General features: G+C 67.0%; 50 protein-coding genes (1 of these 50 running past the window's edge). 8 read left to right on the top strand and 42 right to left on the bottom strand.

Annotation, left to right across the window (positions count from 1 at the left end):
* Positions 1-60: 60 nt before the first annotated feature.
* From VF167_15945 to VF167_15970, 6 genes are all read right to left on the bottom strand, one after another.
* Entirely contained in the window at positions 61-627 is a 567-nt protein-coding gene (locus tag VF167_15945; protein ID HEX6926916.1) for an HNH endonuclease, read from the bottom strand.
* Between the two features lie 66 nt (positions 628-693).
* Positions 694-3,231, bottom strand: coding sequence for a primosomal protein N' (gene priA, locus VF167_15950; protein ID HEX6926917.1), 2,538 nt, complete (start codon positions 3,229-3,231; stop codon positions 694-696).
* 156 nt (positions 3,232-3,387) lie between these two features.
* Positions 3,388-4,446, bottom strand: a complete 1,059-nt coding sequence (locus tag VF167_15955; protein HEX6926918.1) for a dipeptide epimerase — start codon at positions 4,444-4,446, stop codon at positions 3,388-3,390.
* A 4-nt stretch (positions 4,447-4,450) separates the two neighbouring features.
* Positions 4,451-5,656, bottom strand: a complete 1,206-nt coding sequence (locus VF167_15960) for a M24 family metallopeptidase (protein HEX6926919.1) — start codon at positions 5,654-5,656, stop codon at positions 4,451-4,453.
* 36 nt (positions 5,657-5,692) lie between these two features.
* A complete protein-coding gene (locus VF167_15965) occupies positions 5,693-6,556 on the bottom strand; it encodes a methyltransferase domain-containing protein (GenBank protein ID HEX6926920.1) in 864 nt (287 codons plus the stop codon).
* Between the two features lie 56 nt (positions 6,557-6,612).
* Positions 6,613-7,572, bottom strand: a complete 960-nt coding sequence (locus tag VF167_15970) for a hypothetical protein (protein HEX6926921.1) — start codon at positions 7,570-7,572, stop codon at positions 6,613-6,615.
* 281 nt (positions 7,573-7,853) lie between these two features.
* On the opposite strand from VF167_15970, the gene VF167_15975 reads away from it, so the two are divergent.
* Complete coding sequence (locus VF167_15975) at positions 7,854-8,708, top strand: murein L,D-transpeptidase catalytic domain family protein (protein HEX6926922.1); 855 nt, start codon at positions 7,854-7,856, stop codon at positions 8,706-8,708.
* A 321-nt stretch (positions 8,709-9,029) separates the two neighbouring features.
* On the opposite strand, the gene VF167_15980 is transcribed toward VF167_15975, so the two are convergent.
* The gene (locus tag VF167_15980) at positions 9,030-9,638 is read right to left on the bottom strand and encodes a hypothetical protein (protein ID HEX6926923.1); all 609 of its coding nucleotides are present in this window, start codon (positions 9,636-9,638) and stop codon (positions 9,030-9,032) included.
* A gap of 375 nt (positions 9,639-10,013) precedes the next feature.
* Between VF167_15980 and VF167_15985 the strand changes: the two genes are divergently transcribed.
* A complete protein-coding gene (locus VF167_15985) occupies positions 10,014-11,381 on the top strand; it encodes a sigma-54 dependent transcriptional regulator (protein HEX6926924.1) in 1,368 nt (455 codons plus the stop codon).
* A gap of 28 nt (positions 11,382-11,409) precedes the next feature.
* Here the strand turns inward: VF167_15985 and carB are convergent, their stop codons facing one another.
* Together carB and VF167_15995 are read right to left on the bottom strand one after the other, a co-directional pair.
* Positions 11,410-14,652, bottom strand: a complete 3,243-nt coding sequence (gene carB / locus VF167_15990) for a carbamoyl-phosphate synthase large subunit (protein ID HEX6926925.1) — start codon at positions 14,650-14,652, stop codon at positions 11,410-11,412.
* Positions 14,653-14,918: 266 nt separating this feature from the next.
* Positions 14,919-16,268: an NCS2 family permease gene (locus VF167_15995; GenBank protein ID HEX6926926.1), complete on the bottom strand. Its 1,350-nt coding sequence runs from the start codon at positions 16,266-16,268 to the stop codon at positions 14,919-14,921.
* A gap of 271 nt (positions 16,269-16,539) precedes the next feature.
* Here VF167_15995 and VF167_16000 point away from each other — a divergent pair, with 271 nt between their 5' ends.
* Positions 16,540-19,110, top strand: coding sequence for a BamA/TamA family outer membrane protein (locus VF167_16000; protein ID HEX6926927.1), 2,571 nt, complete (start codon positions 16,540-16,542; stop codon positions 19,108-19,110).
* A gap of 21 nt (positions 19,111-19,131) precedes the next feature.
* Here the strand turns inward: VF167_16000 and VF167_16005 are convergent, their stop codons facing one another.
* The gene (locus VF167_16005) at positions 19,132-19,572 is read right to left on the bottom strand and encodes a pyridoxamine 5'-phosphate oxidase family protein (protein ID HEX6926928.1); all 441 of its coding nucleotides are present in this window, start codon (positions 19,570-19,572) and stop codon (positions 19,132-19,134) included.
* A gap of 305 nt (positions 19,573-19,877) precedes the next feature.
* On the opposite strand from VF167_16005, the gene VF167_16010 reads away from it, so the two are divergent.
* Positions 19,878-20,840 (top strand): universal stress protein, encoded by a 963-nt coding sequence (locus VF167_16010; GenBank protein HEX6926929.1) that lies wholly within the window; start codon positions 19,878-19,880, stop codon positions 20,838-20,840.
* 96 nt (positions 20,841-20,936) lie between these two features.
* Here VF167_16010 and VF167_16015 read toward each other — a convergent pair whose 3' ends face one another.
* The 4 genes from VF167_16015 to VF167_16030 all read right to left on the bottom strand — a co-directional run bounded on the left by VF167_16015 (position 20,937) and on the right by VF167_16030 (position 24,848).
* On the bottom strand, positions 20,937-22,145 hold the full coding sequence (locus VF167_16015) for a hypothetical protein (protein HEX6926930.1): 1,209 nt from the start codon (positions 22,143-22,145) through the stop codon (positions 20,937-20,939).
* A 12-nt stretch (positions 22,146-22,157) separates the two neighbouring features.
* Positions 22,158-22,676, bottom strand: a complete 519-nt coding sequence (locus VF167_16020) for a hypothetical protein (GenBank protein HEX6926931.1) — start codon at positions 22,674-22,676, stop codon at positions 22,158-22,160.
* Positions 22,677-22,947: 271 nt separating this feature from the next.
* Positions 22,948-24,219, bottom strand: a complete 1,272-nt coding sequence (locus VF167_16025; protein ID HEX6926932.1) for an RNA polymerase sigma factor — start codon at positions 24,217-24,219, stop codon at positions 22,948-22,950.
* Positions 24,220-24,290: 71 nt separating this feature from the next.
* On the bottom strand, positions 24,291-24,848 hold the full coding sequence (locus VF167_16030; GenBank protein HEX6926933.1) for an SRPBCC family protein: 558 nt from the start codon (positions 24,846-24,848) through the stop codon (positions 24,291-24,293).
* A 458-nt stretch (positions 24,849-25,306) separates the two neighbouring features.
* Here VF167_16030 and VF167_16035 point away from each other — a divergent pair, with 458 nt between their 5' ends.
* A complete protein-coding gene (locus VF167_16035; protein ID HEX6926934.1) occupies positions 25,307-26,419 on the top strand; it encodes a multicopper oxidase domain-containing protein in 1,113 nt (370 codons plus the stop codon).
* 108 nt (positions 26,420-26,527) lie between these two features.
* Here the strand turns inward: VF167_16035 and VF167_16040 are convergent, their stop codons facing one another.
* From VF167_16040 to VF167_16055, 4 genes are all read right to left on the bottom strand, one after another.
* Positions 26,528-26,992, bottom strand: coding sequence for a TIGR02588 family protein (locus tag VF167_16040; GenBank protein HEX6926935.1), 465 nt, complete (start codon positions 26,990-26,992; stop codon positions 26,528-26,530).
* Positions 26,992-27,861, bottom strand: coding sequence for a TIGR02587 family membrane protein (locus VF167_16045; GenBank protein HEX6926936.1), 870 nt, complete (start codon positions 27,859-27,861; stop codon positions 26,992-26,994). The genes VF167_16040 and VF167_16045 overlap by 1 nt, the downstream gene beginning before the upstream one ends.
* 58 nt (positions 27,862-27,919) lie before the next feature.
* Positions 27,920-28,399, bottom strand: coding sequence for a PilZ domain-containing protein (locus VF167_16050; GenBank protein ID HEX6926937.1), 480 nt, complete (start codon positions 28,397-28,399; stop codon positions 27,920-27,922).
* Positions 28,400-28,666: 267 nt separating this feature from the next.
* Positions 28,667-30,052: an FAD-binding oxidoreductase gene (locus VF167_16055; GenBank protein ID HEX6926938.1), complete on the bottom strand. Its 1,386-nt coding sequence runs from the start codon at positions 30,050-30,052 to the stop codon at positions 28,667-28,669.
* 278 nt (positions 30,053-30,330) lie between these two features.
* Here VF167_16055 and VF167_16060 point away from each other — a divergent pair, with 278 nt between their 5' ends.
* On the top strand, positions 30,331-31,149 hold the full coding sequence (locus VF167_16060) for a CpsB/CapC family capsule biosynthesis tyrosine phosphatase (protein HEX6926939.1): 819 nt from the start codon (positions 30,331-30,333) through the stop codon (positions 31,147-31,149).
* A gap of 190 nt (positions 31,150-31,339) precedes the next feature.
* Here the strand turns inward: VF167_16060 and VF167_16065 are convergent, their stop codons facing one another.
* The 11 genes from VF167_16065 to VF167_16115 form a co-directional block, all read right to left on the bottom strand.
* Positions 31,340-31,903, bottom strand: a complete 564-nt coding sequence (locus VF167_16065) for an HD domain-containing protein (GenBank protein ID HEX6926940.1) — start codon at positions 31,901-31,903, stop codon at positions 31,340-31,342.
* A 101-nt stretch (positions 31,904-32,004) separates the two neighbouring features.
* On the bottom strand, positions 32,005-32,385 hold the full coding sequence (locus VF167_16070; protein HEX6926941.1) for a four helix bundle protein: 381 nt from the start codon (positions 32,383-32,385) through the stop codon (positions 32,005-32,007).
* A gap of 113 nt (positions 32,386-32,498) precedes the next feature.
* Positions 32,499-33,899, bottom strand: coding sequence for an asparagine--tRNA ligase (gene asnS / locus VF167_16075; protein HEX6926942.1), 1,401 nt, complete (start codon positions 33,897-33,899; stop codon positions 32,499-32,501).
* 220 nt (positions 33,900-34,119) lie between these two features.
* Positions 34,120-34,821 (bottom strand): endonuclease III, encoded by a 702-nt coding sequence (gene nth / locus VF167_16080; GenBank protein ID HEX6926943.1) that lies wholly within the window; start codon positions 34,819-34,821, stop codon positions 34,120-34,122.
* Complete coding sequence (locus VF167_16085; GenBank protein HEX6926944.1) at positions 34,778-36,553, bottom strand: helix-hairpin-helix domain-containing protein; 1,776 nt, start codon at positions 36,551-36,553, stop codon at positions 34,778-34,780. The genes nth and VF167_16085 overlap by 44 nt, the downstream gene beginning before the upstream one ends.
* On the bottom strand, positions 36,550-37,410 hold the full coding sequence (locus VF167_16090; GenBank protein ID HEX6926945.1) for a hypothetical protein: 861 nt from the start codon (positions 37,408-37,410) through the stop codon (positions 36,550-36,552). Before VF167_16090 ends, VF167_16085 begins: the two co-directional genes overlap by 4 nt.
* Positions 37,411-37,536: 126 nt before the next feature.
* A complete protein-coding gene (locus VF167_16095; protein HEX6926946.1) occupies positions 37,537-38,247 on the bottom strand; it encodes a metallopeptidase family protein in 711 nt (236 codons plus the stop codon).
* 5 nt (positions 38,248-38,252) lie between these two features.
* On the bottom strand, positions 38,253-39,923 hold the full coding sequence (locus VF167_16100) for a sodium-dependent transporter (GenBank protein HEX6926947.1): 1,671 nt from the start codon (positions 39,921-39,923) through the stop codon (positions 38,253-38,255).
* A gap of 156 nt (positions 39,924-40,079) precedes the next feature.
* A complete protein-coding gene (locus tag VF167_16105; protein ID HEX6926948.1) occupies positions 40,080-41,435 on the bottom strand; it encodes a glycine--tRNA ligase in 1,356 nt (451 codons plus the stop codon).
* 423 nt (positions 41,436-41,858) lie between these two features.
* A complete protein-coding gene (locus VF167_16110; protein ID HEX6926949.1) occupies positions 41,859-42,521 on the bottom strand; it encodes a SprT-like domain-containing protein in 663 nt (220 codons plus the stop codon).
* Positions 42,518-43,606 (bottom strand): radical SAM protein, encoded by a 1,089-nt coding sequence (locus VF167_16115; protein ID HEX6926950.1) that lies wholly within the window; start codon positions 43,604-43,606, stop codon positions 42,518-42,520. Before VF167_16115 ends, VF167_16110 begins: the two co-directional genes overlap by 4 nt.
* Positions 43,607-43,758: 152 nt before the next feature.
* Between VF167_16115 and VF167_16120 the strand changes: the two genes are divergently transcribed.
* On the top strand, positions 43,759-44,679 hold the full coding sequence (locus tag VF167_16120; GenBank protein ID HEX6926951.1) for a cation diffusion facilitator family transporter: 921 nt from the start codon (positions 43,759-43,761) through the stop codon (positions 44,677-44,679).
* A gap of 1 nt (position 44,680) precedes the next feature.
* On the opposite strand, the gene VF167_16125 is transcribed toward VF167_16120, so the two are convergent.
* From VF167_16125 to VF167_16135, 3 genes are all read right to left on the bottom strand, one after another.
* Entirely contained in the window at positions 44,681-45,160 is a 480-nt protein-coding gene (locus tag VF167_16125; GenBank protein ID HEX6926952.1) for a hypothetical protein, read from the bottom strand.
* Positions 45,157-45,900, bottom strand: coding sequence for a cytochrome c biogenesis protein CcdA (locus VF167_16130; GenBank protein ID HEX6926953.1), 744 nt, complete (start codon positions 45,898-45,900; stop codon positions 45,157-45,159). The genes VF167_16125 and VF167_16130 overlap by 4 nt, the downstream gene beginning before the upstream one ends.
* 148 nt (positions 45,901-46,048) lie before the next feature.
* Positions 46,049-46,744, bottom strand: a complete 696-nt coding sequence (locus tag VF167_16135; protein ID HEX6926954.1) for an SOS response-associated peptidase — start codon at positions 46,742-46,744, stop codon at positions 46,049-46,051.
* Positions 46,745-47,136: 392 nt separating this feature from the next.
* On the opposite strand from VF167_16135, the gene VF167_16140 reads away from it, so the two are divergent.
* Positions 47,137-47,409 (top strand): hypothetical protein, encoded by a 273-nt coding sequence (locus VF167_16140; GenBank protein ID HEX6926955.1) that lies wholly within the window; start codon positions 47,137-47,139, stop codon positions 47,407-47,409.
* 238 nt (positions 47,410-47,647) lie between these two features.
* On the opposite strand, the gene VF167_16145 is transcribed toward VF167_16140, so the two are convergent.
* The 10 genes from VF167_16145 to VF167_16190 all read right to left on the bottom strand — a co-directional run.
* Positions 47,648-48,913, bottom strand: a complete 1,266-nt coding sequence (locus VF167_16145; GenBank protein ID HEX6926956.1) for an MFS transporter — start codon at positions 48,911-48,913, stop codon at positions 47,648-47,650.
* Between the two features lie 42 nt (positions 48,914-48,955).
* Positions 48,956-50,116: a Gfo/Idh/MocA family oxidoreductase gene (locus VF167_16150; GenBank protein ID HEX6926957.1), complete on the bottom strand. Its 1,161-nt coding sequence runs from the start codon at positions 50,114-50,116 to the stop codon at positions 48,956-48,958.
* A gap of 139 nt (positions 50,117-50,255) precedes the next feature.
* Positions 50,256-50,726 (bottom strand): cupin domain-containing protein, encoded by a 471-nt coding sequence (locus VF167_16155; protein HEX6926958.1) that lies wholly within the window; start codon positions 50,724-50,726, stop codon positions 50,256-50,258.
* Between the two features lie 107 nt (positions 50,727-50,833).
* Positions 50,834-52,099: a PmoA family protein gene (locus VF167_16160; GenBank protein HEX6926959.1), complete on the bottom strand. Its 1,266-nt coding sequence runs from the start codon at positions 52,097-52,099 to the stop codon at positions 50,834-50,836.
* On the bottom strand, positions 52,099-53,124 hold the full coding sequence (locus VF167_16165) for a Gfo/Idh/MocA family oxidoreductase (GenBank protein ID HEX6926960.1): 1,026 nt from the start codon (positions 53,122-53,124) through the stop codon (positions 52,099-52,101). Before VF167_16165 ends, VF167_16160 begins: the two co-directional genes overlap by 1 nt.
* 52 nt (positions 53,125-53,176) lie before the next feature.
* A complete protein-coding gene (locus VF167_16170; protein HEX6926961.1) occupies positions 53,177-54,619 on the bottom strand; it encodes a mandelate racemase/muconate lactonizing enzyme family protein in 1,443 nt (480 codons plus the stop codon).
* The gene (locus tag VF167_16175) at positions 54,616-55,596 is read right to left on the bottom strand and encodes a sugar phosphate isomerase/epimerase family protein (protein HEX6926962.1); all 981 of its coding nucleotides are present in this window, start codon (positions 55,594-55,596) and stop codon (positions 54,616-54,618) included. The genes VF167_16170 and VF167_16175 overlap by 4 nt, the downstream gene beginning before the upstream one ends.
* Positions 55,593-56,285 carry a DUF1080 domain-containing protein gene (locus tag VF167_16180; GenBank protein ID HEX6926963.1) on the bottom strand — a complete coding sequence of 231 codons (693 nt, stop codon included), beginning with the start codon at positions 56,283-56,285 and terminating at the stop codon, positions 55,593-55,595. Before VF167_16180 ends, VF167_16175 begins: the two co-directional genes overlap by 4 nt.
* A gap of 69 nt (positions 56,286-56,354) precedes the next feature.
* Positions 56,355-57,215: a DUF1080 domain-containing protein gene (locus VF167_16185; protein ID HEX6926964.1), complete on the bottom strand. Its 861-nt coding sequence runs from the start codon at positions 57,213-57,215 to the stop codon at positions 56,355-56,357.
* Between the two features lie 83 nt (positions 57,216-57,298).
* A protein-coding gene (locus VF167_16190) for a TIM barrel protein (protein ID HEX6926965.1) crosses the window boundary here: on the bottom strand, positions 57,299-57,671 show its 3' portion. It continues 548 nt past the right edge of the window; the window shows 373 of its 921 coding nt (coding positions 549-921); its start codon lies beyond the right edge, outside the window; it ends in the stop codon at positions 57,299-57,301.

The raw sequence follows: 57,671 nt of genomic DNA on the forward strand, positions 1-57,671 counted from the left end.
GCCTTTCTCGAGAAGCTCGAGCGATGGCTCTCGACCGGCCGCAGGCACTCCTTCTGAGGATCAGGCTGCGTGCGGCTCGTGCCTCTGCAGCGCCGCCAGCACGTCCTCTCCGTAGAACATCGCGATGTATTTTGCCTGAACCTCGGTGATTCGCCGGACCGCCCAGACCAGTTCCACGTGGTTGGGCTCACGCGGCACCGAGAGCAATCGCATCCCCGAGGCGGCGAGCGAGTGGTTCGCCTTGCGGTTGTTGCAGGTCGAGCAGGCGGTGACGACGTTCTCCCAGGAGTTGTCCCCTCCGGAGGAGAGCGGCTCGACGTGGTCGCGGGTGAGGAACTCCCGGCTGCGCAGCGCCGACCGGTGCCGTCCGCAGTACTGGCAGCGATAACCGTCGCGGGCAAAGAGGAAAGTGTTCGTCACCTGCCGCCGGAAGCGGCGCGGCACGTGGACGAAGCGCACCAGGCGGATGACCACGGGGCACGGCAGGGTGCTCCGCTCGGACCGAAAGATCCGGGCGTCGTCGATCTCCAGCACCTCCGCCTTGCGGTCGATGACCAGACGGAGGGCCCGCTCCACGGGGAGCATCGTCAGCGGTTCGAACGACGCGTTGAGCGTGAGACACCCCATGCACGACCTTCCAGGTTGGTGTTCCTGAGGCAGTTATACGCCGCTACGGCGCGGAAGTTCGCTGTTTTACAGCAATGCGACGGGGTCCCGGTCGATGGTCACGCGCAGGTCGGCGCGTCCCGAGGGCAGGTCGAAACGCTGCGCGAAATAGCGTGTGACGCGTCCCAGCAGACCGGGCGAGCTGCTCCGCAGCAGGAGGTGCCAGCGCCACCGCCCTCGAATCCGGTCGATCGGGCAAGGCGCGGGGCCTACCAGCTCGACCTCAGAGACTCCTCGCTTGGCAAAGAGACCCCCGAGCCACTCTGCCGCCACCGTTGCTCCCTCCTGAGTCGCGGTCTCCTCGGTTCCGCTCACCACCACGTTCACCAAACGCGCAAAGGGCGGGTACCGCGGCGCCTGGCGCGACGCCAGCTCCTTCTCGGTGAACCCCAGGAAATCATGCTGCTGAGCGCAGGCGATCACGTAATGGGTCGGTAGCGAGGTCTGCACGATCACCTCTCCCCCACGTGACCCTCGCCCTGCGCGTCCCGCCACCTGGGTCAGGAGCTGGAAGGTGCGCTCGGAGGCACGGAAGTCGGGCAGGTTGATCCCCACGTCGGCGTTGATCACCCCTACCAGCGTGACATTGGGGAAATCGAGCCCCTTGGCGATCATCTGCGTCCCGAGGAGGATGTCGACCTCGCCTCGCTCCACCCGCCCGAGGATCTCGTGGTGCGCCCACTTGCCGGAGGTGGTGTCCACGTCCATCCGCGCGATTCGCGCGGTCGGGAAGACCTCTCCCACCGCCCTCTCCACCTGCTCCGTCCCCACCCCGCGAAAGCTCAGATCCCGCGACCCGCATGCCGAGCAGCGGTTCGGCAATGGCTCCTCGTGCAGGCAGTAGTGACAGGTGATGCGCGCCCTGCGGCGGTGATAGGTCAGCGAGACGTTGCAGTGGGGGCAGTGCCAGACGTGGCCGCAGTCCCGGCACTGGACGAAGCTCGCGTACCCGCGACGATTCAACAGCAGGATCGTCTGCTCCCCTCTGCGGATGCGCGCCTCGATCGCGTCGACGAGGTCGGCGCTCAGGATCCCCGCGCTGGGGAGGGCAGCGCCGCCTTCGTGGCGGAGCCGCTTGCGCTCCGCACGCAAGTCCACTACGCGAATCGGGGGAAGCGGCTGCCCGCCTACCCGACCGGGTAGCTCGAGCAGATTGTACTTGCCGCGTACCGCGTTGGACCAGCTCTCCAGCGAAGGCGTCGCCGAGCCGAGCAGGCACACTGCCCTCTCCAATCGTGCACGTACTACCGCCACTTCGCGGGCGTGGTAGCGCGGCCCCTCTCCCTGCTTGTACGACCCTTCGTGCTCTTCGTCGACGACGATGGCCCCCAGGTCGGGTAGCGGGGCGAAGATCGCCGAGCGCGCCCCCACCACGATCCGCTTGGAGCCACTCCGCAGCGCCCGCCACTCGTCGTACCTCTCCCCGTCCGAGAGCGCGGAGTGCAGCACCGCCACCCGGTCGCCGAAGACCGCCTTGAAGCGCCCCACCGTCTGCGGGGTGAGGGAGATCTCCGGGACGAGCACGATGGCGGTGCGACCCTGCCGGTCCACCACCTCGCGAAGCAGCTCGATGTAGACGAGCGTCTTGCCTGAGCCGGTGACCCCGCGCAGCAGGTGGGTCGACCCGTCGCAGCTCCGTGCCGCGGCGATCAGCGCCTCGATCACCTGCTGCTGCGCGGGCGTCGGCCGCAGGTCGGGCGCCTCACCGGGGACGATGCGCGCGTATGGGTCGCGGGGCACCTCCTCCTCGACGATCTCGGCCACCCCGCGGCGGACCAGCCCCGCCAACACCGCGTGCGAGAAGCCGAGATGCCCGGTGAGGTGCGCGGTCTCCGCCACCCCACCGAGCGATTCGAGCGTCTCGAAGCATTCGCGCTGGCGTCGTGCGCGCCCGAACACCTCCTCGCGCTCGCGTAGCGAGGGGAGCTCCTGGGTGAGGCGGAGCAGCCGCCGCGTCAGGACGGGAGGCTGCTCGCGGGGCGGCTCCTGGGTGATCTCGATCACCCCGTCGTCGGCGAGCCGGCGGATCGCCGGCCACCAGGCGCGATCTCCCCGCTCGCGACGCAGCCGCGCGATCGCCTGCGGCCCCTCCTTCTCGCGCAGCCAGTCGAGGAGCGTGACCTGAAGCGGCGTCAGCGCGGAGCGGGCCACCGCACTGTCGTCGCGCAGCGAGACGTAGTCGGTGGAGCTATCGCACAGAGCGGCGGGGAGAGCGGTACGGATCACCTGACCCAGCGGCGCCACGTAGTAGTCGGCGATCCAGCGACAGAGCTGCAGCAGCACCGGAGGCGCGGTCGGCTCCGCGTCGATCACCCCCTGGATCTGCTTCACCCGCGGAACGTCCGCCTCCTCCGCTACGCTCTCGATCCACCCGATCCGCTCCCCCCGATGAAACGGAACCAGCACCCGCGCCCCCGGCACCGCCCTCGCCTCCTCATCCTCCGGAACGGCGTAAGTGAAGGTGCGGAAGACAGGCAGAGGCAGAGCGACTCGAACGAAGCGCCGGAATTTTGAATTTTGAATTTTGAATTTTGAATTGGCCTCCGCACGCCCCTCGCGTTGCATTTGTCCACTCACCAAGAGTATACGATTAGATGCCGCCCCTGACCCACCAAAGCCAGAACTCAGAACCACCACTCCCAATCCGTAATTCGAAATTCAAAATTCAGAATTCAGAATTGCCAGGAAGTTATTCGTAATTCGTAATTCGTAATTCAGAATTCAAAGTTGCTGTTTGCTTACCCCCAGTCCCGCCTCCTCGTTGAACCGAATCGTGCCGTCCGCCTGCAGGCCCGGTCCCGTGAAAGGGTCGTCGGTGAGCAGGGCGGCGCCGTCGAGGTCGAGGTGGTCCACGAAGGGGGCGAGCTGCACCGCGGCAGCGATCCCCAGGGTCGTCTCCACCATGCAGCCGAGCATCACCTCGAGATGATGGGCGCGGGCGCAGTGGATCATCCGCAGGGCTTCGCGCAGCCCACCGCACTTGGCCAGCTTGATGTTCACCCCGTCCACGGATCCCGCCAGGCGGGGAATGTCGTGGAGGCGGACGCAGCTCTCATCGGCGAAGACGGGAATGGTCGAGCGGTGGCGCAGCAGCCGCAGACCCTCGATGTCGTCCGGCGCAAGCGGCTGTTCCAGTATCTCCACCCCGTAGTCCTGGAGCATGGGCAGCGCCGCCAACGCCTCCTTCACGCTCCACGCGGTATTGGCGTCCACGCGCAACCGACACTGGGGTGCCTCCTCGCGGACGAGGGCCAGGATCTCTTCGTCGCGGCCGCTCCCCAGCTTGATCTTCAGGCAGGGATACCCGGAGGCGGCGCGCACTTTTCGGCGCAGCGTCTCGGGCTCGTCGATGCCGATCGTGAAGGAGGAGATGGTGGAGACGGGAGCGCCCCCGAGCAGCCGCCAGACAGGCACGCCCAGACGCTTGCCGACCAGGTCGTGAAGGGCCGCGGAGATGCCTGCTCGGGCGCCACCCGTGTGGCCCACGCTGGCCGACACCGCCGCCTCGATCCGTTGGATTGCGAAGGGATCGCCCTGAGCGGACGCCCGCACTGCCTCCGCCAGCCGCGGGAGGACGGCCGCGATCGTCTGAGCCGTCTCGCCGTAGTACGGAATCGCAACGGCCTCGCCCCATCCTTCTAATCCGTCGCCGTCGCGGATGCGGATCCACGCCGAATGGCGCGCCGAAGGGCTCCTCAGGCGGGCGATGTGAAAGGGATCGGACGTGTGGTACTCGAGAATCTCGAAGTCGAGCTCGAGGTCCCTCGCGGCGGCGCCCATGCCGTCAGGGCTGGATGAAGAAGGGGTCGCGTTGCGGATTCGGGGTGGTCACGCGCGGACCGTCCGGCGATACGTAGACGTCCACCTCGCTGCGAAACCCGACCTCCCCGGGGAGATAGATGCCCGGCTCGATGGAGAAGCCCACTCCTACGATGAGCCGGCGCGTATCGCGCGTCTCCAGATTGTCGATGTTCGGACCCGAGCCGTGGAGCTCCGTATCGATGGAGTGGCCGGTTCGGTGGATGAACTGCTCTCCGAATCCGCGGGAGGTGATCACTTCCCGCGCCGCATCGTCGATTGCCGCGCCGGTCACCTCGTCACCGGAACGCCACCCGGACACGGCACGCTCGATCGCAGCGTCGCGGGCATCGCGCACCGCCTCCCAGATCGTCCGAAGCCGCTCGGGGAGCTCGGACCCCACGAAGCCCATCCACGTCTGATCCGCGTAGATCGCGGCTTCGGACTCCTTCCCCCAGAGGTCGATCAGCACGACGTCATTGGCGCGGATGGAGGCGTGGGCCTCGGCGCTCGGAGCGTAGTGCGGGTTGGCGGCGTTGGCGTTCACCGCGACGATGGCGTCGGCGCCCACGTGAAGCCCGCGGCGGCTGAACTCCTCGCGGATCCAGTCCCGGATGGACAGCTCGGTGGGCGTTTCCCCGCGCCGGATTGCCTGCCCGATCTGCTCAAACGCGGCGCGGGCGGTCTCGGCGACGATCGACGCGGCCCGCTCGTGCGAGGCGAGCCCCTCCTCGCTCCAGCGCGAATAGAAGATGCTCACCAGGTCGGCCGACGAGCGCACCATCACGCCTGAGGAGCGGATCAGCTCCATGACCCCGGCGGGGATCCGGTCGACGTAGGGAACACCATCCTCGACCGAGTACTCCATCGCCAGGACGCCGCGCCGCGCCAGCAGCTCGCGCACCTGCGTCTCCAGCTCACGCCAGGAGAGGTAGGTGCGATTCTCCCCGATCCAGCTCCGCCACGCCTGCTGCTCGATGCGGTGAGTCACGGCGATGGGGTCGCCCCGCGAGGGGATGAGCACGAAGTACCGGCGGCTCATCGCCGGCAGACCCAGAAGGCGGGCCGACACCGGATTGTTGCCGCGGAAGTCGTACAGGAGCCAGCCGTCGAGGTCCAGCTCACGCAGCGCAGTCTGGATCTCCTCTAGACGCGAGCGATCCAGCGAGACCGCCTCCTCTACCACCGCCATGCCTTCACCCCGTTCGCCGTAGAGTTTGCCATGTAATCACTCCTCCGTGGGTTCCCATTTCGTCCCCCGTATGAGAGAGAGACCCAGGACCCGCTCACGCGTGAGGAGTCGGTGGATCTCGATCTCGCGCATGACCGCGCCGCGCACCCCTCGCCAACCCCAGCGTCGGAATGCCCGGTGGAGGATCTGCGCCTTCTGTCGGAGGGAGAGGATCTCGGAGATGTCGCGGAAGGGTCGCGGGAGGGAGGGGCGGAAGGGCGAGGCGTAATCGGACCAGTCCTCGACGTGGAGCTCGACGACGCCTACGTCGCGGAGGAGCTGTTTCCACTCGACCAGGAGGAGCGGGCGCGCCCCCAGGTGCGCGATCAGCTCCTCTCGCCGCGCGCTGTCGACATTCCCGGTCCAGATCAACTGGACCAGCACGACCGAGCCCATCGGCCGCGTCACCCTCGCCAGCTCCCGCACCGCCGCACCCGGATCGGCCAGCGCGGCCAACCCGATCCCCCCGATGGTGACGTCGAAGATCTCGTCGCGATATGGTAGATCCTCGAGTGATCCGGTCTCGAAGTGGACACGATCCGAGTGCTCCGACGCACGGATGCGCTGCTCCGCCTCCTGGATCAACACCGGGTTTGGATCGAGGCCGTAGCACTCCGCACCGGTCGTCTCGGCCAGGAATTCGGTCCCCAGACCCCGGCCGCAGGCCACCTCCAGCACGGTGTGCTCCGCGCCGATCTCGGTGAGAAGGGCAAGCTGCCGGTACAGCGCCTGCCCTCCGGGAGGGAAGACCGGGTCCGGGTTGAGGCGGACGAGATCGAGCACGGACGGCGCGCCGGTGGCCCCCAGGGCACCCGACCCCGGTTCCGACGAAGGCGAGCCGTCGAACTGCGGTGAGGCCATGAACGAAAGGTACCATTCAGCGAGGGATCGACGCCAGTGCAGCCGGCGCCGGCGGCTCAGTCCTCGTGCGGCGGCAGCGACGCAAGGGCACGCAGGTGCTGCACTACCGCCCGGCCCATCCCTTCGGTGTCGTAACCCTCCTCGAGCACACTCACCAGCCTGCCCCCGCAGAGCCGCTCGGCACGCTCACGGATCTCGGCCGTGAGGTCGTAGTAGTCCCGCGGAGCGAGCGAGAGCGAGCCGAGCGGATCCGCAGCCAGTGCGTCACAGCCGAGCGAGAACAGGACGAAATCCGGGACGAGGTGATCCTCAGCGCGATCCAGCGCCGAACGCAGCGCCTCGAGCAACGCCCGGCCGCTACTTCGGCGCGGCAACCGTGCCGCGGAGAGCCGTTCTGGCGACACATTCCGTGGCTCTTCCTCGTCCCGCTGCTCCGAAACGTCCACCAGGTGCACGGCCGCGTCGTCGTGCAGGATGCTGACCGTGCCGGACCCGGGCGCGGCGCCCACGTCGACGACCCACACCCGCTTCCCCGACTCACCTTCCCTCAGACGCCTGGCGGCAATCGCGACCGAGTTGAAGATACCGTACCCTCCCGGCACCGAGGCCGAGGCACCGTGCCCCGGCGGCCGCACTGCACAGAAGGCGTTCGCGGCGTTCCCCTGCTCCACCCACTCCACTGCGGTGAGCACACAGCCGACCGCCGCCAGGGCGGCGTCCCAGCTCGCGCCGGAGACCACCACCCCCTTACCGAGGGGGAGCACTTCGCCCGCGGCGACCGCCTCGTTGCACCTCCCCTCCACTCGTGCCACGTACTCCGCGGTGTGCGCGAGGCGGAGATGCTCCGGAAGGGCCGGTACTCCCTCCACCTCCACGAGGTGCTCATGGAGGACCACCATGTCCCGGTGCACGGCCCGGGCCACGGCGGGGAGGCGTCCCTGGTGCTCCGGGTGCCTCCAGCCGGTGTCGTGGCGGGAGCAGTCAGAGTGGGTGACGTAGGCCGTGCGCGCGTTCACCGGTACCCTCCCGCGAGAAAGGGCTTTCGCGATCCGTCGCTCATCATTTACCTTGGCTTCAGGCTGCAGGTGGGGTTTCTCCCGCCGACAATTACTCCCTAGAGGACTCTCTCAAGAGGACTCCGTTCACGCCTTCGAGCGGTCTTCGAACGGGGTCGAGGTCGCCCGTCCGCCACTCCGGCGCCACGGGAGCGGCCATCCTCGCTCGCTAAGCCGCTACGGAGCCCCTGGATCTCAGGATCACAACCGTGGACACGGCGTGTCCACCGCTACAGGCAATCATGCGTCCATCAACCTACACCCTCCTTCTCGGCACCGTTCTGGGTCTATCGAGCTGCAGCCTTCCGGGCGGGACCTGGTCTACCTACTACTCTCAGCAGAGGCTGCACCCGCGCCCCAGCGCCCCGGCGGAGTCGAGAGCGGCTCCACGCTCCCTCACCATCCTGGAAGCCCCTCGGCTGCCCGTGACCACGACCGTCCAGGTGCCGCATCGCGTGGCGGCGCTCCAGAGGTTGGAGCGCCAGGTGGGCAGGTTGAGCCATCCCTCCGCGCTCCACGTGGCCTTCGAGGCATACTGGAACTTCCGCAGCGCCCATCCCGAGCAGGTGCGGAATCCTTACTTCTACTTCGTCGACTACGGCCTGGAGAGTGATGAGCCGCGGGGCTACGTCTTCGACATGGACGCCCTCACCATCGTCGAAGGACCCTTCACCGTCGCCCATGGGCGTGGCTCCGAGGAAGGGATGAGGGGCATTCCCACCCGCTTCACCAACATCATGGACAGCGCAGCCAGCTCCCTCGGTCTCTACCTCACCCAGGAGACGTATCGCTTCGTCGGCACCTCGGCCGGACGGCGCTACCACTCCATCGGGCTGCGGCTGCATGGGGTCTCCGGGAGCTTCAATAGCGCGGCGCGCAAGCGCGGGATCGTAGTTCATGGAGCCCCGTACGTCACCCCCACCAAAGCCGGTCGCAGTGAGGGATGCCCCGCCATGGAGATGGACCGAGCCGAGCGGCTGATTCCGCTGATCGCCAACGGCGGCCTCGTCTTCCTGTTCTCCCCCAGGGACGCAAGCTGGATGCGCAACGACCCCTGGGTGTCGGGAACCGGCAGCAGACTGGCGGCAGCCGAGTGATCGCTTAGCGTCATCTTTCAGGTCAAAGCCGCGACGAAAATCCTGCGGCCGGTCGGCCACCGCGAAGCTCGTTCCTGACCGAGCTCCGGTGGCCGTTGTCATCGGAGGGCTTCCTGGTTCCCATCAGGCGAGCGGACAGCGGGACGCAAGAAAAGCCGCACCAACACAAAAAGACGGCTTCCGCCGCCGAGGGTCTCCCTGCTGCATCTCACCGCAACTCCCTCGACGACGGAAGCCGTCTCTCTATTGGGTCAGCCGGTGCTCGGGGAGCGCCGCAGTCGCGACGCTGCGCCCGATCAGCCGGCCAGGAGCGTTCGCACCTTAGAAAGCCGCCCCTCCGTCAGCCTGCACCGCACCGCAGAGCAGCGCCTGCGTGGGCGCATCGCCTTGCGGGTGAATCTGGACGGTTGCACCCGCCGCTACGATCGAATCGAGCGGGGCCGTCAGCCTCACCTCGGTGCTACCGGAACCCTGATCGTCCGCCTCGATGGTGCCGAGAGGCGCCATCACGTCACCGGGCTGCTCGCAGGTTCCCGTGAGCAGGAACGCCGAATACTGCGTCGACGGAGACAGTCCCTGCACGTTCACGACTGCGCCGGTCTCCTCACCGTTCGGGCTCAGGGTCGCCTCACCGCTACCCTGCGCACCGCCCACAGCGGACAACTGGAGGGTGATGGGAGCCTGCTGGGTCTGATCCGCAGGCGCCTCGGGCGCCTCAGGTGCCTGGGGCGGATTCGCCAGCGGGTCCGGCGCTTCGGCCGGAGGCGGATCACCCAGCGGATCCGGCGCCTGCGCGTCAGGCGGTGCCTCCACCGGCGGCTGCGGGTCGGGCAGCGGCGCCGGCTCCTGGCCAGCGGCAACCGCCGCCGAACCGAGCACCAGCATCATGGCAAAGGAGGCTCCGGTCAGCGATCTGGACAGATTGGACATATACCTCTCCTCCCAGGGTGATTGAGCCGCCTCAGCGACTCGACTTCGTTCGGACGCCGCTTCTTAAGGCAACGGCAATGCCGAACTTGGTCGTAACCACCGTAAGCGACTTATTGACAACCGTTTACGCTCATTTCAAGAGAGTCCCGTCCGGGTCCGAAAAATGCTCATTTCCGGGAAGGATTCCCTGGTGGCCCGAAAACGGCAGGGAAAATTTCCCCGGCTCGGGGGTAGACCTAAGCGGACCACGAATTTATCCGGCTACGCGCCGGTTCATGAATCTTTGAGCGGCACCGGCCCGACTCCTTCCGAAGCGCTAGTGGAGATGCGGCGGATCGGAAGGAGTGCTGGCGGCTGTCGACGACCAGGAGGACTATGTCATCCGTTCCGGTAAAGATCCTGATCGTAGATGACGAGGAGGCGCTGCGGGAGCTGCTCACGGTCCGGCTGGAGCACTGGGGATACGAGTGCCGGGCCGCGAGCCATGTAGGCGAGGCCGAGCGCCTGATCACCACCTTCGAACCGGACGTCGTGCTCTCCGACGTGGTGATGCCCGGGGTGACCGGCCTGGACCTGCTGCGGCGGTTGAGAGCAGCCGGCCGCGGTCGCCAGCCCGTCGTTCTCATGACTGCCCACGGCAGCATCGATACCGCGGTGGAAGCGATGAAGCAGGGGGCGGTGGACTTCCTCACCAAGCCGCTGGACAACGACAAGCTCCGCGCGGTGCTCGAGGATGTGACGGAGGAGCTCAACTCCCGCCGGCGCGCCCAGGCGCTCGAGGAGAGTATAGAGCGCGACGGGCCGCTGGCGCGGCTGGTGGGGCGCAGCGCCCCGATGATGGAGCTTCGCCGCCTGGTGGAGCTGGTCGCCTCGAGCGATGCCGCCGCCCTCATCACCGGCGAGAGCGGCACCGGGAAGGAGGTAGTCGCCCGCGCAATCCACGACCTGAGCGACCGCCGTGACGGGCCGTGGGTCGCGGTCAATGCCGCGGCGATCCCCGAGAGCCTGATCGAGAGCGAGCTATTCGGGCACGAACGGGGCGCTTTCACCGGAGCGATCCGCGCCCGCGCGGGGTGCTTCGAGCAGGCAAACGGCGGCACGCTCTTCCTGGACGAGCTGGCGGAGATGCCGATCAGCCTGCAGCCCAAGCTGCTCCGCATCCTGGAGTCCGGCCGCGTGCGGCGCCTCGGCGGCGGGCAGGAGATCCCGTTCAACGTGCGGGTGCTCGCCGCGACCAACCAGAACCCCATGGCCGCACTGCAGGAGGGGCAGCTCCGGGAGGACCTGTTCTATCGTCTGAACGTCTTCGAGATCGCGGTGCCGCCGCTGCGCGAGCGCAAGGACGATCTACCGCTGCTCGCGCAGCACTTCGTGCGCGAGTTCAACGAGAAGCACGGCGCCGAGGTGTACGGCCTGCGGGACTGGACCCTCGACGTGCTGCGGGCTTATCGCTGGCCGGGGAACGTGCGCGAGCTGCGCAACCTGGTCGAGCGGGCCGTGATCGTTGCGCGCTCCGGCTGGCTGGAGCCCGGACATTTCCCCGCGTACATGCGAGAGGCGGTCCAGCAGCAGGAGCCGGTGGTGGTCGTGCCGGTCGGCACCCCCGCGGCCGAGGCGGAGCGTCAGCTCATCCTCAAGACCCTCGAGCACGTGGGGTACAACAAGGCCGAAGCCGCGCGACGGCTGCAGCTCGACGTCAAGACCGTGCGGAACAAGCTGCGCGCGTTCGGAGAGGAGGGCTGATCTCTGGTAGGTCTCGCCGTGCGGAGCGCTAGACCCCCACCGGAGGGGCCGTCAGGATGCCGGTGCGCTCCTGCACCGACTTGACCTCGTGCCGCCGGTTGCGCAGCGCCAGAATGGCGTCCGCGGCGGCCGTGGCGGCCGACATCGTGGTAAGGTAGGGCACCTTGAAGGTGATCGCCGCCCGGCGCATGGCGTAGTCGTCGTACTGCGACTTCTTGCCCAGGGGTGTGTTGATCAACAAGGAGATGTCTCCGGAGATGATGCGATCCACCACGTGTGGCCGGCCTTCCCCCACTTTGAAGACGCGTTCGCACGGCACGCCTCGCGTGCTCAGGTAGCGAGCGGTCCCCTCCGTTCCCATCAGCCGGAAGCCCATGTCGTGCAGGCGCCGCACGATCGGCGTGACGGTGGGCTTGTCGCGATCGTTCACGGTCACGAAGACCGTCCCCTCCAGGGGAAGGTCGTTCCCGGCGGAGATCTGGGCCTTGGCATAGGCCATGGCGAAGGAGTCGTCCACTCCCATGGCCTCTCCCGTGGAGCGCATCTCGGGGCCCAGCAGCGGATCTGACTCGATCTTGTTGAAGGGGAAGACGGATTCCTTCACCGCCACCCCGTGCACCGGGATCCGGTCCGGCAGCCCCATATCCACCAGCTTCTCCCCTACTGTGAGCCGCGCCGCAATGCGCGCCAGCGGCACCCCGGTGGCCTTGGAGACGAAGGGAACGGTGCGCGAGGCACGCGGATTCACCTCCAGCACGTACACCTCGCCGTCGTAGACCGCGTACTGCACGTTGATCAGCCCCACCACTCCCAGCTCCAGCGCGAACTTCCGAGTCTGCTCGCGCATCTGCTCCACCTCGCGGTCGCCGAGCAGGTAGGGCGGGAGCACGCACGCGGAGTCCCCGGAGTGGACGCCGGCCTCCTCGATGTGCTGCATGACGCCGCCGATCACCACCGTCTCCCCGTCGCACAGCGCGTCCACGTCCGCCTCGAAGGCGTCCTCCAGGAAGCGGTCGATGAGCACCGGCCGCTCCTCGGAGACCAGGACGGCCCGCTCGAAGTAGTCGCGCAGGCCCGGCTCGTCGTAGACGATCACCATCCCCCGCCCACCGAGCACGTAGCTGGGCCGCAGGAGCACCGGGTACCCGATCCGCTCCGCGATCTCCGCGGCGGCATCGACGCTGGTAGCCACCCCATTGGGCGGCTGACGGACGCCGAGCCGGCGGGCCAGTTCCTCGAAGCGCTCGCGGTCCTCCGCCCGGTCGATGGAGTCGACCCCGGTTCCCAGGATCGGCACGCCCAGCCTGTGCAGCGCGCCGGACAGCTTGAGCGGGGTCTGCCCACCAAGCTGGACGATCACCCCCTCGGGCTTCTCCAGCTCCACGATCTCGAGCACGTCCTCCAGCGTGAGCGGCTCGAAATACAGCTTGTCCGAGACGTCGGGGTCGGTGGAGACCGTCTCCGGGTTCGAGTTGATCATGATCGTCTCGAAACCCGCCTCGCGCAGCGCGAGCGAGGCCTGCACGCAGCAGTAGTCGAACTCCACCCCCTGCCCGATCCGGTTCGGTCCGCTCCCCAGGATTACCACCTTGCGGCGGTCCGAGGGGATGGACTCGTTCTCCTCCATGTAGGTGGAGTAGAGGTAGGGGGTGTGCGCCGGGAACTCGCCCGCGCAGGTATCCACCACGTTGTAGACCGGCCTGATCCCCATCGCCCAGCGGCGCTCGCGCACCGCGTCCTCGGTCTCCCGCCGCAGGCGCGCGAGCTGGCGATCGGAGAAGCCGTAGCGCTTCATCCGAAGGAGGTCGCTGCGCCCGACCTCCTCGAGCTCGGCGTAGCGTTGCTCCGCGCCCACCAGCTCCGCGAGCTGGGAGATGAACCAGACGTCGATCCCGGTGAGCTCCGCGATCTCGGCGATGGAGAAGCCCGTGAGCAGCGCTCGTTTGATCTGGAACGGGCGCTCGGCAGTGGGCCGGCGCAGGGCAGCGCGCAGCGCCTCCGGGGTCTCCTCGGTGAGGCCATCCGCCGCCAACGTCCGCCCCACCTCCCATCCGCTGCGATCGATCTCCAGCGCCCGGATCGCCTTCTGCCAGGCCTGCTTGAAGTTCCGGCCGATCGCCATCGACTCCCCGACTGCTTTCATCTGCACGCCCAGCGTGGGATCGGCCGCGGGGAATTTCTCGAAGGCGAAGCGGGGGAACTTCACCACCACGTAATCGAGCACCGGCTCGAAGGAGGCGGGGGTGGTGCGGGTGATGGTGTTGGCGAGCTCGTCCAGGGTGTAACCCACCGCGAGCTTGGCTCCCACCCGGGCGATGGGGTATCCGGTGGCCTTCGAGGCGAGGGCGGAGGAGCGCGAGACACGCGGGTTCATCTCCACCACCAGCATCTCGCCGTCGGTGGGGTTCACCGCGAACTGTACGTTGCATCCGCCCGCCTCCACGCCGATCTCGCGGATGATGGCGATGGCGGCGTCGCGCATCCGCTGGTACTCCACGTCCGAGAGTGTCTGCGCGGGCGCCACCGTGATCGAGTCGCCGGTGTGCACCCCCATCGGATCGACGTTCTCGATGGAACAGATGATGACGACGTTGTCCGCGCGATCCCGCACGACCTCCAGCTCGAACTCCTTCCAGCCAATCACCGAGCGGTCGATGAGCACCTCGTGCACCGGCGAGAGGGAGAGACCCGAGCGGACCTGCTCCTCGAACTCGGCCCGGTTGTAGGCGATGCCGCCGCCCGTGCCGCCCAGGGTGAAAGAAGGGCGGATGATTGCCGGATAGCCGGTTTCCTCCACGATATTCAGCGCCTCTTCCAGCGACTGGGCGAAGCCGCCGTGGGGCACTCGCAGGCCGATGCGCGCCATCGCCTCGGCGAACTCACTGCGGTCCTCGGCCATGCGGATCGCCCGAGCGTTGGCGCCGATCAGCTCGACCCCGTGGCGCTCCAGCACCCCGCTATCGTGCAGCTCCAGCGCGACGTTCAGCGCCGTCTGCCCGCCCATGGTCGGGAGGATGGCGTCCGGCTTCTCCTTCTCGATGACCCGCTCCACCCACTCCGGCGTGATCGGCTCGATGTAAGTCCGATCCGCCAGATCCGGGTCCGTCATGATCGTGGCGGGATTCGAGTTCACCAGGATCACCCGGTATCCTTCCTCGCGCAGGGCGCGCACCGCCTGCGTTCCGGAGTAGTCGAACTCCGCCGCCTGCCCGATGACGATCGGACCGGAACCGAGGATCAGGATGCTTTCAATATCGGTACGCTTCGGCATCAGGCAGCGTGTATTTCACCCGGGTAATCGCAGGAACGCCGGCCGCCGCTGGGTGCGGCCGGCCGGCGGTCGCCCGCGGCAACAAGGCTTGCTCGGGGCGTGAATATACCGGCAGCGGGGGTGCCCACGCCACCCTGCACCGCCGGTCAGTCTTCCCTCTTCCCCGCTTCCCTGCGCAGCGCCAGCGTGAGCAGGAACGCGAACCCGCCCCAGACGAACCCGGTGATGAGGATGAGCGTGATCCAGGAGAGAGCGGTCATGCGAAATCAACCTCCTCCGAGAAAGGCGAAACGCAGCAGAAAGAGCACGGCGAGGCTGTAGGTGAGCACTCCGACTTCGCGACCGCGACCGGCCAGGATCTTGATCACGGGATACGAAACGAACCCGATCGCCAGCCCGTTCGCGATCGAGAAGGTGAGGGGCATCCCGATCAGGGTGAGGAAGGCGGGCACCGCTTCGGTCGCGTCGTTCCAGTCGATCGCCACCGCGGCGCGCAGCATCAGGCTACCGACGATGATCAGTGCGGGAGCCGTTGCCACCGCGGGCACTGCCGCCGCAATCGGCGAGAAGAAGACCGCGAGCAGGAACAGGCCGCCCACGGTCACGGCGGCGAGGCCGGTGCGACCGCCTTCCGCGACGCCGGTCGCGCTCTCCACGTAGGCGGTAACGGTCGATGTCCCGAGAACGGCCCCTGCCGTGGTCGCGACCGCGTCGGCCATGAGAGCCCGCTGCGCCCGGGGCAGGTCGCCGCTGGGCGTCAGGAAACCCGCCTGACGCCCCAGGCCCACCAGTGTTCCCACGCTGTCGAACATGTCGACGAAGAGGAACACGAAGATCACCTGGAAGAGTCCCAGCGAGATGGCGGCCTTCACATCCATCGCCAGCCAGGTAGAGGATGGGTCCGGAATGGAGACGATCCTCGTGGGCGGTTCGCCAACGCCCACTACGTAGGCTGCCGCGGCGGTGACGATGATCCCGAGGATGATGGCGGTCTTCCATCCCCGCGCCATCAACGCAGCCGTAACGATCAGCCCGGCCGCGGCCAGCAGCACCGACGCTCCGGTGACATCGCCGAGGGTCACCATGGTGGCCGGGTTGGCCGTCACGACGCCGGCGTTGCGCAACCCGATGAAGGCGATGAAGAGGCCGATGCCCGCTCCGGTGGCGAGCTTGAGCGTCATGGGGATCCCCCGGATCACCAACTCGCGGATCCGGCCGATCGTCAGCAGGATGAAGGCGACTCCGGAGAGGAAGACGGCCCCGAGCGCGGTCTGCCAGGGCACGCCCATCCCGAGGACGACTGTGTAGGTGAAGTAGGCGTTCAGCCCCATGCCGGGGGCCAGGGCGAAGGGGTAGTTGGCGAGAACCCCCATCAGGATCGAACCCAGCGCGGACGCTACCGCAGTGGCGAACAGCGCCCCCTCGATCGGCACGCCGGCTTCCGAGAGGATCTGTGGGTTCACGACCAGGATGTACGCCATCGTCAGGAAGGTCGTGAACCCCGCCTCCAGCTCGGTGCGCGTGTCGGTGCCCGCCTCCCTCAATCGGAAGAGTCGATCCAACAACCCCATCTCCACCGCCCGTGCCCGGGCGCTCAGCTCCGTCTGCTCTGTCATCGAAGGCGAGGGTTGAAATGGGCGGGCATTTCTGGTTGTGCCCGAGCGTTCGCATGCGCCACAGTGCAGCTGCGTTCGCCTCGGGCGGGCGGCGCCGTCGTGGCCGCGATGTTGCGCCGGTGGCGCCGGCCAGCGCAGGCGGAAAGGCATGTTTCATCCACCGGGGCGGTCGGCGTTCGGCCCGGGAGCCACGCACACCGCCCTGGGCCCGCTCGAGGCCCCCCACTATACGGTCCGCCATGCGGGCGGGACCAGAGGAAGGAACGGGAAGATGACGCTCCGACAGGTGCTGCATGCGTTGACCGCAACGGCTATGGCAGTGGGCACCTGGACTGGCGCCGCCTCAGGCCAGACCGACTCGGCGACGGTGCGCGCCGGCGAGCAATACGGCGCCGGCGGGCTGAAGCGCACCCTGCTGGGCGGAGGCTATCGAGACCTCTGGACAACGCCGATCCGCGTTCCGGTTCTCGACCTCGGCCGGTTCGCCGGCGGCCTGACCCCGGTCGAGCTGGGATCGGGGATGCAGACCATCTCGCTGCGGCTCCGGGGTGCGGACGGGCGGGAGTACAACTTTCGCTCAGTAGACAAGGACCAAAGCGGCGGGCTGCACCCGGATCTCCGCGACACTTTCATCGATCGGCTGGCACAGGACCAGGTCAGTGCAAAGCACCCTGGGGGCGCGCTGATCGCTTCCACGATCCTGGATGCCGCAGGTGTGCTGCACCCCGTCCCGCAACTCTACCTGATGCCGGATTCCCCGGAGCTCGGCGAGTTCCGGGGAATTTTCGGCGGCATGCTGGGGCTGCTCGAGATCCACCCCAACGAGGGAGAGGGCGACTCGCCCGGCTTTGCTGGCTCGGACCGCATCGTGGACTCGCAAACTCTGCTCGAGCACCTGGAGGAGACGGCAGAGCACCGGGCCGACAGCCGTGGCTACCTGCGGGTACGCCTGATCGACCTGCTGGTGGGTGATTGGGATCGGCATCCGGGGCAGTGGCGATGGGCGCGCTTTCCCCGCGAACATGGGGGATTCCGCTGGGTGCCCGTGCCGGAGGATCGCGACAACGCCTTCTCCAGCCACGACGGTCTGTTGATCCGCGTCGCGGGCGCGGCGGCACCTCATCTCAACGAGTATGGTGCCCGCTACGCGTCGGTGTCGTCGATGGTGCAGAACGCTGAGCTCCTCGATCGCTGGATCCTTTCCGACCTCCCGCGAGAGGAGTTCGATCAGGCGGCGGAGGAGCTGCGCTCGCGGATCACCGACCGCGTTCTGGAGAAGGCCGTATCCAGAACTCCGCCCGAGTACCAGCGCCTGCGCGGCGCCGAGCTCCTCCGCGAGCTTCGCGCCCGCAGAGACTCGCTCCCCCGGATCGCGCGTGAGTACTACGCCCTGCTTGCGCGCGAGGTCGACGTCCACGCGACCGACGGGGAAGATCGAGCGGAGGTCCTGCGACGGGCGGACGGCTCCCTGGAGGTTCGCTTGCTCGCGCAGGCGAGTGTGCCGGGCGATCCCTATTTCAACCGGCTCTTCCTCCCGGGCGAGACGCGCGAGGTACGGATCTACCTGCACGGAGGGGACGACGTGGGGCTGACAGGCGGGTCAGGGAGCCCGATCCAGGTGCGTCTGATCGGCGGTGGCGGAGACGACCTGCTGGCGGATTCCGCTGCTCCGGGGGCCGGCCTGACCGCCCTCCACGACTCGGACGGACAGAACCGCTTGCTCCCCTCGCGCGAAACGGTGGTCGACCAGCGCCCCTTCGTGGCTCCGGAGCGAAAGATCGGGGCCTTCAACGAGAACGCCCCGGCATTCCAGGATTGGGGAATGCGGTGGCAGTGGTTCCAACCCTACGCGGACTGGCGCTACAACGTCGGGCCGGTCATTGGTGGCGGTCCGAGTTACACCCGCTACGGCTTCCGACGGGTGCCGCACGCGCGTCGGGTGGATCTACGTGCGCTGTATGCTCCGTTGCACGGCCGCTTCGGCCTCGAGCTGTTCAGCGAGATCCAACGAACCAACTCGCCCGATCGGATCACCTATGCCGCACACGCATCGCAGCTCGCGGTCACGCGCTTCCACGGGTTCGGCAACGAAACCGCGGGAGAGGGCTCCTCGGATCGCTTCAAGGTCTGGAGCACCGAGTACAGCCTTTCAGCCGCATACCATCGCGCGCTGAACGACCGCGCTGAGCTCTTCGCCGGGCCGGTGGTGCGGTACACGCGACCCGAGCTTGAGGAGGGCGGACCGGCCGATCAACTGCGGCCGTTCGGCAGCGAGTCCTTCGGCGAGGTGGGCGCCCTGGCGGGCGCGATCTTCGACGCGCGCGACCTGCCGTCCTATCCGCGGACGGGGGTGTACGCGGCGGTGACCGCATCGGCCTTTCCGGGGGTCTGGGATGAGCCAGGCGCGTTCGGGCGACTGGACGGCGAGGCCACCACCTACCTGCCACTCCCTCTGCCGCTGGAGAGCACACTGGCGATCCGGGCGGGGAGCAGCTTGGCCTGGGGTGATTATCCGCTTCAGCAGGCGGCTTTTCTGGGAGGTCGGGGAACGGTGCGCGGGGCGCCGCGCCAGCGCTTCGCCGGGGACGCCGCGGTCTGGGGCGGCGCGGAGCTCCGCTCCTTCCTCACTCGCTTCAACTTCATCAGCCGGGGGGATCTAGGTCTGATCCTGCTGGCAGACGCCGGTCGAGTGTTCGTCGAAGGGGAGAGCTCCGACCGGATCCACACGGGCTTCGGGGGAGGTCTGTGGGTCGGCATTCTCGACCGCACCCGTACCGCCAGCATCACCTTCGCCAGCGGCACGGAGGAGGCCGCTTACTTCACTTTCGGGATGCCGTTCTGATCCCTGGATCCTGTCGCGCCTTCACCCCATCGCGCGTCCTGTGGCGTCCCGGATGTCGATGCGGAAGATCTCAGTGCGCTGCGTGTCCTGGTCATCCAGCGCAAGCGCCGCCGGAGCGAAGCGTCTCAGCTTGGCGAACGCTTGCAGCCATTCATCGCGCTGTTTGTCGGGCAGGATGCGGTACAGCGTTCCCCGCACCACTACGCTGCGCCAGCGCTGCGTGGTGTGGATCTCATCCACCTCGAACCCCACCCGCGCACCCTGCGGTCCGATTTCGGAGAGGGCCGTGTCGGGCGCACTGCGGAGATACAGGGATCCGTCCGCATAGACGTAGCGGATAGGACGGATCTCGATCTCACCGTTCCGAGCGAAAGCGATCCGCCCAGTAATGTTCCGGGCGAGGATCGCGCAGACATCTCGTCGCTCGAGCTCACGAGCTTCCGGCGTAGCGGTGCTCAACATACGCGCCTCCGTTCGCGTGAGTGGGGTGAAGACCGTCGAACGACATCCCGCCGCGGCGAGACTGTCCAGACAGAATGCACGGCGCAGGCCCAGACCTCCATCGGGAGGGATGGGACTCTGGTGTAAGGATTTTTCCGATCCCCGCCGGCCTGGCCGGCAGCGACATGCTGGCGTCCTCTGCTCTCCCTCACCGTCGTCCAGAAATTCCCGACGCCGTAGCGCCGCCCCGCGACCTATTCTCGTCGGCGCGCCACGTAGTCGAAGGGCGTCTCTGAAGTTCGGAACGGTAGCGGAAGGCACTCCAGATGAACGGATGCATCCTGGTAGCGACGGACGGCGAGCTCCGATCGCTCGGAGCGGTGCGCTGCGCGAGCGATCTCGGGCGACGGCTGAATCTTCCGGTCGAAGTGGTGAGTGTTTGTGAGCTGGCATCGGTCTTCGGCTACGAGTCGACGGACCTGGTGGCCGGCGTCGCGTCGGAGATTGCCCAGCGCGCGTGCGAGATGCGACGCTCGCGGGTGCTGGAGCAGCTCCCGCCCGACGTTGCCGATCGAGCCAGGGTGCACGTGGAGGTGGGGTCACTGGCGTCGGTCATCGCGCGCCTCGCGGAGGAACGGGACGCGCACTGCGTCGTGGTCGGCCGCAGCGTACCTAGCGCGGTAGACCGGCTTCTGGGCGACGAAACGGCGCCACGGCTGATGCAGGCGGCACACGTCCCGATGCTGGCCGTCCCCGCCGAATACGGCGAGCTTCCAAGCAAGGCCCTCGCGGCCATCGACTTCACCAGCTACAGCCTCGACGCAGCGCGGACGGCAGCTACCTTCCTGGAGCCGGGCGGCGAGTTGCACCTGGTGCACGCGATCGCGAAGGAATCCGGAGTGGCGCTTCCTTCGGCCATCCGGGCCGAGTGGGCGCGGGCCATGCGCGAAGAGCTCGCCAGCCGGATGGACGAGGTGGTGCGTCGATTGGGGCAGGAGTTTCCACACCTTCGAGTGGTGGGGCATCTCGCGGAGGGGCGGCCGGTACCGGCGGTCCTGCGGCTCACGGATGAGCTGGAGGCCGAGCTGCTTGCCTCCGGAACCAACGGCTATGGGTTCCTCGGGCGTCTGTTGATGGGAAGCGTGGCCACCCAGCTCGTGCGCAGGGCGCGATGCCTCACGCTGGTGGCGCCACCCAGGGGCATCGTGCCGACCGGGGAGAAGGGCTGGCGCGACATCTTCCAGGCCGATGCGCTCCGGGAGGATCGCCCGGTCGTCGCCAGTCAGTGAACGCCACAGCCGCCGGAGGGAGGAGACCCGCGGCCGTCGCTCCGCCTCGCCGCGAGGACTGCGGCGGGGCCTTTTCTTCGCAATCCTCGCGCACCGTCAGCGGAGCCGTTGCGAGTGCACGGTCTGGAAGGCGGCGAGGCCTTCGGCCATGCACGCCTGCCCTTCCGGGCTCGACTCCGGGTTCGACACCGCACTCGACGAGGGGCAGGAGAGATATTCCGGGGGAGCGGCCTCCACGTACAGGTGGATCGAGCCGTCCTCGAAGATCACCAACTTTTGATAGCCCGGGGCCGAGACGCCGAACTGCTTCCCCGGCGCCTCCCCCACCTCCGAATTCTTGCTGGCTGCACCTGAGACCAGGTTGAAGACCGGATCCGTAGCCTCGGTCCCGTGGATGACCTGGAGCGAGTGCTCATGGCCGCCCGCGAAAATCAGCGGCGGTTCCAGCCGCGCGAAGATCTGGCGCAGCCCGCGCTCCAACTCGCGATATGGGAGTGACGTGAGATCCTGCAGAATGGCCCCGCTCCGCGCGAGGATGTAGCGGAGCCCGAAGGTCTCCCAGAAGGAAAAATGCCCTCCGTGTGGACCCGCCGATTTGAAGGGATGGTGCGCCGCGATGAGGATCTCCCGCTCGCCGGCAGTCTGCATCGCCTCCTCGATCCCCTCCAGCACGGCTCGGTTGCGGAAGGCGTCGTCCTCGTTGCCGTACAGCAGCCACCAGGCGGTGTCGAGCAGCAGCATGCGAATGTGGCTTCCCACGTCGACCACCGTGGGTCCGCCTGTGCCGGCCGGCGGCTCGAGGGCGACGTTGGCGCCGGTGTGGCGGCCGGCCATCACCAGGAAGTTCGAGAGCAGCGCAACCGTCCGGGCTCCCACCAGGTTCGTGTCCATCCCCCAATCGTGGTTGCCCGCCAGGAAATAGCCGCGCGCCCCGCGCAGGCGTGCCTGCGGCCCCGCGAGGAGCAGCACCTGGTCCATTACCACGGTGGAGTCTCGTGGCCACTCCCCCGTTCCCTGGTCGTGAAGCCCTTCGGGGTAGACGATGTCTCCCAGAAAGAGGACGTAGACCGACGAGTCACGCTCGAGGGCCCCCGCCCACCACTCGATGTCCTGATGCAGGCGCGGCAGGATGGGGTGGGTGGCGGCCGTCGCATCACCACCATCACCAACAAGGAAGATCACGCTCTCGACGTCCGCCGGATCGGGTGGCCCCACCGCCTCGACCGCGGGGGCCGGGGCCGGTTCCCTGATGCAGCCAACGAAGAGGATGAAGAGCCAGAGGAGGAGGCAGCGGCCGTTCGGCATCGGGGAAGGAGGCTAGGGCGCGGGGATGCTGATGGTGAAGAAGGGCAGGTCGGGAAAGGCGATGCCCGGGTCTTCCTCCCGTTGCCACCCCCGGAAGCCGCCCATCAATCCCCCGAGGGTGAGGCCAACCCCCGCGCCGATCACCCCACCGGCCCACGGAGCCTCCTGGTCTCCGGAGAGGAGCCAGCCCAGACCTGTGCCCACCGCGGCACCGACCACCATGCCCGAGGTCGACCCGACGATGCTGCCCACGTGAGCCTTGGGGCCGGCTAGACCGAACACCACTCCCACCGCGGGCGCCGCGATCATCGGAATCGATTGCCAGTGGATCAGGTCCTCGGCGGAATCCATGTACTCGCGCTGGAAGCGCGCCCGGGCCACGATCGCCGAGAGGGTGACCACGCCGCCTCCCGCGGCGCCCACCACCGCACCCACCACCGCGCGCCGCGTCTCCTGCGCCCCGGCCGGCACGGGAAGCAGCTCACCGAGCAGCAACAGCGCGAGCAAGATTGACTGGATCCACCGGGTCACCGCTCCCTCCGCTCCTCCGGCGACGTGTCGGCCGAGATTGTGCCGCGACGGGCTGGCGCATCTGCACAAGTCGCACCGCAAGCGACGGTGGAACCGCCATCGAAGAGATGCCCGTGGGTCGTGTGGCCGGGGAGATGCCACTGGCTACCGCTCGTGGGCCCTCGCGTTGCTCGGGATGACAGAGGTTGCGGGATGGCGCAGGTTCCTCGGGGCCACCAGAGGAACCTCGCCATGAACAGAGGTTGCTCGGAAGGTCGACCGACTCCGACAGCTACGACGACACCGGGGCACACTGCCGCGCCCGCTCGAGCAGCAGCTCCCTTTCCCGCTCGTTGCTGGTGAGCTCGGCCGCCCGCTCGAACTCCGCGCGCGCCTCGTCGGTCCGGCCCAGACGGACGAGCAGGTCGCCCCGAACACTGGGCAGCAGGTGGTAATTGCGAAGGGACTTTTCAGCGGTTAGCCGGTCGACGAGCTGCAGACCCACCTCCGGACCGAAAGCCATAGACAGGGCCACGGCACGGTTCAGCTCGACTACAGGAGAGGGGGAGACGCGAGCGAGCGCCTCGTACAGAGCGGAGATCCGCACCCAATCCGTCTCTTCCGGGGTGCGGGCGCGCGCATGACAGGCCGCGATCGCGGCCTGCAGCGTGTAGGGTCCGGGTCGGCCGCCCAGGCGCTCCGCCCGCTCGAGAGCTGCGAGGCCGCGTCGGATCAACAGCTGGTCCCAACGGGTGCGGTCCTGGTCGAGTAGCAGGACCGGCTCGCCGTTCGCGCCCACGCGAGCACGCAGCCGTGATGCCTGGATCTCCATCAGCGCAACGAGGCCGTGCACCTCCGGCTCCTCCGGCATCAGCTCGGCCAGCACCCGGCCCAGCCGCAGGGCGTCCTCGCAGAGCTCAGGGCGAATCCACCTCTCCCCCGCGGTGGCCGAATACCCCTCGTTGAAGATCAGGTAGATGACGCCCAGCACCCCATCGAGGCGGCTCTTGAGCTCCTTACCACGCGGCACCTCGAAGGGCACCTTCTTCTCCGCCAGCGTCCGCTTCGCGCGGACGATCCGCTGGGCGACGGTCGGAACGGGGACGAGGAACGCGCGAGCGATCTCCTCGGTCGTGAGACCTCCCAGCATGCGCAGCGTCAGAGCTACCTGCGCCTCCACCGTGAGCACCGGATGGCAGCAGGTGAACACCAGCCGGAGCAGGTCGTCGCGGATGGGATCGTCGATCTGGGCGTCGAGATCCGGTTGCGCCGCCTCACGCTGCGCCTGGATCTCGAAGCCCACCAGCTCCTCCTTTCGCTCGCGCATGCTGTAATGCCGGATCTGGTCAACGGCGCGTCGTTTCGCGGTCGCCATCAACCACGCCCCGGGATTGTCCGGCACTCCCGCTTCCGGCCAGCGCTCGAGCGCCGCGAGCAGGGCGTCCTGCGCCAGGTCCTCGGCGAGACCAACATCGTGCACAAGGCGAGCGAGCCGCGCGATGATGCGCGCAGACTCCATGCGCCAGACGGCTTCGACCGTACGGTGAATTGCGGATGCCTCCATGGCATCCAATTGGGATCGCAACCGGTGCGGAGCGCAAGGGCCGCGACGACGGGCGAGCCGCGACGACCATCTCAGGACCTGGCGGCGGCGTCACCGCTCACCGGGCCCTCGGCTAGCTCCTTCAGGTTAGCCAGACCCCTGTCGAAGTCACCGCCGACCAGCCGATCCATGTTGATCACCGCCTGCATCACCTTCGAGCCCAGGTTGTTGCGTCCTTGCATCCCCCAGACGATCCGCGTCCGATCACCCTCCGGGGTGAGAGTGAAGTCGATCCGATTCCGGGCGGGGAACGGCCGGATGAACTCGAGCTGGATCTCGAGGCTGCGGGGCGGCTCGGCAGCCGTGATCTCCATCCGCCCTTCTCCCGCCTTCTTGTTCCCCGACCAGGCGTAAACGGCACCCGGACCCTCGTTCGCACCCGAAAAGTTCCGTTGCATGGCGGGATCGAGCTTCTCCCACGGGGACCAGCGGGGCCACTGGTGGAAATCGGCGAGCAGTGGGTAGATCCGATCCGCGGGGGCGCTGATTACGGCCGACCGCTCCACCCGAAAGGAGTCGGGGCGGGTGAGGACGCGAGCGACGAAGCCGATCACCAGAAGCGCCACGGCCGCGGACAGAATGGTGAGCATGAACACCTCCGGTGTGGGGGGTTGGTTTGCGTAACCGCGACCGCTCGCGCTCCTCGGAACGAACGCGGCGCAGCGGGCGCCGCCGTAATCGTGAATGATTCATTTGCGACCCTGATCGACCAGGCGTCGAACAAGCGTTTGAGGATTCGACATCGATTCCACAGCGGAATGAGCGCGGTGTGGCGGACGGATTCCCAGTTGCCGGGCATCCGCTGCCTCTCTGTCAGCCGCTCAGCGTGTCGACTGGCCGCACTACGGACGAGCTAGCCGAAGTCGAGCGATCCCGCCGGGGCCCGAGTAAGGGTTCCCCCCACCCTCCTGTGCCGCGATCCCTGACGCGAAAAACGTCAACCTCCCCGACAGCGAAAAATCTGCGGACTGGCGAGAATTGCGGCACGCCGGCCCCCGGCCACGCTCCGGGTGCGGCGCCTGATCTCACGCCAGCGTCAAGGAAGCGGATGAACGTGAACGAGAAGACCTCGGCACCTGAAAAGATTCCTGAACTGAGAGCGTCGCGGCGCGACTTCCTGCGGGCCTCCGCCCTCGGCCTCGCGGTCCCCGTCGCCGGCGGGGTGCTCGCGGCCTGCTCGACCGGAGAAGCCGGAACGGGGGCGGAGACGGCGTCGGCAGTCAGCGGAGCGCATACCGGCGCAGCGCATGCCGCGGCTCCGGCGGCCCCGGCCAAGACGCCCGAATCGATTCGTGCGCGCGCCGACGAGATGGACGCCATGCACGAGAAGGGGATCAAGTCGTTCCCGGCGCCCACCGAGGGCAAGGGAAACCAGATCCTGGAGCCCCGCCTCGAGAACGGCGTGAAGGTGTTCGACCTGGAGACCTCGATCGTGCAGTGGGAGGTGGAGCCGGGGCGTCGCGTGGAAGCGTGGGCGTACAATGGCCAGGTCCCCGGCCCGCAGATCCGCGTCCGTGAGGGGGACCGGGTGCGCATCAACCTGAAGAACGGCCTCGAGGAGTCCACGGCGATTCATTTCCACGGCCTGGAGATCCCCAATGACCAGGACGGCGTGCCGTTCATCACCCAGCCGCCGGTGAAGCCAGGTGAGTCGTACACCTACGAGTTCGTGGTGCCCAATGCAGGCTCACACATGTACCACTCGCACCACAACTCGGCGAAGCAGGTGGGAATGGGGCTGCTCGGTGCGTTTGTCGTGGAGCCGAAGAACCCGCGGCCGATCGAGAGGGCCGACGTCGACTACGTCATGATCCTCAACGACGGCTTCCACGGCTACACCCTGAACGGAAAGGGCTTCCCGGCCACCGAGCCCATCAAGGCGAAGCTGGGTCAGCGGGTCCGGCTGCGCTTCATGAACGAGGGGATGATGGTGCACCCGATGCACCTGCACGGCAAACACATGACCGTCATCGACCGGGACGGCTGGCCGCTGCCGCAGCCGTGGAAGTGCGATACCCTCAACATCGCGCCTGGCGAGCGCTGGGACGCGATCGTGGAGGCGACCAACCCGGGCACCTGGGCCTTCCACTGCCACATCCTCTCCCACGCCGAGAGCGAGCACGGCATGTTCGGGATGGTGACTGTTTTGATTGTGGAGTGAACGGCGGGAGGGCTGAATTACGAATTGCGAATTACGAATTGCGGATTACGGATTACGCCGGCGCGCGATTCCAGCCCGCAATTCGTAATTCGTAATTCGCAATTCTTGCTAAGGAAATTCAAAGCCAACCACCCTGACGTCGAGACGGTGCTCGGCTGGGTCGCGTCGGAATTGCAGCGCTCCGCGCCGCGTGGCGGCTTCGGGGACGTAGTCGAGGGTGGCGTGGCTTTCCTCGACCGGCTTGCCCTCGCTCAGCAGTTCTCCCTGGACCTGTACTGCGGCGGCGGTCTCGGTGCCTTCGTTGCGCACGGTGAACATGAGCAGGTGCCCGGTGGGGGTCGGCACGACCGAGTCGGCGTGCACGGAGAGGATCGGGGCGCCCGGCTCTTCGCTCAGTCCCTCGCGCAGGGTGTAGCCGATGATGGCGGCGACCAGGAGTGCGCTCAACGCGGCCACCACCCGCTCGGCGGGGGCCGCGCCGCTTCCATGTGCCTCTTGCCGCTGCCCAGCGTCGCGCTTCGACGATTTCCGGGTGGAACGCCCCGTCGCGCCACCGATTGGGTGCTCGCTCATCAGATGATCAGCCGCGCCGCAGCCGCGCCCAGGGCCGCCGGAAAGCCCAACACCATCGTCTGCATCACGAAGCTGGCATACGCCCCGGGGTCATAGCGTCCAAACGTCCACAGCACGTATGCGCTCACCAGCAGCGCAATGGCGTAGCCCGCGACGGTGAAGCGAAAGAAGATCCCGGCGATGGTCGAGCCCTCCGGGTGTGCGTGCGCGCCGCGGAACTCGACCGCGTATACGACGGCGTGCATGATCGCAAGAGAGACGATCGCCAGCAGAACCGCGTGCCAGGCAGTCATGCGGACCGCGATGAGCACCATTTCCTCCGTGGGAGCCACGTTGAAGGCGAAGAAGATCGCCCCGGCGAGCATCAGGAAGAGCTCGCCCGCGTAGCCAGCGTTCTCCTCTCGCTCTTCCTTTTCACGCTCCACCTCACCACCCAGCTGGCTCGATGCGAGCACTGCCCCGAAGCTGGCGGGGATGGCCTGGAGTGCGACCTTCCCTACCCACTCCCGCAAGGGCATATCGGTGTTGAGGACGTTGAAGAGAACCAGCACGAAAACGGAGGATACGATCCCCACGCCGTAAGCGACGAAGGCGTCAACGACGTCGTCGAGCCAGGTCGAAGCTTCGGTGAAACCCGAGAAACGATCCAATCCGACGAGCACGGGGATGATGACGACCATGAAGAGGGCCAGGCGGGCTCTGTCCATGTAGAAGCCCAGCCACCACATCTCCATCGTCATCAGCAGGGGGAGTGAGAAGAAGATCGCGCCGCCGAAGGCGCGCGCGACGCCCCTCCAGAACTTGCGGTGCCTCTTCCGTCGCTCCGCGTCGCTCTCCCCTTCTCTGCCCCACCCTCGATTGTCGACCATCGGTCGCCGTCTATCTGGAGCTCGCGAGCATGCACCCTGGAAGCCCCCGCAAAAGGCCCTATGCGCCGTCCTCGTCGGGTGGGATATCTCCGCGCGGAAACTGTCCTGCATACCGCTCGATCCACTCCGCAGCCGCCTCCTGCGCGCTGAGCACCCGCCCCTCCTTCTCGCGCACCTCCCTGCGGTAGTTCTCTATGGCACAGACCTGCTCCACCATGCGCGAGCGGAACGCGGCGGCCTGGTCCATGAACTGGACGCCCACGAGGTACCGACCTTCCTCCGGCCGGCACCAGGCCACGCGGGCCGCCGCCTCGAAGACGGGGCGGACCGTGGGGATGCGCAGACGCAAGAGATCACCGACTTGCGGGCAGGTCGTGGAGACGAAAGCGAGACCGCCGCGGCTCACATTGAGGCTCTGCTCACGGCGGGCTTCAGACGCGGAGACGGTCTCGACCTCCAGCGGCACGTTGACCGTGTGCCGGATGAACTCACGGCGTCCATCCGGACGTTCGTGGTCGCGAATGTCCTCTGGTGCCATCTCCCGGGATCGGTGTGGTCCATTCTGGTCCGAACGGCGCAGGCGCGCCCACGGGGGCGGGCGCGCCGCGAGTCACAGCACCGTTCGGGCCAGAATGCGGGACGAGGGTCCTCGGCTCGTCGCCCGGCTTCAGCCTGGCCGCCGGAGCGCGAGCGGTGCGCCCCAGCCGACCCTGTTATCCTGAGCGGAGCGAAGGATCGCGAGCAGGCACCGTCGCGGCATGCGATCCTTCGCCCCGCCCGTGCGGGGCGTATCCATCCTTCGGCTTCATGCTGGGGGCACGTTCTGGTTCCGTCGGAAGAGGTTGGTCGGGTCGAACCGCGCCTTGATCGCGCGTAGCCGCTCCCAGGTGCCATCCGGATAGGCATCGCGCACCCGCGCCTCTCCCTCGGATCCCATGAAACCGATGTAGGCACCGCGCTCCCCCTTCCGGAGGTGATCGGCGAGCTCCTTCGTCCACTGTTGGTGCTCCCCCTCCTCTGCCGGATCACCATACATGGCGCCGGTGAGCACCATGATCGCCCGGTTACGGTGAGCGAACGCGGTCGCGTCCGCGGGCACGCGGGCGACGGCTCCCCCCATGACCCGGAAATGCGCCACCCGCATGGGGGCACGCGAGCGCGGCAGCGCCTCGAGAATCGCCTCTGCCGCTGCTAGATCGACTTCGTCGGTGAAGAAGCAGGTGGAGGCGACGCGTGCCGCCGGGCTTGGCGGCTCCGGCCCGCCCTCGTACACCTGGGAGTAGGGGATCGAGCGGAACTGATCGAGGACTGGCGTAGCAATCGCCCGCAACGGCGCCAGCGCGCGTGCCCCGGCATCCGCGTCGCCCACATTCACGAGGAGGGCGGAAATGATCGGCTTCCCGTGCACCTCCGCGGGTAGGAAGGGCATGGGCGGCGCCAGCATGACGTTGAGGAAGCCTGAGAGGTCCTCCGAAGCTGCTTGCAGCGCCTCGAGGGCGTCAACGATGGCACGGGGGTTGGCGGGGAGCGCGATCATCCCCGCCACGGCCTCGCCAACTTCGTGCAGGCGGTAGTGAATTCGGGTGACCACACCGAAATTCCCTCCACCCCCGCGAATCGCCCAGAAGAGATCCGGCTCGGATTCGGCATCGATCCGTCTCACCTTACCGTCGGCGGTCACGATCTCCGCCCCCAGCACGCTATCGATGGTGAGCCCCAGCTTGCGATGGAGGAACCCGATGCCGCCGCCCAGGGTGATGCCGCCGATTCCCACCGAGGCCGTGTCACCAAAACCGACGACGAGGCCATGCGCGCCGGTGGCCCGGGTGAGCGCGCCGGCGGTCATCCCGGCGTCCGCCCAGGCGGTGCGGTCCTTCACGCTCACCTCGATCGAGTTCAGCGACGAGAGGTCGAGCACGATGCCGTCGTCCACGCCGCTGTGACCCGCCGGGCTATGCCCCCCACTCCGTACGGCGAGCGGCGCGCCGCTCTCGCGAGCGTAGGATACGACCCGGGAGACATCGCGCGCGTCCCGCGGACGCACGATCGCGGCCGGCTGCGTCACCAATCCGCTGTAGTAGACGGAGCGCGCCTCGTCATAGCCAGGGTCTCCAGAGACGATCACCTCGCCGCTCACGAGGCCGCGAAGATGCCGGATCTGAGCTGGAGGAGTCTGTATGGATGACTGCACAGGACACTCCTTGAGGAGGTGGAGAAAACAGGCTGAGAACGATCGAGCCCTGCTCAGCCTGACACAAGGTCCAGGATCCGGAGGATGCGATTCAGCTTGTAACGGTGGTCTCGCGCTGTTGGCGCCATCGCCCGACGGCGCCGATCCGCAGTATGTTCAAGTCGTTACGAGAGCCGTCACAATGAACCTCTCGGGCTGGTGGAGGTATTGACGTACAGCGACCGCCCGCTGTGACACCTGGCGGGTGGGAGGTGAACGAGGTTCTGGGATCGAAATTGATGATTGGAGCGGAAGCGGTTCTCACGCGCGCGTCGTACACGGATCTTCACAATCACGTGGTGCCGGGGGTGGACGATGGATCGCGCTCGGTCGAAGAGTCCCTGGAGTCACTGCGCTCGTTCCGTCAGGCGGGAGTGGACCGGATCGTGGCGACGCCGCACCTCTATGTGCAGCACCTCGACGGTGCGCGGGAGCTTACCCGCACCCTGCAATTCCTCCGTCGCGAATTCGACTTCCTGGCTGCTACCGCGGCTGGCGTGGACGGCGCCGTCCCGGAGATGCGGTTCGGTCAGGAGATCTGCGCACCGAACGCCTGGGACATCCGGCGGGTGGTTGACGAAGCCGAGCTGGGGCTGGGATCGTCGGCCTTTCTGCTGGTCGAGTTCGGCTTCGAGCTGAGGGGTGACCCCGAAGCGGTGATCGAGGCCGTGCACGAGGCGGGGCGGGAGATCGTGATTGCGCACCCGGAGCGCTATCGTTACCCCGACGGGCCGGACCCCGTGGAGCGGATGCGCCGATGGGTCGAGGCCGGCGCCTACCTGCAGGTGAACCTGGGAAGCCTGCGCGCCGGAGAGGGGGCGTACGGCGCCGCAGTGGCTCGTCTGGGCTGGCGCCTGATCGACGAGGGTCTAGCGCACCTGCTGGCCTCCGATCACCACTGCCGGGCGCGGCCGCAGATCGTCCACCGGGAGATTCACGAGGCGCTGCTGGCGCGCGGCGGAGTGGAGCAGGCGAAACTCCTGTTGGAGGAGAACCCACGGCGGATCTTCGCGGGGGAGGCGCCGCTGCCGGTGGAGGCGCTCTGTAGCGGGGTATAGATCGAGGGAGTTTACAGAAGACCGCAGGGGTCGCGGAGGACGCCGGGGAGGGCGCAGAGGGGGTCGGCCGATTACGAATTGCGAATTTTGAATTAAGTCATCCCTACTCCGCGCCCTCCGTGCCGTCCTCTGCGACCTCCGCGGTTTCTGTTTGTTCCGAACGTCTTTCGAAGCCTCCTCCTGCCAGGTTTCACAAACCGAGCTCGGGTGCAACCTCCCGCATCGCCTCGATCACGAACTGGACGTGGTCCTTCAGCTCCACGCCAAACTCCCGCGCCGCCTCGCTCACCTCCTCGCGATCCACCCCGGCCGCAAACGCGCGATCCTTGAATTTCTTCATGACTGACTTCGCCTCGAGATCGTGCAGCGCCCGCGAAGGGCGAACCAGGGCGGTGGCGCTGATCAGCCCCGTGATCTCGTCGCAGGCGCGGAGCGCCCGATCGAGCAGCGTCTGCGGGGGCACGTCCGTCCGCGCCGGGTAGCCGTGCGCGAGCACCGCGTGCACGAGCTCGTCCGGATAGCCCGCCTGCCGCAGCACCTCCGCCCCCGGTCGCGGATGCTCGTCCGGGTGCCTCTCGTAATCGAAGTCGTGGATCAGCCCCGTCGCCCCCCACAGCTCCTCGTCCTCCCCATACTTCCGCGCATACGCGCGCATCGCCGCCTCCACGGCGTACATGTGACGGCGGAGAGACTCGCTCTCGACCCACGATTGCATCAGGGCAAGGACCTCGGCGCGCGACGGATTCTGGCTCATGGGCGGCGGGAAATTACGAATTACGAATTACGAATTACGACTGGGGTTTAGGTCTGTGTGCTCGGCGCATCCATTCTGCGGAAGCCCGGCCGTCGATACCGTCAGGCGCTGGAGTCGCGTCCGTCCGAATCGAAGACGTTGGCTTCCGTCGAAAGAATGATGGCGGTCAGCATCCGGATCAACTCATCTGCCTCGGTGAGCAATGGCCCGGTTTCCTCGCGTGACGCGATGTCCGCATCGTACATCAGTCTCAGCCAGTAGCGGCTCTCGCGAGCCTCCTTGCGGGCGATCGACATCTTCGAGACGAAGTCCCGCCGGCTCTGAGCGGCGATCGCTTCTTCGACATTCGCCCCTACACTCGTTGCTGAGCGTGCTAGCTGTCGAGACAACACAAACTCTTTCCTCGCCTGGACGCGCCGATACAGACGCACCGCCGCCAGCGCATAGGCGTAGCTCTTCTCCAGCACAGCATTGTGCCTCATCGCTTGGCGGCTGAGCCGTTACACCTCTCCGACCCCTATTCGGCCTACAATCCAAGTAATTCGTAATTCGTAATTCGTAATTCCGGTTCAGCCTAGCACCCGGGTCCGGGGCGCTAAAACTGCGCGTTTCCCGGCGTCCTCGGAAATGGTATCACATCCCGAATATTCGCCATGCCGGTGGCGTACTGGATGGCGCGCTCGAGGCCGAGGCCGAAGCCGGCGTGGGGGACGGTGCCGTAGCGGCGCAGGTCGAGGTACCAGTCGTAGGCGGCGGGGTCGAGTCCCATCTCCTCCATCCGCCCTTGCAGAACATCGAGGCGCTCCTCGCGCTGCGAGCCGCCGATGATCTCGCCGATGCCGGGGGCCAGCACGTCCATGGCGGCGACGGTGCGGCCGTCGTCGTTCAGGCGCATGTAGAAGGCTTTGATCTCCTTTGGATAGTTGGTTACCACCACGGGACGGCCGACGAGCTTCTCGGTCAAGTAGCGCTCGTGCTCGCTCTGCAGGTCCATCCCCCACTCGATGGGGAATTCGAAGCGAACGTTCGCCTCCTGGAGATGCCGCACTGCGTCGCTGTAATCCATCCGCTCGAAGCTCTGGCGGACGAAGTCCTCCAGGCGCTGCACCACCCCCTTCTGGATGCGCTGGTCGAAGAAGGCCATGTCCTCAGCCCGCTCTTCCAGTAGCGCCCGGAAGATGTAGCGCAGGAAATCCTCGGCGAGCTGCGCGTCGTCGCTAAGGTCGGCGAAGGCGATCTCCGGCTCCACCATCCAGAACTCGGCGAGGTGCCGGCTGGTGTTGGAGTTCTCGGCCCGGAACGTCGGCCCGAAGGTGTAGACGCGGCTCATCGAGAGGCAGTACGCCTCCACATTGAGCTGGCCCGAAACGGTCAGGCTGGTTCGCTGGCCGAAGAAGTCCTCGCTGTAATCCACACTCCCATCCTCGCGGCGCGGCAGGTTCTCGAGGTCCAGGGTGGAGACACGGAACATCTCCCCCGCCCCCTCGGCGTCGTTGGTGGTGATGATGGGGGTGTGGATCCAGAAGAAGCCCCGCTCGTGGAAAAAGCGGTGGATCGCCATCGACAGGGTGTGACGCACCCGTGTGACCGCCGAGATCGTGTTCGTGCGCGGGCGCAGGTGCGCCACCTCGCGCAGGTACTCGAAGGAGTGCGCCTTGGGCTGGATGGGATACCGCTCCGGATCGTCCACCCACCCCACGACCTCGATCGACTCCGCCTGCACCTCCACCGCCTGCCCCTTCCCCAGCGACTCGGCGAGCTGCCCCCCCACGACGATCGCGCAACCCGTGGTCAGCCGAGCAATCTCCTCTGCGTAGTTGGGAAGCGATGCGCTCGCGACCACCTGCAGCGGCGGCAGGCTGGTCCCGTCATATACGTGGATGAACGAGAGATCGCCCCGCGCCTCCCGGCGCGTGCGCACCCATCCCTCCACCGTCACCCGCGTCCCCACCGGCACTCGCCCGGAGAGGATGTCCGCTATGCTTGTCTGCGTCATTCTGGATATCTGATGTAATGCTGGGGCGTCGCTACTGGTTATCCGTTATCCGTTATCCGTTGACCAGGTCTCCAGTACAACCGAAGTGACCGAAGACAAGACGACCCGTCAGGGCCGAAGGCAACGGACATGGCATCGCCGCGGTGACACTGGAAGCCGCCATTCCCGACGGATAGCGGATAACGGATAACGAATAAGGGAATAACCCCAGGCTGCCCAATCACCCCACTTTCCTCTTCTTGCGCACCGCACCACCCCCGGCCCGCTCCCCCGCCGTAAACGCCGACGGACACAGATCCGTGAGCACACACTCCTCGCACTTCGGGCGGCGGGCGACGCACACGGCGCGACCATGGTCGATGAAGCGGTGAGTGAAGACCACCCGCTCCTCCTCGGGGACCAGTGGCAGCAGGTCCTGCTCGATCTGCAGAGGGTCGTCGGAGGTGGTGAGGCCCAGGCGATTGGCGACGCGCTTCACGTGGGTGTCGACGACGATGCCGTCGGCGATGCCGAAGCCGACCCCCAGCACGACGTTGGCGGTCTTGCGGCCGACGCCCGGGAGCTGCACCAGCTCGTCCAGCGAGGGAGGCACCTCGCCTCCATGGCGCTCGACCAACGCCGTCGACATTCCCTTCAGCGCGCGCGCTTTGCTGCGGTAGTAGTTGAGCTTTCCGATCGCGCGTTCGAGGTCCTCCAGGGGGGCCTCCGCCATCGTTTCGGCGGTAGGGTAGAGCGCGAACAGCCCCGGCGTCACCCGGTTGACGAGCGCGTCGGTGCACTGCGCCGACAGGATCGTCGCGACGAGGAGCTGAAACGGTCCTTCGTGATCGAGGGAGCAGCGACTGTCGGGGTACGCCTGCGCCAGGCGATACAGGATCTCAGCGGTTCGCTCGCGCCGAGCCCGCTTGCTTTCTCTGGGCAAAGTAGGATTCCACTTCCGATCGGGGCCAACAATTGAGCACCTGGCGCGGCTCCAGCCCTGCCTTGCGCGCCATGTTCACACCGTACCGCACATGGGCCAATGCGTCCACCGAGTGCGCATCCGGATCGATAGCGATCGGGAGCCCGCGAGCCGCCGCCCTGCGCAACTCCCGCCACCCCAGGTCCAGGCGATTGGGATGTCCATTGGTCTCGATGATCACCCCCGCCTCCGCCGCGGCGTCCAGGACGGCGTCGAGATCGAACGAGTACCCTTCACGCCGCAGCAGCAACCGCCCGGTGGGGTGGCCGAGGATGGTCAGTCGCGGATGTCGAACCGCCCGGACCAACCTTTCCGTCATCGCCTCCGGTGTCATCCGCTGGCCGGAATGAACCGACCCCACCACATAGTCGAGCCGCGCCAGTACGTCGTCCGGGTAGTCGAGGGAGCCGTCGGGGAGGATGTCCGACTCCGTGCCCGCAAACAGGTGCACCCCCTTCCCGTCCCTCGCGGCGTTCAACTCGTGGATGGCATCGCGCTGCGCCAGCAGCGTCTCGGGCGAGAGACCTCGCGCGTACGCCGCCGTGCGCGAATGATCGGCGATGCCCAGATACTCCCATCCCAAGGACGCGGCACCCTGGGCCATCTGCTCGAGAGTCGATTTGCCGTCGGAGGCGGTCGTGTGGCAGTGGAAGGTACCGCGGAGATCCTGGAATTCCACCAGCCGTGGCACCCGACCCGACGCAGCGAGCTCGACCTCTCCCAGGCCCTCGCGCAACTCGGGCGGAAGGTACTGCAAGCCGAGGGCGCTGTACAGCGCGGCCTCGCCGGCGGTGCGACGTCGCCGTCCATCCCGCATGAGGCCGTCGCGGTCCAGGGCAAATCCGAGCGACGCCCCCCGCTCCTGCAGCGCCGCCAGATGGGCCTCGCTCCCCGTCTCCCACAACAGCGCGGCCGCGTAGCGCGCGGCCGGGACGCAGCGCAGACGAACCGGAAGACCGTCGCTCAGCCGCGCTTCGAGCGTGTCTCCCTCGGATCCCCTGCGGACACCGGAGAAACCCGCCAGCTCCCCAAACGCACCGAGCGTCTCAGCCGGGTCGGACGAGGCAGCCACCAGGTCGATCCGCTCGATCACCTCCAGACAGCGACGAACCGAACCGGCGATCGCGGCGCTGCTTACCTCGGGTCTGCCACGAAGCCAGTCCTCCAGGCGCTTCGCCACCTCGAGCGCCCACGCGTACAGGCGGCGTCCGAGCACCGAGCGCGCGAACGCGATCCCCTCGAGCACCTTCTCCTGCATCTTCACGCCGAAGCCCGGAAGAGTTGAGAGACGGCCCGCGCGCGCAGCGGCCTCCAGCGCGTCCAGCGAATCGATGCCGAGCTCCTCGTAGAGGGTACGGATACGCTTCAAGCCCAGTCCGGGGAGCCGCAGCAGATCGAAGAGACCGACCGGCGTTTTGGCGACCAGCTCCTCGTGCATCCGCGACCGCCCGGTGAGCAGCAGCTCCTCGAGCACGGAGGCGATCCCCGGGCCGATACCTGGTAGCGAGGTCAGCTCGCCCGCCCGGGCGAGTGCGACCAGATCGCGATCGGTTCCCTCCAGCGCCCGAGCAGCGGCGGCGAAGGCCCGGGCCCGGAATGGATCGGCAGAGTGGAGCTCCAGAAGGGTGGCGATCTCGGCGAGGACGCGTGCCGCCTCCGGAGGGGAGGGCGCCCCGGAAGGCGCGTCGCTCACGGCACGTTCGGGCCGGAGTCGCGGCCCAGGGTGATCAGGCGGTAGGGAAGGCGTGACACGGGAACGAAACGCGGCTCCTCGCCTGCTTCCGCCTGCGCGGAGGTGATCTTCTCGGACACGTCGCCGGGGAAGGTGTCGATGTACCAGAGGATCCGACCGAGCAGCTTGAGCACTTCGCCCACCGTGACGAGCGAATACAGCCCGGACATGGCTCCGCCCGGCAGGACGCTCTCGAACTCCGTTCCGGAATCGCGCGTCCCCGCGTCCGCCCAGAGGCTGGCGATGCCCGGTCCGGCCTCGGTATCGAAGGGGATGACGCTGAATCCCGCGCGGTCGCGTCGGAGTCCGAGCACCATCAGCACCTCCAGGCGCTGGAAGAGATCACCCGAGCGTCCAGTCACGGGATAGCCGGTGACGAACATCCCATCCACCTGCTCGGGAGTCGCGTCCGGGGCGATACTCCCCCAGAAGAGATTCTGCGGCAGCTGGATGTAGAACGAGGGACGCGGCAGCACCAGCTCCCAGCCCTCCATGCTCGGTTGCGCTTCGACGAGGAAGCGCGCGGCCGCCGGGTGTAGGAGATAGGTCGTATGCCCGAGGCTCCAGTAGTTGTAACCGTGGTAGAGGAGTGTCCGGTACTGCTCCACGGCCTCCGCCGGTGCCTCTGGTGGCACGAACGAGCGCACCGCCTCGCTCGTGGCCGGAAGCATCGAGAACGGCTCCAGCCGCAGCGGATCCGATCCGTGAAACTGCGCATCCGCCGCAATCGCCGGGAAGACTTCCGACTCGTACGCTGTGTCGGCGAACGCCACCTCGTAGGGTGTGATGCGCAGTAGGTTGCCGGTGGCCTCTAGCAAGGATGCTCCCTTCGTTGGTGACAAGGTGACAAGGTGACTGGATTAACAAGCGGGCTGGGGTTCCGCCCATTCTAGGGGCCAACTAGTCACCTTGTCACCCAATCACCCAGTCACCTTGTCAGCTTGTCACCCACACGCCCCCTCGCTCCCCTCCCTCACCTCCACCGGCCGCCGCCGCAGCCACCCCCAGAGCCACTCCCACCAGCGGCGGCGGGGCAGCAGCACGGCCACTACCTCGTGGCGGTCGTCGCTCCATTCCTCGATGGTCAGGAAGTGGACTTCGCCCAGCGGCTCGGGACGCTCGAGAAGGACCCGCCGGCCTTCGTGGGTCAGCTCCACCGGCCAACCGCGCTCCCGCTCGACGTGGACCTCGAGAAAGAGGTCTCCATCGACCTCCCACGCAGCGGCGCCGCGACGCGCTCCCGAACGGTAGAAGAACGGATCGAAACGCTCTCCCTCTCTGCGACGAAAGTTCTGGTCCTCGGCGTAGTCGATCTCCTCCAGCTCATCCTCGGTCGCCAGCGACTCGAGGTGGTGCCGCACCTCGTGGGTGATCGTCTCGTACAGCTCCGCCTCCCAATCGAAATCCTCGTCGATCCGGGAGAGCTCCAGGAAGGACCCGTAGTAGAGAACCACCACCGACCTCACCTCGCCCGCTCCGCCGAACTCGCTCGGGTACTGCTCGGTCAGGCACTCCCCGAGCGTATAGACCTCCGGCAGGCTCGGATGAGGCACGGCCCGCCGGGAGACTTCCAGACCATCGATCCCCTCGAGGAAGCGCTCGGGGACGCTCTCGAAGATCTCCCGAGCTCGCGCCTCGAAGGTCTGGAAGTCCATCGCACTCAACCCGCCCGGGCCAGCCTGCGATTGATCACTATGAAGATCCCGAGGGCCAGCGCCCACTGGAAGACCAGCGTGCCCACGTTGAACGGAGAGATCGGCGTCAGGCTCGCGGCCAGGTCGGAGAAGTCGGTGGCCTGATACAGCCACCACCCCATCAGGACAATTGCCTGGACCAGGACCAGGTAGATCACCCCGTCCCACCAGCGACCGATTCTCAGATCCGACGTCTCCGCGTTGATCAGCTCGGTGCGGAAGCGCGTCACGCCATAGCGCACCACCGCCAGCGCGAAGAAGAAGCCGGAGAGCATCAACCCCACGCCCCAGACGAAGTCCTGGTTCTCGAAGAAGCCCATGGATAGCGCAGAAGGCACCCCCATCAGAAAGCCGAGGATCCCGGTCAGGATCATCGCGCGCCGGCGAGTGAAGCCGGCGTCGATCAGCACGCGTGCGGCCAGCTCGATCATCGCGATCAGCGAGGTCAGCGCGGCAAAGGCGAGCGCCAGGAAAAAGATCGAGGTGAGCACCCGCCCGAGCGGAAGCGTGTCGAAGATCTGCGGAATCCAGATGAAGGTGAGGCCGTTCTGCCCGCTTCCCAGCACCGCCTCGGAGAACAGGGTCCCGTTCAACACTCCCGCCTCGCGGGCGACTTCGAGGCGCGCCTCCACCGGCACATCCTCGTTCGTGAAGAAACCCTCGATCCCGCCATCCCCGACATCGATGCCGTAGCGCGGCGCCACCGAGGCCAGCACGCTCGCGGGCACCGCCGCTTCGAGCTCGTCGGCGAGGGCGGGGTAGGTCTCGATCGCCTGCTCGAAGCCGGCGGGCGTCTTCGCCACCTCCTCAGCCAGCCGCGGACCCACGGAGAATACGGTGCAGATGACGGTGATACCGGCCAGCAGGCTCACCGAGTTGTTGCCGAAGCCGAGGAGAAAGGAGTTGAGCGAAGTGTCCTCGCGCTGTCGCATGTAGACGGCGTAGGTCAGCGCGAGACCCCAGCCCGCCCCGGTATCCCACGCGTTCTGCGTCAGCGCCTCCAGCCAGACGCGCGCATTGGCCAGGTCGGACCACTCCGGGGTGAAGAGAAAAGCGAGACCGTCGGAGGACCCCGGGAGGGTGACGGCGCGGATGGCGAGCAGCAGGACGAGGAAAAAGAGGGAGGGGATCATGATGCGGGCCGCCGCTTCGATCCCCCTCACCCCACGCGCGACGATCCACAGACCGATGGCCATGGCGATCGCGTGGGTGAGAACCGCCCATCCCGAGCCCGCATAGGCGCTCCAGAGAGCGCCCGGAGCCTCACCCTCCAGCTCACCGGTGAGCCCCGCCCAGAAGTAGCGTATCGTCCACCCCGCCACCACCGAATAGTAGAACATGATGGCGATCGAGGTGAAGGCGACCCACGCCCCCATCCAGGCGTAGCTCTTCCCCATGATCCGGCTGAAGGTGCCGATCGGCCCGGTGCGCGTAGCCTTCCCCATGGTGAACTCCACCATGAGCAGGGGAACCGACCAGATGACGAGGAAGATCACCCAGGCGACGAGGAACGATCCGCCGCCGTTCGCCGCCGCGATCCGTGGGAATCGCCAGATGTTCCCGGTGCCCACCGCCATGCCGAGCATGGCGAGCAACATCCCCCAGCGCGAGGTGAAGGTCTGCTGGCGCTCGCTCACCTGTCTCTCCCGAGTCGATGTCGAACCGCGTGGGGCGCGAAGTCGCAGGCAGCTACGGAAAGACGCGAAGAGTAGATCGTTGGCAACAGCCAGCAAGCTCTTCGCGTCTCCCCGGTCCGGTGCTTCCTGCGCCTTTCGCGGTGAACTCGTCCCCGTCTAGCTGATGCGCTCCCTCAGGTACTCCTCGATGTGTGATTCGTCGACCCGCACCTGCTCCATCGAGTCGCGGTCGCGGATCGTCACCGTGCCGTTCTCCAGCGTCTCGCCGTCCACGGTGATGCAGAAGGGGGTGCCGGCCTCGTCCTGGCGACGGTAGCGGCGGCCGATGGCGCCCGCTTCGTCATAGAACGACGGGATCCCCTGCTGTCGCAGCGCCTCGTGGATCTTCAGGGCGCGCTCCGGCATCCCGTCCTTCTTCACCAGGGGAAATACGCCCGCCTTCATGGGCGCGAGCGACGGCTTGATGCCCAGCACCACGCGCGTCTCGCCCTCGACCTCCTCCTCCCGGTAGCCGTTCGCCAGCACCGCGAGAGTGACCCGGTCCGCCCCCGCGGAGGTCTCGATGATGTAGGGCAGATAGCGCTTCTGGGTTGCGGGATCGATGTACTCCAGCCGCTTGCCCGAATACTCCTGGTGACGGCGAAGATCGAAGTCGGTCCGGTTGTGGACCCCCTCGATCTCCCCCCAACCGTCGTCGCCGATCGTCCCACCGAAGAAGAACTCGATATCGAACGCGGCCTTCGCGTAGTGCGCGAGCTTGTCCGGCGGATGCTGGTAGAAGCGGAGGCGCTTCGGGTCGAGGCCGACCTTCTCCGTCATCCACGTCATCCGGTCTTCCTTCCAGCGCTCGAACCACTCCTCGTCGGTCCCCGGCTCGACGAAGAACTGCATCTCCATCTGCTCGAACTCGCGCGTCCGGAAGGTGAAGTTCCCGGGGGTGATCTCGTTGCGGAAGGCCTTACCCACCTGCGCAATGCCGAAGGGCACGCGCTGCCGGGCCGTCTGCTGGACATTGAGGAAGTTCACATAGATGCCCTGCGCCGTCTCGGGGCGCAGGTACACCGTGGCGGACTCGTCCTCCACCGGCCCCATGAAGGTCTTGAACATCAGGTTGAACTGCCGGGGCTCGGTCCAGTCGCCGGTCTTTCCGCAGGAAGGACACTGGGCCTCGGGAAGCTCCCTGGCGCCGCTCTCCGCGAGAAGGATGTCGACCCGGTAGCGGCGGTGGCAGTTGCGACACTCGACCAGCGGATCGGTGAACTCCGCCACGTGCCCCGATGCCTCCCACACGCGCGGGTGCATGAGGATGGCCGCGTCCAGCCCCTCGATGTCGTCGCGCTGGTGAACCATGGTGGTCCACCAGGCCTCCTTCACGTTGCGCTTCAGCTCCACCCCGAGCGGACCGTAGTCCCACACTGACCCCGTACCGCCGTAGATCTCGGAGGATTGGAAGACATACCCCCGCCGCTTCGCGAGGGAGACGAGTTTATCCATCAGGTCGAGGTCAGCCATGCCCGGAATTCCAGCGTTACTCGTAGCCGATCGTTGTAGAAAATGAGAGGTGGGATGATAGCGTGCGCGGGCGCGAGCGGCAAACTGGCTCAGGAGCGTCTTGCGGCGAGCAAGCGTGAGCTCGACGGATCCGAAGCGGTTGCCCGGATTGCGCTGGAAAATTACGAATTACGAATTACGAATTATGAGGTCCAAACTGGATTCTGAATTTCGAATTATGACCGGCGGGGCTTCCTCTGCGTCCTATGCGACAACCTCGGCGCCCTCTGCGACGTTTTACCTCATCAAGCGTGCAGCCGCGACACGGTCCCCACATTCCCCAATTCGCAATTCGCAATTCATAATTCATAATTCATAATTCATAATTCATAATTCATAATTCGTAATTCGTAATTAGTAATTCGCAATTGTCCGCTCGCCGATCTAGCCCGCCCGCCACCCCACCTCTCGCACCGCCCGCGGATGCACGCCCAGGCGCGCGGCCCAGCGTCGGAAATCGGCGCCGTGGCCCGGTCGCAGGCCCTGCATGTGCTGCCAGAGGTGGATCATCTCGTGGCGGAGAGTGGCGGCGGCTTCGCCCTCATCGGCCTGCTCACACAACCGGCGGGAGATGACGATCTCCAGGGGATCGAGGCAGAAGTGGCCGTTGCGACGACGCATTCGGCCGCTCAGGAAGATCGGAACGCGCGGGAGCGCCCCACCGAAGTGCTCGTGGTTTACCCGGTCGAACTCTTGCTGGAGGCGCAGCAGGTGGGGCTGATCGGTCGAGCGCACGCGGCGAGCTCGTCGGCCGGCAGGCGCCGAGACCACGCTCGCGATAAATTCTTTGATGACCCGGCGCGCGACCGCGCGCCGTCTACTTCCGATGGGCGACAGCAGCCCCCCCACCGCCCGTAGCACCTCCGGCGGCGCCTCGACAAAGGCCTCGTGCAGCCGCAGAACCCGTCCTCCGCTCCCCACCGAGACCATCACGCGGCGATTGCGGGTCATAACCACCGCCTCGAACCGCGCCCCTCCCCGGGCGACCTCGTCGAGCAGTCGTTCTATGGTCCCCGCAGTGTTCCCTCCGGCCGTCCCGCCGATCACGCGCTCGGCACCCCCACCTCGAGCATGGGCCGCTCGGGCCGGCGATAACTGACGGTATAGCCCATCCGACGGGGAATCTCGAGCAGCCCTTCCAGATCGAGGTTGATGGTCGCGCCCGCCTTCTGCGTCACCTCGTCCTCTATGGGCAGGTCGAAGTCGTCGGCGCCGAAGTCCAGGGCGCGGAACGCATCCTCGTTCAGGGTGAGCACCGAAGTGCGCACGTGGCGGATGTTGTCCAGGAAGATTCGTGAGAGGGCAATGTGCCGGAGATACTCGCGCGGGGAGATCTCCCGGCCGCCGAAGGCGGTGCCGTAGGGCTTGTAGGTCCAGCAGAGGAAGGAGAAGAGCCCGCCGGTCTCGTCCTGGAAGTCGCGGGTGCGCTGCAGGTGCTCGAGCCGCTCGTCGAGCGTCTCGTCGAAGCCGATCACCATGGTGGCGGTCGTCCGCAGCCCCGCCTCGATCACGGCTCGCTGGGCCTCGAAGTACTCCTTCACGGTGTACTTGAACTTCGCGTGGCGCTTACGGAAGCCCTCGGTCAGGATCTCGGATCCACCCCCGGTGATCCAGTATACTCCCGCCTCCCGAAGCTGGTCCGCGGCCTGGCGGAAGGATAGCTTCGCCCGGTCGGCGAGGTACATGAACTCCGCGATGGTCAGGGCGTAGAACTCGACCCGGTCGCCGTAGCGGTCACGCACAGCGCGGAAGAGATCGCAATAGTAGTGCAGCGGCAGCTTCGGATTGAAGCCCCCGTTGAAGCCGACGAGGTCACCGCCGAACTCGATCAGCTCGTCGATCTTCGCAAAGACCTCTTCACGAGTAAGGACGTATCCGCCATCCTGGTTGGGCAGGACGTAGAAGGCACAGTAGTCGCACTGGGCAACGCAGACATTCGTATAGTTGATGATCCGCATCACCAGATACGTCGCGTGGCCGGGCGTGTGATAGCGCGCACGCACCGCCGCGGCCATCCGCTTCAACTCGTCGTCGCTGGCGTGCTCCCAGAGCAATGCCGCGTCGGCGACGTCGATGCGGCCGCCGGCCAGCACGTTCGCGGTGATCTCTTCGATTCGGCCTTCCACGCCCATCTGCAACTCCTGTCGCGGGTTCGATGCCGCTAAAGCTCGTCGCTCTCATTCCCCGGCGCAAGCGAGCGCGGTTCGCGAGCGGCCACCCGCTTGCAGTGTCCGTAGCTCTGGAATGCGACGGCGCCCACGGAGCCGCATCTCCCGACCCGACGATGCAACCCAGCCTGAAGCGCTACGCTCTGCTGTCGCTTGCGGCAGCCGTAGCCACCATCGGCCTCAAGGCGGCTGCCTACGCGGTCACCGGGTCCGTCGGTCTGCTCTCGGATGCGCTGGAATCGCTCGTCAACCTCGCGGCCGCGTTGATCGCCCTCTACGCGATCAGCGTGGCGGCGCGACCCGCGGACGAGGAGCACGCCTACGGTCACACCAAGGCGGAGTACCTCGCCAGCGGCTTCGAGGGCGGCCTGATCGTGGTCGCAGCGGTGAGCATTGGCGTGGTGGCGGTGGCGCGGCTCATCCACCCACGGCCGATCGAGTCCCTGGGTCTGGGAGCGGGCGTCGCCATCCTGGCGAGCCTGATCAACCTGGGAGCGGCGAGGGTAATCGGGGAGGCGGGACGGCGGTACGACTCGATCACCCTGGAAGCGGACGCCCGACACCTGATGACGGACGTCTGGACCTCGGTAGGTGTGGTTCTGGGCGTGGTGGCAGCTCAGACCACCGGGTGGCACCGGCTCGACCCGCTCATAGCCCTCGCGGTGGCGGTCAGCATCGTGCGGACCGGCTTCGAGCTGATCCAGCGGTCCATGCTCGGGCTGCTCGATACGGGTCTTCCCGAGCCGCTACGGGACGAGATCACCCGCATCCTGAACTCCCACCGGGAAGGCGGGGTGGAGTATCATGCGGTACGGACGCGCCAGGCAGGAGCCCGGCGCTTCATCTCCTTCCACATCCTGGTACCGGGAGACTGGACCGTGCAGCGCGGCCACGACCTGCTGGAAACGATCGAGGAGGAGATCCGCGCCGCGATCCCGCGCTGCACCGTCTTCACCCATCTGGAGCCGCTCGAAGACCCGGTCTCCTGGGCGGACACGGCGCTCGAGCGAAGCGGTGAGAATCCGGGGGAGGAGTGACCTACCTGACCTCGATCTCCACCACCTCGGACGCTCCTCCGGCCACTCGCCGGTGCTGCGCGTCCGACCAGTACAGACCAAGACGATGCCTGCCCGGCTCGAGCTCGCCGACGTGCCAGCGGTACCCGCCGGAGCGGACGGCGCTGATGTCGGTCGGCCCGGGCATCAGCTCGAGCCCGTCGAGCTGCAGGTGGATGTGATATCCCCCGATGCCCCACCCTCCCGGCTGCTGCTCCAGCTCCGCCTGAACATCGAAGGAGACGACGAGCGGTCCATCCACGACCGTCCCGTCCTGCGGGTCCAGCAACGCCAGCAATGGTGGCGCGGTGAGCGGCTGATCGCCGTCCGAAATCCCTCCCACGATCGCTAGCACCACGGCAAGAGCGACCATCAGCGCACCCGCGATCCCCAGCACTCGGTCCGGGATGGTACGAACCGCGCGTGGCGAGCGATCGACCACGACCTCGGTACCTACGCTCATAGCCGGTCCACCAGGAAGTCGGGAGTCCACTGGATCAGCATGCCTGAAAGGGTTGTGAAGCTGCCCGTAAGAAGGAGCACTCCCAGGAGGATCAGCAATGCACCGCTGACGCGGCTGACCCAGGGATACCAAGGCCCCATCTTCCGGACCCCGCCGAGGAAGCGGTCCAGCAGCAGCGCCGCGGCCAGGAACGGAATCGCCAGCCCCACCGAGTAGACGAACAGGAGCCCGACTCCATCGCCCACCGACTCCCGCGTCGCCGCGAGGGTGAGGATGCCTCCGAGCACCGGCCCGATGCACGGCGTCCAGCCCGCTCCGAAGGTGACCCCGACGAGCACCGTGCCCAGGTAGCCCAGCGGCTTGTCCCCGAGCTGCATCCGCCACTCCCGCGACATACCCGGCACGCGCAGGAGACCAACCAGGTATAGCCCAAAGAGGATGAGCAGCACGCCGCCGACCCGCTCCACCCAGCGGCTGGCGTAGGCAAAGAGCGAACCCAGGAAGGTCGCAGTGGCGCCCATGGCCACGAAGACCAGGGTGAAGCCCAGCACGAAGAGGGCGCCATGCACCATGACCGCGCGACTCCGCCGCCTTCCCTCCGCCGCGGTCAGCTCATCCAGGCTCATCCCCGTGATGAACGTCACGTAGCTGGGGATCAGTGGCAGGACGCAGGGCGAGAGAAACGAGAGCAGACCGGCGGCGAAAGCCACCGCCAAGCCGATGCTGTTGGACTCGGACACCTCAGGCTCCTGGTGGACTCGGGGGCCCGGCTCGATGCGGGCCGGCTTCGATGCGCGGTCGTGGGCCGCGAACTCGCCCGCGGTATCTCCGCGGGCGCTGGTGATTCACCTGCGAACTTTTGCTTCTCGCCGTCGCGATCCGGGCCGGCTACTCGAAACCGGGCAGCGTCAGCGTCTCCTCCACCGTCTCGACGGGCTCGATGCACTCGGGTACGTCGTTGCTCGGATTGTTGACCAGCGTGGATACCTCGTGGGCCCGTAGCTCCACCGAGCGGGCGCCATCGAGGATCTCCCGTAGCTCCGCTTCACCGGCATCCTCCGCGAGCCACCGTTCCCCCTCTTCCGCGCCCAGGATGACCGGCATCCGATCGTGGATCCTGGCCATGAATGGATTGGCGTCGGTGGTCAGGATGGTGCAGCTCAGGATCGGCTCCGGACCCCGTCTCCAGCGCTCCCAGAGCCCGGCAATGGCGAACGGCTCTCCCGTGGCGGTGCGCACCCACATGGGATACCTCCCGCCGGGCCTCGTCTGCCACTCATAGAAGCCGTCCGCCACCACGAGGCACCGGCGCCTCTGATACGCGTCACGAAAGGGACCCCGCTCAGCAACCGTCTCGCAGCGGGCGTTGATCATCCGGTTACCGATGGAGGGATCCCTCGCCCAGAACGGGATCAGGCCCCAGCGCAGCATGTCGAAACGGGTCTCTCCGTGATCGGAGACGAGCGCCAGCACCTCCTGGGTAGGGGCCACGTTGAAGCGCGGACGATACCCGGCCGGGATCGGTCGCCCGAAGATGCGCTCCAGCGTATCCGGGCTGGTCTTGAGTGAAAACCGTCCGCACATTCGCCGAACCTGCCAGTTGAAGTGACGGAGCTAGCTCAATATACACCGCTCTTGCCGGTGAATCCAATTCGCGGGGAGCCGGGTGACGAGACCGGCACGGAGGGCGGCGTGGCGGCCGGCATCAGACCGCACCACACTTGGCGACCGGAGTCGCGGGCGCCTGTGATCAGGGCGCCGGGGGGCGCGGAATCAGTGGGCCGACGTCGGGGATCAGGACGTGGGGAAGCCAGGAATCAAGGTGGCGGCACGCCTGGGACCGCGGCGGCGAGATCGCCGGAGCTCGGCGTGGTGGAAAGGCGAAGTGGAGGAAACCAGGGCACCGGGGCGAAAGCCCCCCGGCTGGTACGGAATCTGCTTCCTTAAACACCCGTTTGAACGCCAATGAGTCACCCGTGAGCAAGGAGTTGCTTGTGCCACCCCTCGGGATTGCCGTCACGCGCAAAGCGAGTAACGACTTCCCCACGGCGGAGCTCGTTCGCGATTTCGTCTTCTACACGGCAGACTTCGACCTGCAGGAGGCCGCGCGCATCGCCGGAGTGAGCACAGCCACCCTGACACGCTGGCGCATGATGGGTGCCCGCCAGCTCCGCGCCGACGTCCGCCGCCGCCTCCTCAAGTACGTCGCCCGCCGCGAAAAGGAGGCCCGCGCCCGCGCCGCGGCGTAGCAGCGAACCGAAGCGAAAAGACCCGGCCCAAGCGAAAAGACCCGGCCATGTGGGGCCGGGTCTTTTCGCGCAATTACGAACTATGAATTACGAATTACGAATCAGGTCTTTGCCGTGTCGTCACGGGCGCGGGCGGAGAACAATCGCATGTGGCACGACGCAGTCGAAGGATTTTCGCTTCACGCTGCGGGGTTCCGCTCAGGAACGGTCGTAATTCGTAATTCGTAATTCTCTACTTCTACGCCGACGCCGCCGCCTCCGCCCCTGCAACCACGGGCTCCCTTCGGTCGGCCACGGGTCCGCGCGGGAGGAGGGCGACGGCCACGGCGCCCACGGCGGCGAGGCCGATCAGGGTGCTGAAGCCGCTCACGTAATTCCCGCTGGTATCGCGCATGTAGCCGACCAGCATGGGGATGGTGGCTTCGGCGACCCCGTCGGCGGTCAACACGATCCCCATCACCCGCCCCAGCACCCGCACCCCGAAGAGATCGGCCGCCATCAGCGGGATGATCATGTAGTCCCCACCCAGCGCCACGCCGAAGATCACGGCGAAGATGTAGACCATCCCGGGTTGCCGGGCGATGAAGAGCAACGGGATGGAGCCCGCCACCAGGCTGTAGATCAGCAGCATGACGTACTTCCGGGGCAGGCGGTCGGCCAGCCACCCCATGAAGAGCCGACCTGCGATGCTGGAAGCGAGCACCAGGGAAACGATGGTCGCCACCCGACCCTCCTCGATGCCGAGGTCGAGTCCGAAGAAGAGCTTCAGGTGCTGGTTTGCACCGCCGACCGCCCCGATCGAGCACATGCTGCCGATCGCCAGCAGATAGAAGTACTTGTTCCGCAGCACCGACGAGAGCGGCGCGGAAGGAGCGGCACGCGCAGCCTTTACCGAGGCCTCGTCGCTGGGCGCGTCCTTGACGAAGAAGGCCAGCGGGAAGGAGAGGGCGATGATGATGATCCCGATCGCCCGCAGGGCTCCCTGCCAACCGAACTGTTCGATCAGCGCGACGGCCAGCAGCGGCACCACCGTTCCACCCACTCCGATGCCTACGTAGGCGAAGCCCATCGCCTTGCCGCGGGCACGGTCGAACCAGCGGGAGATGAGCACCTGGTTCGGCAAGGGGCCGCCGAAGAGGTACCCGAACGCGTTGAAGAGATAGAACAGGTAGAACATCCAGATCGAGCTCGTATAGCTGAGCCCGATCAGCGCCGTACCCGCCATGAGGATCCCGGTCAGCATCACCCGCCGCGGGCCGAGCTTGTCGACCAGGTACCCCGCCGCAAAGCCGAAGAGGGGGCCGACGATCAGCTTGCTGATCGCGTTCCCCGAGGTGACCTGCGTACGGCTCCAGCCGAAATCCGTGACCATGTGGTCGTAGAAGAACGGCAGGCCATACAGCGCGAGGCCGACGATCGAGAAGAGAGCGAAGAAGCTGACCGCGGCGACATATAGTTGTTGCCAGCGCGGGCGATGATCGGCCGGGGCGATTTGTGTTGCCATGCGTCTCAGTGGCTGGAGGTGGAGGGGTGGCGGCCGTAGCCCTCACCCCAGCGGGGGTACTTCCACCCAGCGGCGCTTCTCTGCGGACTCGTAACCCAGCTCGGCCAGCTGCACGCCCTTGGCCCCTTCCAACAGCCCCCATCGGAACGGCTCGTCGAGCACCACGTGGCGCAGGAAGAGCTCCCACTCGACCTTGAAGGCGTTGTCGTAGGGGCGCTGGTTCGGCACCAGCTGCCAGTCGTCGAAGTAGCTGTGCGGGTTGTCGACGTCCGGGTTCCAGACCGGTCGCGGGGTGGCTCCATAGGGCTGGATGCGGCACTCGCGCAGCCCGGCGACCGCGCTCCCGCGCGTGCCGTCCACCTGGACGGTGAGCAGGTCGTCGCGCCGCACGCGCACCGCCCAGGAGCTGTTGAAGTGGGCGATGATTCCGCCCTCGAGCTCGAAGGTGGCGTAGGCAGCGTCGTCGGCGGTGGCCCGGTATCGATTTCCGCGCTCGTCTACGCGCTCCGGGATATGCGTCGCGGTGATGCAGCTCACCGCCTTCACCTCCCCGAACAGGTTGTCGAGCACGTAGCGCCAGTGCGCGAACATGTCCAGGACCATTCCGCCGCCATCCTCCTTCCGGTAGTTCCAGGAGGGGCGCTGCGCGGGAACGATGTCGCCCTCGAACACCCAGTAGCCGAACTCACCCCGCACGGCGAGGATCTCGCCGAAGAAGCCACTGTCGCGCAGGGCCTGGAGCTTCATCAGGCCGGGGAGCCAGAGCTTGTCCTGCACCACCCCATGCTTCACACCGGCGGCCCTGGCGCGGCGATAGAGCTCGACCGCTTCCGCGGTGGTCAGCGCCGTGGGCTTCTCGCAGTAGACGTGCTTCCCTGCCTCGATCGCCCGAGTGACGGCTTCGACCCGTCGATCCGTGGTCTGTGCGTCGAAGTAGATCTGCACGCTGTCGTCGCTCAGCGCTTCCTCCACGTCGGTGGTCCAGCGCTCGACGCCGCTCTTCGCGGAAAGCTCCTTCAGCTTCACCGGGTTGCGCCCCACCAGGATCGGCTCGGGAAGGATCGTCTCGGTATCGCTCACCCGCACGCCGCCCTGCTCGCGGATGGCGAGGATCGAACGATAGAGGTGCTGATTCATCCCCATGCGCCCGGTCACGCCGTTCATCGCGATCCCCACCCGATGGACCTTCTGCTGTTCTGCCATGAATCCAGTTCCAGAAAGTGTTCTCTCAGCGCCCCGCCGTGCGCCTCATCAAGCCGTCGAAAACCGGTGAGCGATCGCGCCCGCCCCCGTTCACCACGCCACTCCTGGTCTCCTTGTCCCCTTGTCCCGCCGTCATCCATCACCCCCTCACCGCCCCCCGCGTCCCCGCCGGCGGATCCGTACACTGCGGCCACGCCCCTTCCGGAAGCGGCGGCGCCTCGACGCCCGCCTTCGGCAGGGTGCCCTCGAGCTCCTGTCGCCAGTGCGCCACGTCGCCCGCGGGGCCGTAGCAGTAGATCATGATCAGGGGCTCGTCGCCGATGTTGGTGAGCTGGTGGAACACCCCGGGCGGAATGTAGACCGCTTCCCCACCCTGCAGCTCCCGCATCTCCTCGCCCAGGCACATCTGACCGCGGCCCTGCACGACGAAGTAGATCTCTTCCTGCTCCTGGTTGTGCCAGGGGACCTGGCCGCCGCGCGGCTCGAGGGTCACATACCCCATCGAGAAGTTCGTGGCCTGGATGGGCGACGCGCCGCCGACCAGGTTCTGGGTGCGTCGCCTTGCGGGATAGGTGCGTCCTTCGATTTCCTGCAAACGGGCAATGATCATGATGCTCGCGCTCAGGTAGGAAGTGCGGGCGTTGCCTGGACAGAGCCGGTAGTGGAAGCGGCCGGCAACATAGTCCGCGCGCCCCGCTCGCGAAACTGTTCGCGAGCTCAGCGTGGCGCCACCGTCACGGTCGGTGGGTGCGCAAAATCGTTCCAGATGCGGTCCAGCTCGGCGGCGTCGGGGGCGCCATCGTGGACCACGTAGCGGTACCGTAGTCGCAGCTCCTGGGCTGGCTCGATCGACCACTCACCGAGCTGCGACGGGGCGTAAACGAAGTACGGCTCACGCGGGTGAATCCGGACGGGCTCCGGGTGGCGGAAGTTCTGCGGATGGCTCAGCACCGCCACGCCCCTCAGCGCCCCTTCCGCGGTGCCCCCGATATGCGTCCAGCGGGCGCGGCTCTCGTTCCCGCTTTCCCGGTCGCGCCCCTCGGAGGTGAGGAAGCTCGCGTTCTCGGTGCCGTACCAGTCGTCACGTCCGCGGAAGGCGACACCGCCGTAATGGTACTGCGGAAGGATCAGCGCCTCGTCTCCCGCGGTATGCTGCTCGACTTCCAGGTCGAACAGCCAGTAGGGCCGCTCGTGCCCCGTGACGTTGTAGACGCGCAGGGTCCAGCGCTCGTTCAATGCATCCCGGGGTTGCTCGCCGGTGAGCGCCACGTAGCGATGGCGGGCCGAGAACCCACCGAATACAGGTCCGCCCCAGGCGCTGTCGAGCGCCACCGGCAACACGTCGCCCTTGCGGTCGGCCACGTTCCAGAAGTCGACTTCTTCCCCCTGGAAGACGGCCCGCGTCCAGGCGGCCCAGATCCCGTGATGGTGGAGGTGGTCCGGTGGATAATCGCCGGTGACCATCACCCCTTCGGGGGTGAGGATCGGGTGCACGTAACCCCCTCGGCGGTAAACCGGATCGATGTCAGGGCGCGGTGGATCGGTTATCGCCGCGTGGTAGCGCAGCACGGTGCGGCCGTCGACGGACAGGGTCACGGTCGCGGAGTCACGCCGAGCCGCCACACCGTCTAGGGCCGCCGTGCCCGGCTCGAGCACGAGCTCGACCGTCTCGCTCGCCGCCAGCGAGTCGAGGACGAAGAAGGCCCGGCCGTCCGGCCCGGCCTGAAGCGGGTAAATGCGACCGTCCGGCGCCCTGAGCTGGTACTCGCCCGCCTGAACCCCTGCCGGGAGCTCGAACTCCACCGGTACGGCGAAGCGATCGTACTCTCCCGCGTCCACGGTGACGGCGAAGCTCGGCTCGGCGGAGGATCCCCCGCCGGCCGCACAGGCCCCGGCTGTGGCCAGCGCAACAACCAGGAGCGCCCCACGTCGGACGGGCAGCCCCGTCAACAGCTCCTTCACCGACTCCGTCACCGCCGCCATCAGTGCGGAGCGACCGGTCGGTGGTCGCGCGCGGACTGGTAGATCGCCTCGACCACCGCGACGCTGCGCCGCGCCTCGCGGCCGTTGCAGAGCGGCTCCCGGTCGTTGGCCACGGCGTCGAGGAAGTCCTCGAGCACCGCTCGGTGGGCACTGACGTCGGAGACGGTCGCCGAGCTGGCGCTCTCGTTGCTGCCCGCTGTTCCGTCGGGCGGCGGCTCGTCCGGCCCGCTGTGCAGGCCGACGAATGATACGCGGTTCTCCTCGACCACGACCGTGCCGTTCGAGCCGGTCAGCTCCAGCCGACGCGGGAATCCGGGGTACGCCGCCGTGGTCGCCTCCAGCGCGCCCACCGCGCCACTGGCGAACTCCAGACACGCGACCACCGTGTCCTCGACCTCGATCTCGTGCAGCGCCGTTCGGGTGTGCGCGTAGACGTCACGGATATCGCCCATGAGCCAGAGGAGGAGATCCACGGTGTGCACGCCCTGGTTCATGAGGGCGCCTCCACCGTCGAGCGCCCAGGTCCCCCGCCACCGGGAGTTGGCGTAGTACTCCGGCGGTCGATACCACTTCACCTGCGCGGTGGCAAGGAAGATGTCGCCGAGCCCGCCCTGATCGACCAACCGCTTCAGCCAGGCCACGTCGGGTGCGGCGCGGTTCTGAAAGAAGACGCCGAGCTTCGCGCCCCTACCTTCGGCCGCCGCGAGCAGCTCGTCGACCTTGCGGGTGCTGACGTCGAGAGGCTTCTCGGACAGGACGTGGAGCCCCCGCTCCAACGCAGCCATGGCCTGCTCCGCGTGCATGCCCGAGGGGCTCCCGATCAGCACCACCTCCATAGGTCGATGGTTCAGGAAGCTCTCGATGTCCGGGTATACGGTCCCCCCGTACTTGTCGGCCAGGGAGCGAGTGCGCTCGAGGTTGCCTCCGTGCATCGCCACGATCTCCACGCCGGGAATCTCGAGCGCGGCCCGTGCGTGGGTGTCGCTGATGTTGCCTCCACCGATGATTCCCACACGAATGCTCATCAACAGCTCCTCGAATCAGCGGTCCGCCAGAGGGCGGCAAATGGGCGAAAGGTCACGCCGGTGCACCGGGCGCCACCAGCGCTTCGTAGTGCGGTATCCGATCCAGAATGCAGCCGCTGCGGGCGTAGAAGTCATCGTCGAGCACGAACACCCCGTCGTGCACGCGGCGCCACGACGCGTCGGCGCACGGGTGATAGCTCTCCATGCGGCTCCATTCGCGATACTGCTGGTGCCCGTTGGTCTCCATCATCCCCACCTGCATCCCCGGGAAGGGCGCCAGCCGCGCGGCGATCGTCTTGTTCCAGTCCACCAGGATCGGGTTCACGGTGAGATCGGCAGCCATGCAGGCGACTCCGCGGTCATGACAGAGCTGCGCCATCATCACCGTTTCGCTGAGCGTCTTCGCGATTGCTTTGAGTGCAATCCCCCGGTATCCAAGGTCGATCCTGCGTAGCGCGTCCTCCGCCGTGGTCGCGCTCTCGTCCGCCGCGATCGGAACGGGGATGTCCGAGACATCCTCCTCGTTCTCGTACGGGAACGGCTCTTCGATCACCACGATCTGCTCGAAAGCGCCGATCTTCCGGGCGTGATCGAGCAGCCGCAGCAGCGTTTCTTTGCGCTGGTAGCGGCTGTTCGGATCGAGATCGTAGCGAATTCGACCGTCCGGGGTGTGCCGCGTCTGCATCGAGCCTACCGCCCGGTGCACCTGCGTGAGCCGCTCCATGTCCCGCTCGATCATCTCCTCCTGCGACCCGGGGTGGCCGAGCTTGAGCTTGATCACGAAGTAGCCGTCGCGGGCAGCGCGCTCCACCTCCTCGATGGGCAGGGCGTAGGTGACTGACGGCAGACTGGCGATGTGCTCGTGCCGGTGCGAGAGCCCCGGGCGGTACTGTTCGGGGACGAGATCGTCGAAGCGGGTCAGGCCGTTCTCACGAGCGTACAGCACCCAGGCGGCATTGTCCACCGGAACCAGCGCGTTGAGCACGAAGGTTCGGTTCAGATCAGGCACGCCGGAGGTGCGCCGCGCATACTCGTAGAGCTCCTCGACGATCCCCTCCAGCAGCGTGATCGGGTGATCGAAGCGCTCACCGCGGATCATCTGCAGGGCGCGATCGGAAACCGCGAGCATCAATGCGTTCGCGCCGCTCTCTGTGAAGCGGGTGAGCACGTCCGGGTCGCACCAGAGAATGTTCTGCGTTCCCAGCCCGACCCCGAAGTTGCCCGAGGAGCTCTCGATGCGCGCCACCGTCTGCCAGAACTCGGTCATGTAGCCACCGGCAAAGCCGGACGGCCGGATGAGCGGCTCGCGCTCGAAGTTCAGGGAAGTGGCCCGGACCTCGACCGGCCGGGCGGGGGAGGACGTAATGGCCGTCGACGCGGGCTGACGATCGTGCCGCCGACCGCTCCCGGGGGCAAGCCCCGCCACGGCCAGCGCACCGCTATGAGCGAGAAACGCCCGCCGATCCATGGGGAGGTGACCCGGACCGCAGGTCACGCCTCCTCCCCGTTACCCGCCGCGAGCCCCGCCTCGGCCAGCAGCGCGCGCAGGCGCTCCAGGTCCCTCCGCATCAGCCGGATCGCCTCCTGTCTCCGCTCCGCGCGAGAGAGGTCGCTGGGTCCTTCCAATGGCGGATACTCGAAATGCAGGGAGATCGGCCCGGAGATGCGCAGCTCGTCTACCATCCGCAGATAGCGTGGATAGTCGACCATCCCGTCGCCCAGAGGAACCCAGCGCGGCACCCAGCGATCCGGCCGCTCCGCCCAGAGAAAGTCCTTGACGTCCACGGTGCGGATGTAGGGTGCGAGCAGGCGCAGGCCGAGTGGCCACGCGGTCCCGCCCTCCACGGTGGCGTGGGCGATGTCGTATTGCACGCCCAGCCAGCGCGGATTCACTCCACGCAGCAGATAGGCGAGGTCCCACACCGGACCGCCGACACCCGTGCCGGAGTGGTTCTGATACGCACCGTGCAACCCGAATTGCTCGTTGAGCTCCGCGAGCTCCTGGATCAGCGGGCGCATCCCGTCCAGAGCGCTGGCGATCGGGACCTCCTCGGGATAGCCGAGGTAGCCCATGCGATAGGCTTGAATCCCCTCGTCCCGGCCGGTCGCGAGGATGCGGCGGGTAGCGGGATCTCGCGCCCGCGTGATCGCGGTGGTCATCAGCGGGACCACCAACCCCGCCGAGCGCGCGGCGCGAACAGCTCGGGGAAGGTCCTTTGTAACCCTCTCCGGCAGAACATGACCGCCGGGACGCACCGTGAGATCGATCCCGTCGAAACCCGCCTCCGCCACCACGTCCGCCAGCTCCTCGTACTCCAGCCACTGCAGGTGCTTGCTGAAGACGGTGATCGGCCCGAGCCCTTCCCGACGCTTCCCCGCCGCAGGACCCGGTATCGCCGCAACGCCGAGCGGGAGCGACGCTCCCAGCGCCGCTCCTCTCGCGAGGAAGGCCCGGCGGGTGAGGCCGCTCATTTCAGCTCACGAATCCTGAGGTTGCGGTACCGGTAAACCTTGCCGTCCTCGCCGTGGTGCTGGAGGCCAATCGGGCCGGAGGCATCCATGGTGTCGCGGAAGGCGGTGGTCAGCACGTCATTGACCCAGATCTTGAGGCTGTCGCCCACGGCCTGGACGCGATAGTGATTCCAGTCGGTCGGACGGAAGGCGGTACCCGGGCCCTCGCGGAAGGCTTTCGCCGCGGCGGAGTCACCCGCCGGCGGGTTGAGCCACGCGCGCCTGCCTTCGTCGTAGAGGCCACCCGACCAGCGACGTCCGGTGGGGTCCACCTCGGCCTGGTAGCCGTAGACGCGGTTGGGCTCCACGTTTGCTCGGAACATGAAGCCGGCATTGGACATCGTATCGGGCAGCAGCACCTCCCCCTCGAATACGAAGTCGTCGAACTCCTCTTCCGTCACCAGGAAGAACTTCCGGTCGCCCTGCAGACGGATCTCGCCGTCCTCGACGGTCACGGTTCCCCACTCGTATGGGTTGGTCCATCCGGCGGTGGTTTCGCCATCGAACAGCGGTCGCCAATCCTCGCTGTTCTCAACGCCATTCTCAGCGGCCGAGTCACCGCTCTCAACGGCTGAATCGCCGCTCGCCGCGCAACCGGCGAGCCCTGCCGCGCAGAGCAGCGCGAGGGCGATCGAACGAATGCTTCGCATTTCTTTGAGTTTACGGGAGGAAGACGAAAAGCGGCGGCTCATGCGACGGAGCCGCCGCCCACGGGCAGATCAGTCCAGCGTACGGATCTTGATGTTGCGGAACCAGACCGCGTCGTTGTGGTCCTGCAGGACGATGTGCCCCTCGCGCCGGTCGGCGAAGCCCTCGATCTCGGCATATTTGCTGGCCGCGAGCAGCGAGTCCATACGGGGCGAGCCGAGCTCGTACTCGAGCACCTTCTTGCCATTGAGCCAGTGCTCGCCATGGTTGCCGCGGAAGACGATGCGGCCATGGTTCCACTCGCCCGGCGGGTTCAGGGGCTTGTCGTCGCCGGCGCTGATCAGATCGTAGAGGCCCGCGGCCTTGCGGTTCCCCCCAACCCCAGCGTTCGCGTCCGGGTGCCGCTCGTCATCCAGGATCTGGTACTCGAAGCCGAGCGCCGCCGTCTTGGGCGGGTGCGCCATCGAAAGCTCTTCGCTGACGTTGTACTTCACGCCGCTGTTCCCGCCCTCAGAGACCTTCCAGTCGAAGGCGAGCTCGAAATCGCCGAAGGTCTCGATGGTCATCAGATCACCACCCGCGATCGGCTGCCCGTCGGCCTGCACCGGCACATCGCCGCTGGGGATCTTCTTGATGGCCCCGTCTTCGATGGTCCAGTGGGCGCTCGGGATCGAGTCGATGCCGAGCCCTCTCCAGCCCGTGAAGCTTTCGCCGTCGAACAGAAGCCGCCATCCCTGGGCGCGCTCCTCCTCCGTCAGCGTATTCAGGGCGGTGGTGTCCGTCGCGGAGTCTGCGTTCATGGGGGCATCGGTCTCCGGGGCCGCCTCGGCATCCGGGCCGCCGCCGCAGGCGGCGAGGGCGGTCACCACCAGGGTGGGAACGCCCAGCCTTGTCAGCCTTCGGATGAGCCCCTGGCTACGGTGTTTCAACATTGGATCGGGTTCGGAAAAGTGAGCGACGCGGACCGGCCGCGGAGCGACCGGTCCAGAGCGGAGTCGGGATTCCGGAGGTCGGTTCAGCCGGTCGGGAAATCGTCGGCGGCGCGGTACGCGGCGATCACCGCGTCTTCGCCCTCCTTGCCGTCGATCGAGTTCCCGTGCTCCATCCCCAGGATCCCGTCAAAACCTTTGTCGTACAGGTGCTTGAAAATGTTCCGGTAATTGATCTCGCCGGTGCCCGGCTCGTTCCGTCCCGGATTGTCGCCGATCTGGATGTACCCGATCTCGCTCCAGGTCTGATCCATCAGCGGGATCAGGTGCCCGCGATTCCGCTGCATGTGATAGATGTCGTACAGGATCTTGCAGGACGGGCTGTCCACCGCCCTGCAGATCTCGTACGTCTGGTCCGCCTCGCGCAGAAAGAGGTCGGGCGTGTCGCTGAGCGGCTCC

It is taken from the genome of Longimicrobiaceae bacterium (genome assembly GCA_036375715.1).
Classification (GTDB): domain Bacteria; phylum Gemmatimonadota; class Gemmatimonadetes; order Longimicrobiales; family Longimicrobiaceae; genus DASVBS01.

What these genes read in the sequence shown, in the direction of transcription:
- VF167_16030 (HEX6926933.1), bottom strand. Translation starts at nt 24,848, where the DNA reads ATGCTCACCATTCTGTCCGCGGCCGTGGCGCTTCTGGTGATCGGCTTC.
- VF167_16060 (HEX6926939.1), top strand. Translation starts at nt 30,331, where the DNA reads ATGATTGGAGCGGAAGCGGTTCTCACGCGCGCGTCGTACACGGATCTT.
- VF167_16105 (HEX6926948.1), bottom strand. Translation starts at nt 41,435, where the DNA reads ATGGCTGACCTCGACCTGATGGATAAACTCGTCTCCCTCGCGAAGCGG.
- VF167_15995 (HEX6926926.1), bottom strand. Translation starts at nt 16,268, where the DNA reads ATGACAGAGCAGACGGAGCTGAGCGCCCGGGCACGGGCGGTGGAGATG.
- VF167_15985 (HEX6926924.1), top strand. Translation starts at nt 10,014, where the DNA reads ATGTCATCCGTTCCGGTAAAGATCCTGATCGTAGATGACGAGGAGGCG.
- VF167_15980 (HEX6926923.1), bottom strand. Translation starts at nt 9,638, where the DNA reads ATGTCCAATCTGTCCAGATCGCTGACCGGAGCCTCCTTTGCCATGATG.
- priA (HEX6926917.1), bottom strand. Translation starts at nt 3,231, where the DNA reads ATGCAACGCGAGGGGCGTGCGGAGGCCAATTCAAAATTCAAAATTCAA.
- VF167_15960 (HEX6926919.1), bottom strand. Translation starts at nt 5,656, where the DNA reads ATGGCGGTGGTAGAGGAGGCGGTCTCGCTGGATCGCTCGCGTCTAGAG.
- VF167_15945 (HEX6926916.1), bottom strand. Translation starts at nt 627, where the DNA reads ATGGGGTGTCTCACGCTCAACGCGTCGTTCGAACCGCTGACGATGCTC.
- VF167_16185 (HEX6926964.1), bottom strand. Translation starts at nt 57,215, where the DNA reads ATGTTGAAACACCGTAGCCAGGGGCTCATCCGAAGGCTGACAAGGCTG.
- VF167_16065 (HEX6926940.1), bottom strand. Translation starts at nt 31,903, where the DNA reads ATGAGCCAGAATCCGTCGCGCGCCGAGGTCCTTGCCCTGATGCAATCG.
- VF167_16035 (HEX6926934.1), top strand. Translation starts at nt 25,307, where the DNA reads ATGAACGTGAACGAGAAGACCTCGGCACCTGAAAAGATTCCTGAACTG.
- VF167_16120 (HEX6926951.1), top strand. Translation starts at nt 43,759, where the DNA reads ATGCAACCCAGCCTGAAGCGCTACGCTCTGCTGTCGCTTGCGGCAGCC.
- VF167_15955 (HEX6926918.1), bottom strand. Translation starts at nt 4,446, where the DNA reads ATGGGCGCCGCCGCGAGGGACCTCGAGCTCGACTTCGAGATTCTCGAG.
- VF167_16005 (HEX6926928.1), bottom strand. Translation starts at nt 19,572, where the DNA reads ATGTTGAGCACCGCTACGCCGGAAGCTCGTGAGCTCGAGCGACGAGAT.
- VF167_16015 (HEX6926930.1), bottom strand. Translation starts at nt 22,145, where the DNA reads ATGCCGAACGGCCGCTGCCTCCTCCTCTGGCTCTTCATCCTCTTCGTT.
- carB (HEX6926925.1), bottom strand. Translation starts at nt 14,652, where the DNA reads ATGCCGAAGCGTACCGATATTGAAAGCATCCTGATCCTCGGTTCCGGT.
- VF167_16135 (HEX6926954.1), bottom strand. Translation starts at nt 46,744, where the DNA reads ATGTGCGGACGGTTTTCACTCAAGACCAGCCCGGATACGCTGGAGCGC.
- VF167_16155 (HEX6926958.1), bottom strand. Translation starts at nt 50,726, where the DNA reads ATGATCATTGCCCGTTTGCAGGAAATCGAAGGACGCACCTATCCCGCA.
- VF167_16050 (HEX6926937.1), bottom strand. Translation starts at nt 28,399, where the DNA reads ATGGCACCAGAGGACATTCGCGACCACGAACGTCCGGATGGACGCCGT.
- VF167_16000 (HEX6926927.1), top strand. Translation starts at nt 16,540, where the DNA reads ATGACGCTCCGACAGGTGCTGCATGCGTTGACCGCAACGGCTATGGCA.
- VF167_16045 (HEX6926936.1), bottom strand. Translation starts at nt 27,861, where the DNA reads ATGGTCGACAATCGAGGGTGGGGCAGAGAAGGGGAGAGCGACGCGGAG.
- VF167_16150 (HEX6926957.1), bottom strand. Translation starts at nt 50,116, where the DNA reads ATGGCAGAACAGCAGAAGGTCCATCGGGTGGGGATCGCGATGAACGGC.
- VF167_16010 (HEX6926929.1), top strand. Translation starts at nt 19,878, where the DNA reads ATGAACGGATGCATCCTGGTAGCGACGGACGGCGAGCTCCGATCGCTC.
- VF167_16125 (HEX6926952.1), bottom strand. Translation starts at nt 45,160, where the DNA reads ATGAGCGTAGGTACCGAGGTCGTGGTCGATCGCTCGCCACGCGCGGTT.
- VF167_16180 (HEX6926963.1), bottom strand. Translation starts at nt 56,285, where the DNA reads ATGCGAAGCATTCGTTCGATCGCCCTCGCGCTGCTCTGCGCGGCAGGG.
- VF167_16160 (HEX6926959.1), bottom strand. Translation starts at nt 52,099, where the DNA reads ATGGCGGCGGTGACGGAGTCGGTGAAGGAGCTGTTGACGGGGCTGCCC.
- VF167_16025 (HEX6926932.1), bottom strand. Translation starts at nt 24,219, where the DNA reads ATGGAGGCATCCGCAATTCACCGTACGGTCGAAGCCGTCTGGCGCATG.
- VF167_15965 (HEX6926920.1), bottom strand. Translation starts at nt 6,556, where the DNA reads ATGGCCTCACCGCAGTTCGACGGCTCGCCTTCGTCGGAACCGGGGTCG.
- VF167_16040 (HEX6926935.1), bottom strand. Translation starts at nt 26,992, where the DNA reads ATGAGCGAGCACCCAATCGGTGGCGCGACGGGGCGTTCCACCCGGAAA.
- VF167_16095 (HEX6926946.1), bottom strand. Translation starts at nt 38,247, where the DNA reads ATGGACTTCCAGACCTTCGAGGCGCGAGCTCGGGAGATCTTCGAGAGC.
- VF167_16145 (HEX6926956.1), bottom strand. Translation starts at nt 48,913, where the DNA reads ATGGCAACACAAATCGCCCCGGCCGATCATCGCCCGCGCTGGCAACAA.
- VF167_15975 (HEX6926922.1), top strand. Translation starts at nt 7,854, where the DNA reads ATGCGTCCATCAACCTACACCCTCCTTCTCGGCACCGTTCTGGGTCTA.
- VF167_16115 (HEX6926950.1), bottom strand. Translation starts at nt 43,606, where the DNA reads ATGGGCGTGGAAGGCCGAATCGAAGAGATCACCGCGAACGTGCTGGCC.
- VF167_16070 (HEX6926941.1), bottom strand. Translation starts at nt 32,385, where the DNA reads ATGAGGCACAATGCTGTGCTGGAGAAGAGCTACGCCTATGCGCTGGCG.
- asnS (HEX6926942.1), bottom strand. Translation starts at nt 33,899, where the DNA reads ATGACGCAGACAAGCATAGCGGACATCCTCTCCGGGCGAGTGCCGGTG.
- VF167_16165 (HEX6926960.1), bottom strand. Translation starts at nt 53,124, where the DNA reads ATGAGCATTCGTGTGGGAATCATCGGTGGAGGCAACATCAGCGACACC.
- VF167_16175 (HEX6926962.1), bottom strand. Translation starts at nt 55,596, where the DNA reads ATGAGCGGCCTCACCCGCCGGGCCTTCCTCGCGAGAGGAGCGGCGCTG.